Source organism: Mesorhizobium sp. Arg314 (assembly GCF_053714275.1).
Map to the genome: position 1 here is coordinate 1 of NZ_JBSKBP010000038.1, position 47,520 is coordinate 47,520.

At 62.6% G+C, this 47,520-nt stretch carries 61 protein-coding genes and 1 pseudogene; 31 read left to right on the plus strand and 31 right to left on the minus strand.

Annotated features, from left to right (window positions below):
* Positions 1-467: 467 nt before the first annotated feature.
* Both ACWGS9_RS27545 and ACWGS9_RS27550 read left to right on the plus strand, forming a co-directional pair.
* Positions 468-890 (plus strand): DoxX family protein, encoded by a 423-nt coding sequence (locus tag ACWGS9_RS27545; RefSeq protein ID WP_320217259.1) that lies wholly within the window; start codon positions 468-470, stop codon positions 888-890.
* Between the two features lie 189 nt (positions 891-1,079).
* A complete protein-coding gene (locus ACWGS9_RS27550) occupies positions 1,080-1,502 on the plus strand; it encodes a DoxX family protein (RefSeq protein ID WP_454508208.1) in 423 nt (140 codons plus the stop codon).
* A gap of 4 nt (positions 1,503-1,506) precedes the next feature.
* On the opposite strand, the gene ppx is transcribed toward ACWGS9_RS27550, so the two are convergent.
* Both ppx and ACWGS9_RS27560 read right to left on the minus strand, forming a co-directional pair.
* Positions 1,507-3,042 (minus strand): exopolyphosphatase, encoded by a 1,536-nt coding sequence (gene ppx / locus ACWGS9_RS27555; protein ID WP_454508209.1) that lies wholly within the window; start codon positions 3,040-3,042, stop codon positions 1,507-1,509.
* Entirely contained in the window at positions 3,039-5,234 is a 2,196-nt protein-coding gene (locus ACWGS9_RS27560; protein WP_454508210.1) for an RNA degradosome polyphosphate kinase, read from the minus strand. The genes ppx and ACWGS9_RS27560 overlap by 4 nt, the downstream gene beginning before the upstream one ends.
* Before the next feature lie 252 nt (positions 5,235-5,486).
* Here ACWGS9_RS27560 and ACWGS9_RS27565 point away from each other — a divergent pair, with 252 nt between their 5' ends.
* Positions 5,487-5,732: a zinc-finger domain-containing protein gene (locus ACWGS9_RS27565; protein WP_112097842.1), complete on the plus strand. Its 246-nt coding sequence runs from the start codon at positions 5,487-5,489 to the stop codon at positions 5,730-5,732.
* Between the two features lie 29 nt (positions 5,733-5,761).
* Complete coding sequence (locus tag ACWGS9_RS27570; protein WP_454508211.1) at positions 5,762-6,994, plus strand: FAD-dependent monooxygenase; 1,233 nt, start codon at positions 5,762-5,764, stop codon at positions 6,992-6,994.
* A 244-nt stretch (positions 6,995-7,238) separates the two neighbouring features.
* Here the strand turns inward: ACWGS9_RS27570 and ACWGS9_RS27575 are convergent, their stop codons facing one another.
* From ACWGS9_RS27575 to ACWGS9_RS27595, 5 genes are all read right to left on the minus strand, one after another.
* Entirely contained in the window at positions 7,239-7,904 is a 666-nt protein-coding gene (locus ACWGS9_RS27575) for a TIGR02117 family protein (protein ID WP_454508212.1), read from the minus strand.
* Positions 7,905-8,252: 348 nt separating this feature from the next.
* Positions 8,253-9,002, minus strand: coding sequence for an amino acid ABC transporter ATP-binding protein (locus tag ACWGS9_RS27580; RefSeq protein WP_371009974.1), 750 nt, complete (start codon positions 9,000-9,002; stop codon positions 8,253-8,255).
* Between the two features lie 129 nt (positions 9,003-9,131).
* Positions 9,132-10,289, minus strand: a complete 1,158-nt coding sequence (locus ACWGS9_RS27585; RefSeq protein ID WP_454508213.1) for an amino acid ABC transporter permease — start codon at positions 10,287-10,289, stop codon at positions 9,132-9,134.
* Between the two features lie 4 nt (positions 10,290-10,293).
* Entirely contained in the window at positions 10,294-11,481 is a 1,188-nt protein-coding gene (locus ACWGS9_RS27590) for an amino acid ABC transporter permease (protein ID WP_454508214.1), read from the minus strand.
* Positions 11,482-11,543: 62 nt separating this feature from the next.
* Entirely contained in the window at positions 11,544-12,572 is a 1,029-nt protein-coding gene (locus ACWGS9_RS27595) for an amino acid ABC transporter substrate-binding protein (RefSeq protein ID WP_454508215.1), read from the minus strand.
* Between the two features lie 481 nt (positions 12,573-13,053).
* Between ACWGS9_RS27595 and ACWGS9_RS27600 the strand changes: the two genes are divergently transcribed.
* Both ACWGS9_RS27600 and ACWGS9_RS27605 read left to right on the plus strand, forming a co-directional pair.
* Positions 13,054-14,226 carry a cystathionine beta-lyase gene (locus ACWGS9_RS27600; RefSeq protein ID WP_454508216.1) on the plus strand — a complete coding sequence of 391 codons (1,173 nt, stop codon included), beginning with the start codon at positions 13,054-13,056 and terminating at the stop codon, positions 14,224-14,226.
* A gap of 281 nt (positions 14,227-14,507) precedes the next feature.
* Positions 14,508-15,593 carry an HPP family protein gene (locus ACWGS9_RS27605; protein ID WP_454508217.1) on the plus strand — a complete coding sequence of 362 codons (1,086 nt, stop codon included), beginning with the start codon at positions 14,508-14,510 and terminating at the stop codon, positions 15,591-15,593.
* A gap of 71 nt (positions 15,594-15,664) precedes the next feature.
* On the opposite strand, the gene ACWGS9_RS27610 is transcribed toward ACWGS9_RS27605, so the two are convergent.
* Positions 15,665-16,516, minus strand: coding sequence for a crotonase/enoyl-CoA hydratase family protein (locus ACWGS9_RS27610; RefSeq protein ID WP_454508218.1), 852 nt, complete (start codon positions 16,514-16,516; stop codon positions 15,665-15,667).
* Positions 16,517-16,599: 83 nt separating this feature from the next.
* On the opposite strand from ACWGS9_RS27610, the gene ACWGS9_RS27615 reads away from it, so the two are divergent.
* A complete protein-coding gene (locus ACWGS9_RS27615) occupies positions 16,600-17,190 on the plus strand; it encodes a TetR/AcrR family transcriptional regulator (RefSeq protein ID WP_454508219.1) in 591 nt (196 codons plus the stop codon).
* A 45-nt stretch (positions 17,191-17,235) separates the two neighbouring features.
* Here ACWGS9_RS27615 and ACWGS9_RS27620 read toward each other — a convergent pair whose 3' ends face one another.
* The gene (locus tag ACWGS9_RS27620; protein WP_454508220.1) at positions 17,236-18,459 is read right to left on the minus strand and encodes an anion transporter; all 1,224 of its coding nucleotides are present in this window, start codon (positions 18,457-18,459) and stop codon (positions 17,236-17,238) included.
* Between the two features lie 636 nt (positions 18,460-19,095).
* On the opposite strand from ACWGS9_RS27620, the gene ACWGS9_RS27625 reads away from it, so the two are divergent.
* Positions 19,096-20,958, plus strand: coding sequence for a CHASE3 domain-containing protein (locus ACWGS9_RS27625; protein ID WP_454508221.1), 1,863 nt, complete (start codon positions 19,096-19,098; stop codon positions 20,956-20,958).
* A gap of 24 nt (positions 20,959-20,982) precedes the next feature.
* Here ACWGS9_RS27625 and ACWGS9_RS27630 read toward each other — a convergent pair whose 3' ends face one another.
* Positions 20,983-21,147, minus strand: coding sequence for a DUF3309 family protein (locus ACWGS9_RS27630; protein ID WP_112097828.1), 165 nt, complete (start codon positions 21,145-21,147; stop codon positions 20,983-20,985).
* Between the two features lie 376 nt (positions 21,148-21,523).
* On the opposite strand from ACWGS9_RS27630, the gene ACWGS9_RS27635 reads away from it, so the two are divergent.
* From ACWGS9_RS27635 to ACWGS9_RS27650, 4 genes are all read left to right on the plus strand, one after another.
* Positions 21,524-21,691, plus strand: coding sequence for a Thivi_2564 family membrane protein (locus ACWGS9_RS27635; RefSeq protein ID WP_095819989.1), 168 nt, complete (start codon positions 21,524-21,526; stop codon positions 21,689-21,691).
* 45 nt (positions 21,692-21,736) lie between these two features.
* Complete coding sequence (locus ACWGS9_RS27640) at positions 21,737-22,027, plus strand: hypothetical protein (RefSeq protein WP_454508222.1); 291 nt, start codon at positions 21,737-21,739, stop codon at positions 22,025-22,027.
* A gap of 165 nt (positions 22,028-22,192) precedes the next feature.
* Positions 22,193-22,636, plus strand: coding sequence for a GFA family protein (locus ACWGS9_RS27645; protein WP_454508223.1), 444 nt, complete (start codon positions 22,193-22,195; stop codon positions 22,634-22,636).
* A 537-nt stretch (positions 22,637-23,173) separates the two neighbouring features.
* Complete coding sequence (locus ACWGS9_RS27650; RefSeq protein WP_454508224.1) at positions 23,174-23,707, plus strand: hypothetical protein; 534 nt, start codon at positions 23,174-23,176, stop codon at positions 23,705-23,707.
* A 26-nt stretch (positions 23,708-23,733) separates the two neighbouring features.
* On the opposite strand, the gene ACWGS9_RS27655 is transcribed toward ACWGS9_RS27650, so the two are convergent.
* Positions 23,734-23,994 (minus strand): hypothetical protein, encoded by a 261-nt coding sequence (locus ACWGS9_RS27655; protein WP_454508225.1) that lies wholly within the window; start codon positions 23,992-23,994, stop codon positions 23,734-23,736.
* Positions 23,995-24,163: 169 nt separating this feature from the next.
* Here ACWGS9_RS27655 and ACWGS9_RS27660 point away from each other — a divergent pair, with 169 nt between their 5' ends.
* Positions 24,164-24,358 carry a hypothetical protein gene (locus ACWGS9_RS27660; RefSeq protein ID WP_320216188.1) on the plus strand — a complete coding sequence of 65 codons (195 nt, stop codon included), beginning with the start codon at positions 24,164-24,166 and terminating at the stop codon, positions 24,356-24,358.
* 314 nt (positions 24,359-24,672) lie between these two features.
* Here ACWGS9_RS27660 and msrA read toward each other — a convergent pair whose 3' ends face one another.
* Positions 24,673-25,194, minus strand: a complete 522-nt coding sequence (gene msrA / locus ACWGS9_RS27665; RefSeq protein WP_454508226.1) for a peptide-methionine (S)-S-oxide reductase MsrA — start codon at positions 25,192-25,194, stop codon at positions 24,673-24,675.
* Between the two features lie 123 nt (positions 25,195-25,317).
* Positions 25,318-25,482, minus strand: a complete 165-nt coding sequence (locus ACWGS9_RS27670; protein ID WP_454508227.1) for a hypothetical protein — start codon at positions 25,480-25,482, stop codon at positions 25,318-25,320.
* 361 nt (positions 25,483-25,843) lie between these two features.
* On the opposite strand from ACWGS9_RS27670, the gene ACWGS9_RS27675 reads away from it, so the two are divergent.
* From ACWGS9_RS27675 to ACWGS9_RS27690, 4 genes are all read left to right on the plus strand, one after another.
* A complete protein-coding gene (locus ACWGS9_RS27675) occupies positions 25,844-25,996 on the plus strand; it encodes a hypothetical protein (protein ID WP_454508228.1) in 153 nt (50 codons plus the stop codon).
* Positions 25,997-26,330: 334 nt separating this feature from the next.
* Positions 26,331-26,816, plus strand: coding sequence for a hypothetical protein (locus ACWGS9_RS27680; protein ID WP_454508229.1), 486 nt, complete (start codon positions 26,331-26,333; stop codon positions 26,814-26,816).
* 237 nt (positions 26,817-27,053) lie between these two features.
* Positions 27,054-27,323, plus strand: a complete 270-nt coding sequence (locus ACWGS9_RS27685) for a hypothetical protein (protein WP_454508230.1) — start codon at positions 27,054-27,056, stop codon at positions 27,321-27,323.
* A gap of 78 nt (positions 27,324-27,401) precedes the next feature.
* A complete protein-coding gene (locus ACWGS9_RS27690) occupies positions 27,402-27,707 on the plus strand; it encodes a hypothetical protein (RefSeq protein WP_320216197.1) in 306 nt (101 codons plus the stop codon).
* Positions 27,708-27,791: 84 nt separating this feature from the next.
* On the opposite strand, the gene ACWGS9_RS27695 is transcribed toward ACWGS9_RS27690, so the two are convergent.
* Positions 27,792-28,214 (minus strand): DoxX family protein, encoded by a 423-nt coding sequence (locus tag ACWGS9_RS27695; protein WP_454508256.1) that lies wholly within the window; start codon positions 28,212-28,214, stop codon positions 27,792-27,794.
* A 261-nt stretch (positions 28,215-28,475) separates the two neighbouring features.
* Positions 28,476-29,231 (minus strand): tryptophan 2,3-dioxygenase family protein, encoded by a 756-nt coding sequence (locus ACWGS9_RS27700; protein WP_454508231.1) that lies wholly within the window; start codon positions 29,229-29,231, stop codon positions 28,476-28,478.
* Between the two features lie 139 nt (positions 29,232-29,370).
* On the opposite strand from ACWGS9_RS27700, the gene ACWGS9_RS27705 reads away from it, so the two are divergent.
* Together ACWGS9_RS27705 and ACWGS9_RS27710 are read left to right on the plus strand one after the other, a co-directional pair.
* Entirely contained in the window at positions 29,371-29,841 is a 471-nt protein-coding gene (locus ACWGS9_RS27705; RefSeq protein ID WP_454508232.1) for an Lrp/AsnC family transcriptional regulator, read from the plus strand.
* A gap of 2 nt (positions 29,842-29,843) precedes the next feature.
* Positions 29,844-30,416 carry a BrnA antitoxin family protein gene (locus ACWGS9_RS27710; protein WP_454508233.1) on the plus strand — a complete coding sequence of 191 codons (573 nt, stop codon included), beginning with the start codon at positions 29,844-29,846 and terminating at the stop codon, positions 30,414-30,416.
* Positions 30,417-30,423: 7 nt separating this feature from the next.
* Here the strand turns inward: ACWGS9_RS27710 and ACWGS9_RS27715 are convergent, their stop codons facing one another.
* The 4 genes from ACWGS9_RS27715 to ACWGS9_RS27730 all read right to left on the minus strand — a co-directional run bounded on the left by ACWGS9_RS27715 (position 30,424) and on the right by ACWGS9_RS27730 (position 32,599).
* Positions 30,424-30,597, minus strand: coding sequence for a hypothetical protein (locus ACWGS9_RS27715; RefSeq protein ID WP_454508234.1), 174 nt, complete (start codon positions 30,595-30,597; stop codon positions 30,424-30,426).
* Between the two features lie 144 nt (positions 30,598-30,741).
* A complete protein-coding gene (locus ACWGS9_RS27720) occupies positions 30,742-31,101 on the minus strand; it encodes an SPW repeat protein (protein WP_320216205.1) in 360 nt (119 codons plus the stop codon).
* 124 nt (positions 31,102-31,225) lie between these two features.
* The gene (locus ACWGS9_RS27725; protein ID WP_454508235.1) at positions 31,226-32,299 is read right to left on the minus strand and encodes a sensor histidine kinase; all 1,074 of its coding nucleotides are present in this window, start codon (positions 32,297-32,299) and stop codon (positions 31,226-31,228) included.
* Positions 32,300-32,353: 54 nt separating this feature from the next.
* On the minus strand, positions 32,354-32,599 hold the full coding sequence (locus ACWGS9_RS27730; RefSeq protein WP_454508236.1) for a hypothetical protein: 246 nt from the start codon (positions 32,597-32,599) through the stop codon (positions 32,354-32,356).
* A gap of 271 nt (positions 32,600-32,870) precedes the next feature.
* On the opposite strand from ACWGS9_RS27730, the gene ACWGS9_RS27735 reads away from it, so the two are divergent.
* Positions 32,871-33,203, plus strand: a complete 333-nt coding sequence (locus ACWGS9_RS27735) for a hypothetical protein (protein ID WP_454508237.1) — start codon at positions 32,871-32,873, stop codon at positions 33,201-33,203.
* 54 nt (positions 33,204-33,257) lie between these two features.
* Here ACWGS9_RS27735 and ACWGS9_RS27740 read toward each other — a convergent pair whose 3' ends face one another.
* Positions 33,258-33,671: an HD domain-containing protein gene (locus ACWGS9_RS27740; protein WP_454508238.1), complete on the minus strand. Its 414-nt coding sequence runs from the start codon at positions 33,669-33,671 to the stop codon at positions 33,258-33,260.
* A 445-nt stretch (positions 33,672-34,116) separates the two neighbouring features.
* On the opposite strand from ACWGS9_RS27740, the gene ACWGS9_RS27745 reads away from it, so the two are divergent.
* The gene (locus ACWGS9_RS27745) at positions 34,117-34,320 is read left to right on the plus strand and encodes a CsbD family protein (protein ID WP_112097790.1); all 204 of its coding nucleotides are present in this window, start codon (positions 34,117-34,119) and stop codon (positions 34,318-34,320) included.
* Positions 34,321-34,378: 58 nt separating this feature from the next.
* Here the strand turns inward: ACWGS9_RS27745 and ACWGS9_RS27750 are convergent, their stop codons facing one another.
* Together ACWGS9_RS27750 and ACWGS9_RS27755 are read right to left on the minus strand one after the other, a co-directional pair.
* Positions 34,379-35,629 carry a trimethylamine methyltransferase family protein gene (locus ACWGS9_RS27750; protein WP_454508239.1) on the minus strand — a complete coding sequence of 417 codons (1,251 nt, stop codon included), beginning with the start codon at positions 35,627-35,629 and terminating at the stop codon, positions 34,379-34,381.
* Positions 35,630-35,813: 184 nt separating this feature from the next.
* On the minus strand, positions 35,814-36,029 hold the full coding sequence (locus ACWGS9_RS27755; protein ID WP_454508240.1) for a hypothetical protein: 216 nt from the start codon (positions 36,027-36,029) through the stop codon (positions 35,814-35,816).
* A gap of 709 nt (positions 36,030-36,738) precedes the next feature.
* On the opposite strand from ACWGS9_RS27755, the gene ACWGS9_RS27760 reads away from it, so the two are divergent.
* Positions 36,739-36,942, plus strand: coding sequence for a hypothetical protein (locus ACWGS9_RS27760; protein WP_454508241.1), 204 nt, complete (start codon positions 36,739-36,741; stop codon positions 36,940-36,942).
* 4 nt (positions 36,943-36,946) lie between these two features.
* On the opposite strand, the gene ACWGS9_RS27765 is transcribed toward ACWGS9_RS27760, so the two are convergent.
* On the minus strand, positions 36,947-37,141 hold the full coding sequence (locus ACWGS9_RS27765; protein WP_454508242.1) for a hypothetical protein: 195 nt from the start codon (positions 37,139-37,141) through the stop codon (positions 36,947-36,949).
* A 107-nt stretch (positions 37,142-37,248) separates the two neighbouring features.
* Positions 37,249-37,458, minus strand: coding sequence for a cold-shock protein (locus ACWGS9_RS27770; RefSeq protein WP_320216213.1), 210 nt, complete (start codon positions 37,456-37,458; stop codon positions 37,249-37,251).
* A 544-nt stretch (positions 37,459-38,002) separates the two neighbouring features.
* Here ACWGS9_RS27770 and ACWGS9_RS27775 point away from each other — a divergent pair.
* On the plus strand, positions 38,003-39,313 hold the full coding sequence (locus tag ACWGS9_RS27775) for an Nramp family divalent metal transporter (RefSeq protein ID WP_454508243.1): 1,311 nt from the start codon (positions 38,003-38,005) through the stop codon (positions 39,311-39,313).
* 204 nt (positions 39,314-39,517) lie between these two features.
* On the opposite strand, the gene ACWGS9_RS27780 is transcribed toward ACWGS9_RS27775, so the two are convergent.
* Positions 39,518-39,811: a hypothetical protein gene (locus ACWGS9_RS27780; protein ID WP_454508244.1), complete on the minus strand. Its 294-nt coding sequence runs from the start codon at positions 39,809-39,811 to the stop codon at positions 39,518-39,520.
* A gap of 194 nt (positions 39,812-40,005) precedes the next feature.
* Here ACWGS9_RS27780 and ACWGS9_RS27785 point away from each other — a divergent pair, with 194 nt between their 5' ends.
* The 5 genes from ACWGS9_RS27785 to ACWGS9_RS27805 all read left to right on the plus strand — a co-directional run bounded on the left by ACWGS9_RS27785 (position 40,006) and on the right by ACWGS9_RS27805 (position 42,390).
* Complete coding sequence (locus ACWGS9_RS27785; protein WP_454508245.1) at positions 40,006-40,545, plus strand: inorganic diphosphatase; 540 nt, start codon at positions 40,006-40,008, stop codon at positions 40,543-40,545.
* Positions 40,546-40,598: 53 nt separating this feature from the next.
* Positions 40,599-40,874: an isochorismatase family protein gene (locus tag ACWGS9_RS27790; RefSeq protein WP_454508246.1), complete on the plus strand. Its 276-nt coding sequence runs from the start codon at positions 40,599-40,601 to the stop codon at positions 40,872-40,874.
* Between the two features lie 241 nt (positions 40,875-41,115).
* Positions 41,116-41,628: a YciE/YciF ferroxidase family protein gene (locus ACWGS9_RS27795; RefSeq protein WP_320216217.1), complete on the plus strand. Its 513-nt coding sequence runs from the start codon at positions 41,116-41,118 to the stop codon at positions 41,626-41,628.
* Between the two features lie 99 nt (positions 41,629-41,727).
* Positions 41,728-42,093 (plus strand): low affinity iron permease family protein, encoded by a 366-nt coding sequence (locus tag ACWGS9_RS27800; protein ID WP_454508247.1) that lies wholly within the window; start codon positions 41,728-41,730, stop codon positions 42,091-42,093.
* Between the two features lie 87 nt (positions 42,094-42,180).
* Positions 42,181-42,390, plus strand: a complete 210-nt coding sequence (locus tag ACWGS9_RS27805) for a hypothetical protein (RefSeq protein WP_454508248.1) — start codon at positions 42,181-42,183, stop codon at positions 42,388-42,390.
* Positions 42,391-42,601: 211 nt separating this feature from the next.
* On the opposite strand, the gene ACWGS9_RS27810 is transcribed toward ACWGS9_RS27805, so the two are convergent.
* Positions 42,602-42,811: a hypothetical protein gene (locus ACWGS9_RS27810; RefSeq protein ID WP_454508249.1), complete on the minus strand. Its 210-nt coding sequence runs from the start codon at positions 42,809-42,811 to the stop codon at positions 42,602-42,604.
* A 175-nt stretch (positions 42,812-42,986) separates the two neighbouring features.
* Between ACWGS9_RS27810 and ACWGS9_RS27815 the strand changes: the two genes are divergently transcribed.
* On the plus strand, positions 42,987-43,163 hold the full coding sequence (locus tag ACWGS9_RS27815) for a hypothetical protein (RefSeq protein ID WP_454508250.1): 177 nt from the start codon (positions 42,987-42,989) through the stop codon (positions 43,161-43,163).
* Positions 43,164-43,278: 115 nt separating this feature from the next.
* On the opposite strand, the gene ACWGS9_RS27820 is transcribed toward ACWGS9_RS27815, so the two are convergent.
* The 5 genes and pseudogenes from ACWGS9_RS27820 to ACWGS9_RS27840 form a co-directional block, all read right to left on the minus strand.
* On the minus strand, positions 43,279-44,190 hold the full coding sequence (locus tag ACWGS9_RS27820) for a hypothetical protein (protein ID WP_454508251.1): 912 nt from the start codon (positions 44,188-44,190) through the stop codon (positions 43,279-43,281).
* 229 nt (positions 44,191-44,419) lie between these two features.
* On the minus strand, positions 44,420-45,481 hold the full coding sequence (locus ACWGS9_RS27825; protein WP_454508252.1) for a YihY/virulence factor BrkB family protein: 1,062 nt from the start codon (positions 45,479-45,481) through the stop codon (positions 44,420-44,422).
* A gap of 11 nt (positions 45,482-45,492) precedes the next feature.
* Positions 45,493-45,723 (minus strand): hypothetical protein, encoded by a 231-nt coding sequence (locus tag ACWGS9_RS27830; RefSeq protein ID WP_454508253.1) that lies wholly within the window; start codon positions 45,721-45,723, stop codon positions 45,493-45,495.
* Positions 45,724-46,046: 323 nt separating this feature from the next.
* Positions 46,047-46,352 carry a hypothetical protein gene (locus ACWGS9_RS27835; RefSeq protein WP_454508254.1) on the minus strand — a complete coding sequence of 102 codons (306 nt, stop codon included), beginning with the start codon at positions 46,350-46,352 and terminating at the stop codon, positions 46,047-46,049.
* Positions 46,353-46,369: 17 nt separating this feature from the next.
* Positions 46,370-46,532, minus strand: a pseudogene (locus ACWGS9_RS27840) (SDR family oxidoreductase); the annotation flags it as partial.
* Positions 46,533-46,703: 171 nt separating this feature from the next.
* Between ACWGS9_RS27840 and ACWGS9_RS27845 the strand changes: the two are divergent.
* Both ACWGS9_RS27845 and ACWGS9_RS27850 read left to right on the plus strand, forming a co-directional pair.
* Complete coding sequence (locus ACWGS9_RS27845) at positions 46,704-46,880, plus strand: hypothetical protein (protein ID WP_320216225.1); 177 nt, start codon at positions 46,704-46,706, stop codon at positions 46,878-46,880.
* Between the two features lie 205 nt (positions 46,881-47,085).
* The gene (locus ACWGS9_RS27850; RefSeq protein ID WP_454508255.1) at positions 47,086-47,385 is read left to right on the plus strand and encodes a DUF982 domain-containing protein; all 300 of its coding nucleotides are present in this window, start codon (positions 47,086-47,088) and stop codon (positions 47,383-47,385) included.
* Positions 47,386-47,520 lie beyond the last annotated feature (135 nt).

Consider the following 47,520-nt stretch of genomic DNA (forward strand, 5'->3'; position numbering starts at 1 on the left):
GGGACTGCCGGCTGTGATGGGCCGCAGTCCCGGCCGCCAAACTACCCGATCCTTCTCAAACAATCCCAGGGCGAAGCGGCGTCGCGAAGACCCTGGGATCCATGCCGCGGTCTCGGGCGTGAAGCGCAGGGGAGCAGAACCTGCACCGCGGCGGCTGTTTTGAAGTCACGCAATGGATCCTCGGGTCTGCGCCGCGTCGCTTCGCTCCTTGCTTCGCCCGTGGATGACGAAGTCGCGGGCGTTTCGGCCAATCTCCAAGTCCCAGTCGTTCTGCGTTTCGGAACCAGCGCATTTATCTGGGGGCGAATTTGCTCCCGCGGCCGGATCTGGCGATACGAATTTCGCGCCGATCTCGCCTTCACTGAAACATATAATCTGTGAACAATGTGTCGCCACATAGGTGGCTTTTGGTGAACAGTCTCCATCGTCTATCTGACAGATCATTCAACCCCGTTCGGAGAACCGCCATGTCCATCAACTCTTCCGTCGCCGGCAACGGCACCCAGTCCAACAGCTCCACCACGATCCTGCTCGGCCGCATCCTGCTTGCCGTCATCTTCCTGCTTTCCGGCTTCGGCAAGCTCACCGCCATTTCCGGCACCGCTGCATATTTCGGCGGCCTCGGCCTGCCGCTGCCCACGGTCACCGCCGTTGTCGTCGGCCTGATCGAACTGCTCGGCGGCGTTGCCATCCTCGTCGGCTTCCAGACGCGGATCGCGGCCTGGGTGCTCGCCATCTTCACGATCGCCACCGGGCTGGTCGCCCACACCGGCTGGGCCGACCAGATGCAGATGATCCAGTTCCTCAAGAACCTCGCCATCACCGGCGGCTTCATCCTGCTCGCTTCTTCCGGCGCCGGCGCCTACTCGATCGACGCCAAGCGCGGCTGAAGTTTTTGTCGACGCAATTCCGGACGAAAGGTTACGGCGGAGTCGCCGAACCTAACGCCTCACACTTTTCCTGGAATTGCCTGTTCCTCCCAGACTGCCAACGGAAGCGGCGCGGAATTTTCCGCGCCGCTTTTTCGTTTTTCCATTTGCAGGCGTAGACTGCATCGGCAGACGGCAAGGGAGGTGGCCATGGCCCGCAACGCACTGCTTCTTGTCTCGCGGCTCCTGCTAGCCGCGCTGTTCGTGCCCTCGGGTTTTCAGGCACTCACCAACATCGCCGGCACGACCAGCTATTTCGCTGGCCTCGGCCTGCCGCTGCCGACCTTGGCTGCCTGGGGCACCGGCCTGTTCGAGCTGATTGCCGGATTGCTGATCCTGATCGGCTTGCAGACACGGATCGTGGCGTTGCTGCTTGCCGCCTTCGCGATCGCCGCCGGTTTCATCGGCCATTACGGCCAGGGCGCGGACGATGCCACGCTTGCCTTCCTGCACCAGCAGATGCTGATGAAGGACATCGCTATTGCCGGTGGGTTCCTGGCGCTCGCCATGGCCGGTGCCGGCGCGTGGTCGGCCGATGGGCACGGTTTCGGCATCGGCGCCGAGATTACCTGATCCGTTACTTCACCGACACGCTCGGCCCGCCTTCGACCGCCAGCACAAGGCGGCGGCTGGTGATCCTTGCCAATTGCGCCAGCCGGCCGGCCGGGCGCTCGCCATAGAGGTCGGAAAGCGACGCCGGCAGCACCAGCGCCAGTGCGCCGTTGCCACGGCTTTCCCATTTCAGGCGTGGCATCACGCCCGGCATTGCCGCAGTGAGCAGATAGACGACGCGCATCATGGCCGCGAGCGTGCGGGCGCGTTCCAGAAGGCGCGGCGGCGCCAGCGCCTTGATCTCGGGCGCGATGCCATCGTTGAAGATGCCGTCATGGCGGTAGGCGCTGGCCAGGGCCAGGTAGGTGCGGCCCGGATGGTCGACCCCGATGAAGGAGGCATGAGCGATGATGTTGAGCGACTGCCTGCCGCGATATTCCGGATGCGCGCGCCAGCCGATATCGGCAAGCAGACAGGCGGCATGGCGGTAGCGCGCCTCGTCTTCCGTCTCGTCGATGCCGAAGGCCTTGAAGGCCTTGCCGGTCCATTCGACCAGGTCGTGCGCATGGTGCACCGAGCGCGAGCGCAGCAGCGCCAATTCCTCGGCCGCAGAGATCAGCGGGTCGGCCTTCTGCTCCTCCGCGTCGAGCAGCGAATAGAGAAAGCCTTCGCGCACGCCCTGTGCCGAGACGACGATCTTCGACGGCTGCATCGCCGACATGATCTCCTGCAGCACGACGGCGCCGTAGGGCAGCAGCGAGCGGCGGTTCTTGGAGACGCCCTCGATGCCCCTCACCTTCTCGACCTCGCCCCTGGCCACCTGCTTCAGGAATACCTGCGCGCTGTCGGCCGATATCTCGTAGTGATGCATGACGCCGAGCGGGTAGTTGGTCATCTCCATATGCAGCCTGGCGAGGTTTCGCCAGGTGCCGCCGACAGCGTAGAAGACCCGGCCCTGCCCGCCCTTGAGCAGCTTTGCCCGCGCCAGTTCCTGGCGCGCGATCTTCTGCGCCTGGACAAGCGAGTTCTTGGCCATGTCCTGCAGGCGCAGGCCGCCGAGCGGCAGCGTGATGCCTTCGCCGATCGACTCGCGGTTGATGTCGACCAGCTCAAGGCTGCCGCCGCCAAGGTCGCCGGCGATGCCGTTGGCCGGATGGAAGCCGGAAATGACGCCGAGCGCCGAATAATAAGCCTCCTGGCGACCGGTGAGCACGCGGATCTCGGTTTTCAGCACGTCCTCGGCGCGGTGGATGAAATCGGGGCCGTTGCCCGCCTCCCGCGCGGCGGCGGTGGCCAGCACATACATGTGCTCGGCGCCCGCCTGGTCCGACAGCGCGCGGAACCGCCGGAATTCCTCCATCGAGCGCGTCACCGCCTCTGGGTCGAGCTTGCCCGTCGAAACGATGCCGCGGCCGAGGCCGGCCAGCATCTTTTCATTGAACAGAAGCGTGGGCGAGCGCGCCAGGCCCTCATAGACGACAAGGCGGATCGAGTTCGATCCGATGTCGATGATCGACAGCGGCCGCCGGTCCTGAAGCCGGCCCTGGGAGACTGAAATCACGCGGCGCCGTTCTTCTTGCGGCGTTTGAACTGGGCGATGCGCCTGGGCGCATGCGATTTCAGCGCGTCGCCCCGTCCCGACAGGCTCGGATTGGTCATGAAATATTCCTGCGCGTTGAACGGTTCCTCGCCCTCTTCCAGCACAACGCGCCGGGAGGTGCCGTCAGCCAATACGTCGAAACTTTGCTGATTGTCCATGATGTTGCCCAGCATGATCTGGCCAAGCACCTGTTCATGCACAGTTGGATTGGTGATCGGCACCAGGGTCTCGACGCGGCGGTCGAGATTGCGCGGCATCATGTCGGCGGACGAGATATAGATGATCGCCTCGTCCGACGGCAGGCCGTGGCCGTTGCCGAAGCAGAAGATGCGGCTGTGCTCGAGGAATCGGCCGACGATCGATTTCACCCGAATGTTTTCCGACAGGCCGGGCACCTGTGGCCGCAGGCAGCAGATGCCGCGCACGACGAGGTCGATCTCGACGCCGGCTCGGCTGGCGTCATACAGCGCGTCGATTATGATCGGATCGACCAGCGCGTTCATCTTCATCCAGATACGGGCCGGCCGGCCCTCGCGGGCATGGACGATCTCCTCGGCGATGTGCTTCAGGATGCGCTTGCGTAGCGTGAACGGCGATACGGCAAGGCGCATCTCCTCGGCCGGCTCGGCATAGCCGGTAATGAAGTTGAAAAGCTGCGCGACATCGCGCGCGATCGTCGGATCAGTGGTGAAGAAGGACAGGTCGGTGTAGATGCGTGCGGTGACCGGATGATAGTTGCCGGTGCCGAGATGCACGTAGTTGCGCAGCTTGCCGTCCTCGCGGCGCACCACCAGCGACATCTTGGCGTGGGTCTTCAGCTCGAGAAAGCCGAACACCACCTGCACGCCGGCGCGTTCGAGATCGCGCGCCCAGCGGATGTTGGCTTCCTCGTCGAAGCGCGCCTTGAGCTCGACCAGCGCGGTCACCGACTTGCCGGCCTCGGCCGCGTCGATCAGCGCGCGCACGATCGGGCTGTCGTTCGAGGTGCGGTAGAGTGTCTGCTTGATCGCCACCACTTCGGAATCGGCCGCCGCCTGGCGCAGGAACTGCACCACCACGTCGAAGGATTCGTAAGGGTGATGGACGACGATGTCCTTCTCGCGAATGGCGGCCAGGCAATCGCCGCCGTGCTCGCGGATGCGCTCGGGGAAGCGCGGATTGTAAGGCGTGAACTTCAGGTCGTCGCGCGGAATGGCGACGATCTCGGAGATCTGGTTGAGCGCCAGCGGGCCGGTGAGCACGCTGATGCGGCTCGACGAGACGCCGAGCTCGCCGGCAACGAAGTCGCGCAGTTGGGCCGGCATCAGCGTGTCGAATTCGATGCGGATCACCGAGCCGCGGCGGCGCCGCTTCAGCGCCGTCTCGAACAGGCGCACCAGGTCTTCCGACTCTTCCTCCACCTCGATATCGCTGTCGCGGATGATGCGGAACGTGCCGGAGCCTTTGACCTCGTAGCCCGGGAAAAGCTTGCCGATATACATGCCAACCACTTCCTCCAGCGGGATGAAGCGGACATGGTTCTTGCGGTCGGGCAGACGGATGAAGCGGCGCAGCGCCACCGGCAGGCGCAGCAGCGCGCTCATTTCCTCGCCATTCTTGCGGTGGCGCAGTTGCAGCGCGATCGAAAAGCCGAGATTGGGGATGAACGGGAACGGATGCGCCGGGTCGATCGACAGCGGCGTCAGCACCGGGAAAACCTGTTCCTGGAAATGCTCTTCCAGCCAGGTCTTCTCGTCCTTGGTGAGCGCGTCGCGGGTGATGCTTTCGATGCCTTCCCTGTTGAGCAACGCCATCAGCGCCGACAGGCTCTTCTGCTGGTCTTCCTGCAGGCGCTCGACCTCGCGCAGCAATTGCTCGAGCTGCTGTTCGGGGGTGCGGCCGTCCGGGCTTTTCAGCGCGATGCCTTCGCGCACCTGGCCGGCAAGACCGGCGACGCGGACCATGAAGAACTCGTCGAGATTGGCGGCCGAGATCGACAGGAAGCGGACGCGCTCGAGCAGCGGGTGATGCTCGTTCAGCGATTCTTCCAGCACACGGCGGTTGAATTGCAGCCAGGAGAATTCACGGTTGACGAAACGGTCGGGATTGCCGCTGTCCGGTCTCGCCGCCTCGACGGTGATGAACTCGCTCTGCACAGGTTTCAGTTCGTTCATGGTTTCCCGCTCTTGCCCGCAACCGTCCCCAAGGGGCGCCGCATATTGCCGCTCAACGACGCTCTAACATTTCTTTATGACGCATGATCGTCACGGAATCGCTCCGATGCCGGCCTTGTGCGCTTAACCGGCTCAACTTATCCTCTGCCAGCCTTTTGCGACAGTTTGATTTCATCGATCTTGCAAACTGGCCTGTTATGCTCCAGATGCAGACTGGTCACACCCACTGGCCGAACCCAATTGGAGACGACGATGGCAGGCGGTAGCATTCCCCATTTCCAGAACGATGCCGGCCATCCGGTCATCGAGATCGGCGTCAGGGAATTCATGTGCACCGGCGCCAACCCGCCCTTCGACCATCCGCACGTGTTCCTCGACATGGGCGATGACAATGAAAAGGTCTGCCCCTACTGCTCGACGCTCTACCGTTATTCGCCGTCGCTGAAGGCGACGGAAACGCAGCCGGCCGGCTGCCTCTATGTCGACCAGGCCGCCTGACCCCGCAGATCATGAATGACTGCTAGATCATGACTGAAACACGGTCCCGGCAAATCGTCATCGCCGGGGCTGGTGTCGCCGGGCTGACTGCAGCGCTTGCCTTTTCGGCGCGAGGCTACCCGGTAAAACTGTTCGAGCAGGCAAAACAGCTCGAAGCGGCCGGCGCCGGCCTCCAGCTTTCCCCCAACGCGACCCGCATCCTGCGCCGGCTCGGCGCGCTGGACCACCTGCTGCCCAGTGCGATCCGGCCGGAAGCGGTGGTGCTGAAGGACGCAGGAAGCCTGCGCGAGCTGGCGCGCGTGCCGCTTGGGGAGGCTGGTGAAAGTCGCTGGGGGGCACCCTATCTGGTCGCGCATCGCGCCGACCTGCAGGCGGCACTGATGGCCGCGGCGGCGCAACGCCCCAATATCGAACTTGTCACCGGCGCGCGGCTCACCGGCATTGCCGTCGACCCGCAAAGCGTAACCGTGACCGTCGAGACCGACGGCAAAACCGCGGAGGTCGCATGCGGCCTGCTGGCCGGAGCGGACGGCGTGTGGTCCTCGGTTCGCGCCGAGCTTGCCCGGACGGCCGGCTTTGCGACAAGCCGCTTTTCGGGCGAGCTCGCCTGGCGCGCGACGATCCCGGCGGAAAGCGCCGCCGGGCAGGCCTTTGCACAAATCGCCGCCGCCGACCGCGTCACCACCTTCCTGCATGCCGGCTTCCACATGGTCACCTATCCGGTGAGCAAGGGCACCGCCTTCAACCTGGCAGCCTTCACCAAGGGCGAGCGCATCGCCGAAGGCTGGTCCGGCCATGCCGACCCCGCCATCCTCTCAGGCGCCATGCGAGGCACGGCGGCAACGCTGTCGAGGTTGGTGGCGCTCGCCGGCCCATGGACGGCTTTTCCCATCCACACGGTCGAGCAGCGCCGCTGGACGATGCCGGAGGGCATCGCGCTGATCGGTGACGCCGCGCATGCCATGACGCCGTTCGCGGCGCAGGGCGCGGCCATGGGGATTGAGGACGCCTCGATGCTTGCCGATCTGATCGCCGACTTCCCCGGCGATCCGGCCCAGGGCCTTGCCGTCTGGGAAAATCTTCGGCGACCGCGCGTCGAAAGGGTGCTGAAACGCGGCGCGCTCAATCGGCTGGCCTGGCACGCCTGGGGCCCGGTCGCGATCGCCCGCAACCTGGTGCTGGCGGCTCGACCGGCGGAGAAGCTCGCGGCGGACCTGGACTGGCTGTACGGGTGGGAAGAGCCGAAGGTGGTGCGGCGGTAGGTGCACTCTGAAGTCCGGCTAGCAAATCAGCAAAGCCGGCGGGACAGCACCCCCCTCTGTCCTGCCGGACATCTCCCCCGCAAGGGGGGAGATCAGATGTCGCGACCGCTTTCGCCAACCTTCAACGTCGCAGATCCGGCGAGGCCCAGGGACTGCCAATCTCCCCCCTTGCGGGGGAGATGTCCGGCAGGACAGAGGGGGGTGTGAAGGAATGAGGCGCTCGTAAATTCCTAGAAACGCTCCCTCAATTGTACAGCCTCAACGACCACCCCAGCGATACCGGCAACGGGTTCCACCACCCCGTGCGCAGGCCGGCAACGCGCAAACCTGCCGCCGTCCAGGTGTTGCAGCCAACCAGCGCGTTGAAGTGGCCGTTGGCCTCGTAGAAGCGGTCATAGGTCGAATAGCCGGCGTTCTCGATCACAACCGGGCCGTTCTGCCCCTGCTTGAAACTCGCGGCGATGTAATCGAGGAGCGCGGAAAAATGCGCTTCGTCGATGTCAAAACCGGCGACATCGGGATGTGGCTCCCTGATTGTTCCCCCGACATCGACATGCATTACCGAGGCGTCGATGGTCAGCGCCTTCGCTACCGGCACGGCCTTCAATTGCGACCAGGTCGGCGTCTCCAGATAGAAGGCGCGGCCGCCCCAGCCGAAGACGACGTAGCGCGCCTCCGGCGCATCGATGGGCAGCGCGGCATCGGCCAGGAAGGCGAAGCGGCGGCGCACGCCGTCATCGAGGGGAACCGCGATGTCGGTGTGGATAGGGTTCTTGAGCACCAGGATATGCCGCATCCCCTCGCCTCTCGCGGCGGCAGGCCAGAGCGGACGCGGCACCAGCGTGCCGAGCACGGCGGCCAACGCCACTGCGACAACAAGCGCGGCCAGATATCGTAGCGTTCTTCTCATCGGTCGCGCCGGTTCCGGGGCATTGCAGCCGAGCTGATGGTTTGTTTGGGACTTCAGCCAAAGTTTCCGCCTGAGGCGTCGGGGATAAAGATGAAATCCGGCGCTCATCGCTGCTTCGAGATTGGCGGAAGCCGCTCGTGACTCGTCATCCTCGGGCTTGACCCGAGGATCCATGCCGTGACCTTCGACGTCGAATGCCGCGGCGCAGAATTCTATAACCGTTGCAACGCGTTAACGTCACGGCATGGATCCTAGGGTCTGCGCGCGTCGCTTCGCTCCTTGCTTCGCCCTAGGATGACGAGCACGTGAGCGCTCTCAAGCAGCCTGCGAGTAAACCGTTTCCCCGGCTCAGTGCAGGATCTGCGACAGGAACAGCTTGGTGCGCTCATGGCGAGGATGGTCGAAGAACTCGGCCGGCGTGTTCTGCTCGACGATCTGGCCCTGATCCATGAAGATCACGCGATTGGCGACCTTGCGGGCAAACCCCATCTCGTGGGTGACGCACAGCATGGTCATGCCCTCTTCCGCCAGCCCCACCATCGTCTCCAGCACCTCCTTGATCATTTCCGGATCGAGCGCCGAGGTCGGCTCGTCGAACAGCATGATGCGCGGGTTCATGCACAGCGAGCGCGCGATCGCCACGCGCTGCTGCTGACCGCCGGAGAGCTGGCCAGGGTACTTGTTGGCCTGCTCCGGGATCTTGACGCGCTTGAGGAAATGCATGGCGACTTCCTCGGCCTGCTTCTTCGGCATCTTGCGCACCCAGATCGGCGCCAGCGTGCAGTTCTCCAGGATGGTCAGGTGCGGGAACAGGTTGAAGTGCTGGAACACCATGCCGACCTCGCGGCGCACCTCGTCGATCTTCTTCAGATCGTTGGTGAGCTCCTTGCCGTCGACGATGATCTTGCCCTTCTGGTGCTCCTCAAGCCGGTTGATGCAGCGGATCATCGTCGACTTGCCGGAGCCGGACGGACCGCAGATGACGATGCGCTCGCCGCGCATCACCTTGAGGTTGATGTCCTTCAATACGTGGAACTCGCCATACCATTTGTGCATGCCGACGATGTCGATGGCGACATCGGTGGTGGAGATGTGCATCTTGGCGGCGTTGACCTTGATCTCTTCCGCGCTGACGGCGTTTTCGGTGGCCATGGCAGGTTCCCCTTATCGTTGGATTTGATGCATGTCGTTATCCCAAAACCGCTACACACTTTTGGGCGACATGCATCAGCGTTTGTAGCCGGTGTCGAGCCGGCGTTCGGTGTACATTGAATAGCGCGACATGCCGAAGCAGAACAGCCAGAATACGAAGGCGGCGAAGATCAGCCCGGATTTCGGGGTCTGCGGCGTCGCCCAGTTGGGATCGGCGAAGTTCTGCTTCACCACGCCCAGCAGGTCGAACATCGAGATGATGAGCACCAGGCTGGTATCCTTGAACATGCCGATGAAGGTGTTGACGATGCCCGGGATGACCAGCTTCAGCGCCTGCGGCAGCACGATCAGGCCCATCTTCTGCCAATAGCCGAGGCCGAGCGAGTCGGCGCCCTCATACTGGCCCTTCGGGATGGCCTGCAGGCCGCCGCGGATCACCTCCGCCATATAGGCGGCGGCAAACAGCGAGACACCGATCAGAGCGCGCAGGTATTTGTCGAAACTGACACCCTCGGGGAGGAACAGCGGCAGCATGACGCTGGCGAAAAACAGCACGACGATCAATGGAATGCCGCGCACCGTCTCGATGAAGACGATGCTTAGCATTTTGATAATCGGCATCTTCGAACGCCGACCGAGCGCCAGGACCACGCCGAGCGGCAATGATACGGCGATGCCAACGAAGGAGAGGCTGAGCGTGACGAGGAGCCCACCCCAGCGCGGCGTCTCGACATGCGGCAGGCCGAGCACCCCGCCGACCAACAGGAAGAAGGCGACGATGGGCAGCGCCGCAAAGAGCAGGATGGCGTTCAGCCCCTTGCGCGGCACACGCGGGATGAGCATCGGCACCAGCAGCACCACGAACAGGATGGCGACCACGATCGGCCGCCAACGTTCTTCGACCGGATAGGTGCCGAACATGAACTGGCCGAACTTGGCGTTGACGAAGGCCCAGCAGGCGCCGGTCCAGCCGTCGGGCTGGATGCCGCCTTGCGCGGCGGTGGTGCAGACCGTGCGGTCCGGCCCGGTCCATTGAGCGTTGATGAAAGCCCAGTTGATGACCTGCGGCACGATCCAGAGCACGATGGCGATGCCGAGGATGGTGAGGATAGTGTCGCCGACCGAACCGATCAGGTTCTTGCGCACCCAGGCATAGGCGCCGCGTTCTGCGGCCGGAGCCGGCTGTGCCAGCGCCATCTCGGTGCGCACCCAGGACATGTCGTGTTCCTGCATGGCCCTACCTTTCCACCAGCGCCATTCGGGCGTTGACGACGTTCATGACGGCGGACGTCACGAGGCTCAGCACCAGATAGGCAATCATCATGATGAACACGCCCTCGACCGCCTGTCCCGTCTGGTTGAGAACCGTGCCGGCGGTTGCGGTGAGATCGGGATAGCCGATGGCGATGGCGAGCGAGGAGTTCTTTGTCAGATTGAGATATTGGCTGGTGAGCGGCGGGATGACGATGCGCATCGCCTGAGGCACCACGACCAGTCGCAGGATCGGGCCGGAGCGAAGGCCAAGTGCGGCCGCGGCCTCGGTCTGGCCCTTGCTGACGCCCCTGATGCCGGCGCGCACGATCTCGGCGATGAAGGCGGCCGTGTAGAAAGAGAGCGCCAGAAGGAGCGACAGGAATTCCGGCTTGACCCAGAAGCCGCCGGTCAGGTTGAAGGTCGACTGCTTCGGGAAATCGAAGGTCAGCGGCATGCCGCTGAGCAGGAAGGCGAGCACCGGCAGGCCGACGATGAGAGCGACCGACGTCCAGAAAACCGGGAATTGCTGGCCGGTCGCCCTCTGCCGCTGTCGCGCCCTGTGGGCGACGAACCAGGCCATTGCAATGGCAAGCAGCAATGCGACGCCGATCAACCAGGAGCCGTCACTCCAAACAGCGCGCGGCAAATAGAAACCGCGCTGGTTGAGAAAGGAGCCGAAGGGCAGATGGATGCTCTCGCGCGGCGGCGGCAGCACGGCGAGCACGCCCGAATACCAGAAGAAGATGACCAGCAGCGGCGGGATGTTGCGGAAGATCTCGACATAGACCGTGCAGATCTTGCGGATCAGCCAGTTCTGCGACAGGCGGCCGATGCCGATTGTGAAGCCCACGATCGTGGCAAGCACGATGCCGGCGACGGCAACGATGATCGTGTTGAGCAGACCGACGACCAGTGCGCGCAAATAGGTCGAGTCGGACGTGTAGGCGATCGGCGTGTCGGAGATGTCGAAGCCGGCCCTGCTCTTGAGGAAACCGAAGCCTGAAGCGATGTGCAGGCGCTGGAGGTTCTCGATGACGTTGTGGACGATCCACCAGATCGAGCTGAACAGGAGGATCACGACCAGCGTTTGAAAGAACAGGCCGCGTATTCTCGGGTCGTTGATGAAGGAGCCTCGGGTCGGCTCCTCGCGAATGATTTCCTGCGAAGCCATGGACCGTCCCCTGGAAAGAGAAACCGGGAGGCAGACGACCTGCCTCCCGGATCACGTTTCAATCAGCGGATCGGCGGACCGTATTGCAGGCCGCCCTTGGTCCACAGCGCGTTGATGCCGCGCGCGATCTTGAGCGGGCTGCCCGAGCCGACATTGCGCTCGAACATTTCACCGTAGTTGCCGACCGCCTTGACGATGTTGACAACAAAATCGTTGGAGAGGCCTAGATCGGCGCCGTACTTGCCATCGGGTTCGGTGCCGAGGATGCGCTGGATGTTCGGGTCGGCGGACGTCTTCATCTCATCGACATTCGCCTGCGTGATGCCGGCTTCCTCGGCGTTGAGCAGCGCGAAATACGTCCAGCGCGCGATATGCGCCCACTGGTCGTCGCCCTGGCGCACGGCCGGGCCGAGCGGCTCCTTGGAAATGATCTCGGGCAGCACGACATGGTCGGCCGGCGCGGAGAGCGTCAAGCGGATGCCATAGAGGCCGGACTGGTCGGTGGTGTAAGCGTCGCAGCGGCCCGCGTCATAGGCGGCGTTGACCTCTTCCAGCTTCTCGAACACGACGGGGTTGTATTCCATCTTGTTCTTCTTGAAGTAGTCGGCGAGGTTGAGCTCGGTCGTGGTGCCGCTCTGCACGCAGACGGCGGCGCCCGAAAGCTGCAGCGCGGAGTTCACGCCCGGCAGCTTCTTGGCGTTGATCATGAAGCCCTGGCCGTCATAGTAGGTGACGCCGACAAAATCGAGGCCGAGCGCGCTGTCGCGGTTGCTCGTCCAGGTGGTGTTGCGCGACAGGATGTCGATTTCGCCCGACTGCAGGGCGGTGAAACGCTCCTTGGCGCTGAGCGGCGTGAACTTGACCTTGGAGCCATCACCGAAGACGGCGGCCGCAACGGCGCGGCAGAAATCCGCGTCGATGCCCTTCCAGTCACCCTTGTCGTCCGGCGCCGAGAAGCCGGCGAGGCCGGTGGAGACGCCGCACTGGATAAAGCCCTTCTGCTTCACGGTATCGAGCGTGCCGGCCGAAGCGGCGGACGCCATGAACCCGAGCGCGGCGGCGCCAAGGATGCCGATTGCAATGTGTTTCATGACCCACAGACCCTTTTCTGTTACTATAGGCGCCCCTTCTGCCAGGCGACGCTTGATCTTTTTTCGTTTGTGAATCCCACTCTAAGGCCCACTCCCGGACTCGCATCGGTTGCCGATGCGCTGCCTCCCATTCACGAAGCGCATCGAAGGCGATTATTCCCGTGAGGTCAAGGGAAATGACCGAATTGCGACAGGTTTGAAAAGCAATTGCCGCAAATGCCTGAATTGCGGACAAGAGCACCATGAAACCGGCAGGCCGTGCGAACAAATCAGTCAAGTTGCGTCGTCGCGAAGCCATGGCTGGGCGGCGCAATCCGCTTCGGCAATAGCGGTGCTTTGTTGGGCGCGTACGCCGTTGGATTGGCCCAGCGGAAGACCCGCTTTTGGCGGACCTGGCGCGGTTGCGCCGGCTTTGCCGCCGCTTTATGGCTGGTCTTCTGACATCATTCGACCCCTTACTTGAATTGGCTGGCGACGAACCATGGCTAAAGACGGCATCGAAATGGGCATCAACACGCGGCTTGCCCATTCCGGCAACAATCCCCGCGACTATTTCGGCTTCGTCAATCCGCCGGTCGTGCATGCCTCGACCGTGCTCTATCCCGACGCCGCGTCGATGGCCGCGCGCACGCAGAAATACACCTATGGCACACGCGGCACGCCGACGATGGATGCGCTGACGCTCGCCGTCGATTCGCTGGAAGGTTCGGCCGGCACCATCGCGGTGCCTTCGGGGCTGGCGGCGGTGACGGTGCCGCTCCTGACCTTCCTTGGCGCGGGCGATCACCTGTTGATCGTCGACAGCGTCTACCACCCGACGCGCCACTTCGCCGATACGATGCTGAAGCGGCTCGGCGTCGAGGTCGAATATTACGAGCCGCGCATCGGCGCCGGCATCCAATCGCTGATCAAGCCCAACACCAAGGTGGTGTTCACCGAATCACCGGGATCGAACACCTATGAGGTGCAGGACATCCCGGCGATCGCCAAGGCCGCGCGTGCCGCAGGCGCCATCGTGATGATGGACAACACCTGGGCGACGCCGCTCTATTTCAAGCCCCTCGACCATGGTGTCGACATCTCGATCCATGCGGCGACGAAATATCCGGCCGGCCATTCGGACGTGCTGCTCGGCATGGTGTCGGCCAACGAGATCTATTGGAAGCAGCTCTACGAGGGCTTCTGCACGCTCGGCTGCTGTTCGGGACCCGACGATATCTACCAAGTGCTGCGCGGCCTGCGCACGATGGGGGTGCGGCTCGAGCACCACCGCAAGAGCGCGCTCGATATCGCGCGCTGGCTGGAGGCGCAGCCGGGCGTCGCACAGGTGCTGCATCCGGCGCTGGAAAGCCATCCCGACCATGCGCTCTGGAAGCGCGATTTCTGCGGCTCCAGCGGCATCTTCTCGATCGTGCTCAACGGCGGCGGGCAGAAAGCGCAGCATGCCTTCCTCGACGCGCTCAAGATCTTCGGCCTCGGCTATTCCTGGGGCGGCTATGAGAGCCTCGCCGTTCCGGTCTCTCTCGGCGACCGCACCATAGCCAAAGGCGCCTATGCCGGCTCGCTGATCCGCCTGCAGATCGGGCTGGAGGATGTCGAGGATCTCAGGGCCGACATCCTTTGCGGGCTCGCCGCGGCCGCGACCGCCGGATGACAGGCCGGATCGGCAGGCGCCGGCGGCCGCAGACAAGCCTCCGCTTAAGGAATAGCATAGCCACGCAACCAGCTCGGGACCCTTTTGTCGGCAGGCACATCCAATCGCGGATGTAACAGCTGCCGGGAGATCGGCAGGCCGCCGGCGGCACGTGCTGCGCGGCTCGCCGCGCAATAATATTCTCTCTGGCTGCGAATATACGGATTGGTTTGGCTTCCAAATCCGGGGCCTCAGCGGCATTGCGAGCAGCGCAATTCCACCTATTCGATCCAGGGCCTTCCATGGCGTTTCGCCTTTTCGTTCCGATCCTAGCCGGCGCGACGCTTCGCGAACGGCTGCTTGCCTGCATCGGCGCGACCATCGGTATCGCGCTCACCGGCATGATCAGCGGGCTCGCCACGGGCAGTGGCCCGCTTGTGGCGATGCTGGTTGCGCCCATGGGCGCTTCCGCCGTGCTGCTCTTTGCCGTTCCGTCAAGCCCGCTGGCGCAGCCCTGGTCGATCATCGGCGGCAACACGATTTCGGCGCTGGTCGGCGTAACGGTGGCGCTTTTTGTGCACGACACGGTGATTGCCTCCGGCCTTGCGGTGGCGCTGGCGATCGCAGCCATGTCGTTCACGCGCTCATTGCATCCGCCGGGCGGCGCCGCGGCGCTTACCGGCGTTCTCGGCGGGCCAGCCGTTGCCGCCGCCGGCTTCCTGTTTCCCTTCGTGCCGGTGGCGCTGAACTCGATCATCCTGGTTACGCTCGGCTTCCTGTTTCACAAGCTGTCGCGGCGCAGCTATCCCCATGTGCACGTGCCTGCCACCAATGGCCACGGCACAGCCGACCGGCTGCCGGCCGAGCGTGTCGGCTTCAGGCCCGAGGATGTCGATGCGGCGCTCTCCGCGCTCGACGAGACCTTCGACATCGACCGTGACGACCTGGAGCGCCTGCTGCGCCACGTCGAGCTGCAGGCGATGGTGCGCTCGCAGCGTACGCTGCTGTGCCAGGACATCATGTCCCGCGACGTGATCTCGGTGACCGAAACGGCCTCCGCCGACGAGGCGCGCAAACAGCTGATCGACCACAACATCCGCACCTTGCCGGTGGTCGACGCGGACGGCCAACTGACCGGCGCGGTCGGTCTGCGCGAACTGACAAGAGCGACCGACACGGTGAAAGGGGTGATGTCAAAGGCCGGCATCGCCTCCCCCGACACGCCGGCGATGAGCCTGCTGCCGGTGCTGACCGACGGGCGCAGCCATGCCGTGGTGATCGTCGATGGCGACCGGCATATCCTCGGGCTGATCACCCAGACCGATCTGCTGGCGGCCGCCGCGCGCGTGCGGCCAACAGACGGGACGAACCTGAAATCGGCGGCATAAAAGGCTGCAGCCGGGAGGCGTGAGCGATCGGGCTTCCGCCTCCGATCTCCATCAGCTTTACAGCCGCGTCGTCACGGGTTGATCCTGACCTGCCGCCGAGCATGACGCCTCTCGTCCCGCCGGCGGTGCGCCCATGAGCCGTTATAGGCCGGCCGGCGCCGCTCGATCCAGGCATCGAGCCCTTCGCGCAGATCAGCCGTGGGGGCTATGTGCGCGAACTGCTCGGCCTCGACCAGCAGGCCCTCGGCAATGCTCTGATTGATGCCGCGGGTGACGGCGGTGAGGATGCTCGACACTGCCACTCGCGAATGGATGGTGATACGCCGAGCAAGATCGAAAGCCGCCGGCATCAGCTCTTCATGCGGCACGACCCTGTTGACGAGGCCAAGCTCGACGGCGCGGTGCGGCGAAAACGACTCGCCCGTCAGAAGCACTTCAAGCGCGCGCTTGCGGCCGGCCAGCCTCGGCAGGCGCTGCGTGCCGCCGAAGGTCGGCGGCATGGCCAGTTTTATCTCGGGCTTTGCAAACAAGGCGCGATCGCTGGCGATGGCCAGCGGCACAGCCTCAGTGATTTCACAGCCGCCGCCGAAAGCCAGGCCGTTGACGGCAGCGATGACCGGCTTGCGAAATGCTTCCAGCCGCGCCGTCAGGCGCTGGCCGCGCATGACGAAATCGCGCAGCGCGACATCGGCGCCTTCGGCCACGCTCGACGAGAATTCGTGGATATCGGCGCCCGCGGAGAAGGCGCGCTCGCCTGCGCCTGTGAGGATGACGGCGCGCACGCCATCGTCCGTCTCGATCGGGCCGAGGAGCGACAACAGTCGGTCGATCAGGGCGTAGTTCAGTGCATTCAGCTTATCGGGGCGGTTGAGGGTAAGGATCGCGACGCGGTCGCGCGTCTCGCTCAGCACAAGGTCGGTCATGACTTTTTCCTTTCCGGCGGTTCGGCGGGATAAGGAGCAGGCTTTCGATTGCTTGTATATTCACTAGTCGGTATACTTGGCCAATGAGCGAGAAGCCCAATCCCACGCGAAAACGTCTCGTCGAGGCAGCGACCAAGCTCTTCTATGCCGAAGGCATCGGTCGCGTCAGCGTGGACGCCGTAGCGGAGAAAGCCGGGCTCACCAAGCGCACGCTCTACTACCATTTCAAGAGCAAGGACGACCTGATCGCGGCCTATCTCGAGGGCCGCGACCAGCCTAACCTCGAGCAGATGGCCGGCTGGTTCGACGCGGCGGGAGGCGGCGCGGACAAAAAGGTCGAAGCGATCTTCACCAACCTGGCGCGGGTGGCGCGCCATCCCAAATGGAAGGGCTGCGGTTTCCTGCGCACGGCGGCAGAGCTCGCCGCGATGCCCGGACATCCGGCGGTGAAGGCTGGAGCGCGCCACAAGACCAATTTCGAAAAATGGCTGGCAGGCGCGCTCTCAGACCACGATGTCGGCGAGGCGAAGATGCTGGCACGCGAGATCGTGCTTTTGATGGATGGCGCCTTTTCCAGCATGCTGATCCATCACAATCCAGATTACGTCAATGCCGCCGGCCATGCCGCCGCGACGCTTATACGGGCGAGGATGGCAGGCAGAGACGACGCCTGACCCCTGGACTGCCCCGATTGACGCCATCCCACGGTGATAGCGTCTTCAGGACCATGCCAGCCAGGCCGTGCCGGCGAGAAGCGTCACCAGGGTCAGCGGCAGGCCGACCTTGAAGAAGGAGGAAAAGGAAAGCTCCTTGCCGGCCGCTTTCGCCTGCTCGGCGACGATCAGGTTGGCGACCGAGCCGAGCAGCGTGAAATTCCCGGCAAGCGTGGAGCTCATCGCCACGACCAGCCAGGCGCGCTCCGGGTTTTCCAGCCCGGGGATGAACGGGCGGAGCGCCAGCACCGCCGGCACATTGCTCATGATGTTGGAAAGCACGGCGGTGAAGCCGGAGAGCCGCCAGACGTCGTCGAGGCCGATGTTCTTCGCCCAGGCGATCATGTCGGGCGTGAGCAGCGTGCGCTCGGCGCCCGCCACCACCACGAACAGACCGGCGAACATGAAGAGCAGCGGGCCGTCGATCTCGCGGTAGATGCGCCGCGGCTTGATTGCCCGGGTGACCAGCAGGAAGGCGCCGGCAATCAGCGCCGCCTTGGCGACGGGAACGCCGGCGAAGAAGGCGAACGCCAGCAGCACGCAGACGATGGTGGCCTTCAGCACCTGTCCGGGCAGCATGCGGCCGCGATAGACCTCGGGGCTGAGTTCGGCAGGGCGGGAGAATTCGGCGCTGTAGACGATGCGCACGATGACGATGACGCAAAACAGGCTGAACAGCGCCACCGGCGCGAGCGCCAGCGTGAAAGCCGGATAGGAAATGCCGGACAGCGCGCCGATCACCATGTTCTGCGGATTGCCGGTGATGGTGGCGACGCTGCCGCAATTCGAGGCCGTGCAGGTGGCGATGAGGTAAGGCACCGGGTTGCGGTTGATGACGCGGGTGACGTGGACGACCATCGGCGCCATCACGAGGCAGATCGCGTCATTGACCAGGAAGGCCGAGAGCACGCCGGTCAGCAGCGTCACCATCACCAAAAGCATGAAGGGTGCATGGGCGTGCTCGATGGCAAAGCCGCCGAGCGCGCGAAACGCGCCCGACACCTTGAGATGCGCGACCACGATCATCATGCCGAGCAGCAGCGTGATGGTGTCGAAATTGATGGCTTTGTAGGCATCCTCGATGCCGATCGCGCCGATGGCGATCATGGCGGCCCCGCCCAGCAGCGCGATGCCGGCGCGGTCGAGGCGCAGGCCCGGAATGCGACCGACGGCGACGCCGGCATAGGTGAGCACGAGGATGAAAAGCGCGCCCGCGCCGGTCCATGTCATTGCAAGAAGGTTCCCGTTGCGTGCCCTGGCCGCCAGAATTTGCCGACGCATGGAGCGGCATCACATTTAGCAAGGGCAGCGCAAAGGGGAAGCGCCCGAGCACACGAAAGCGCTGTGACGCTTTCATCACTTTCACATTCATAAACCCTAATGTAAAGAATAGTGAAGTAACATAGCTGACCGATAATCCAGGCGTTGGGGACGAAACGGATGAACACGGTTGAAGCGGAACATCGCATCCCATCACGGGAGGAATTGATGCGTCCGCAGGAATGCTCCCGCTGTCACGGGGCCAAGAAGGTTTTCGTTTGCGCGCGCTGGCTGAGCTCGAACGGCCATTGCTGCCCAGGAGGCACGCACCGGCTGAATTGTCCGGGACACAGCATCGTCTGCCTCGAATGCAGCGGACGCGAGAGCTAGCGAGATTCGAACAGCCGCATCCGGTCGACCGCAAACGCCGCCGCGGCGAGTTCGCCTGTTCTGGCATCGGCCGGGGCCGCTGTCATTAAAGTTTGACATAGCCAGGCATGCCGGGCTTGCTGCTATCATTGCCCTTATGGATCCGACTATTGCCTTGCGCTTTGCCGCCGCCTACCACTTGGCGAATTTCACGATTTCCTCAGGCTTGGCGAAGCAATGATCGTCCGACTGCGACGCGCCCTGCGATGGCAAGCGCTTCCGCTCCTTGCCGGCTTTGCCATTGTCGCGCTGATCATCGCTGCGCGCGCCATCCTCGCCGAAACACAGATTGCGGACCGCGACGCCAGCCGCGAAGCGATCGAGGCCCAGCAACTGCTCTCGAGCCTGCTCTCGCTCGTCCAGGACGCCGAGACGGGCCAGCGCGGCTATCTGCTGACCGGCGAGAAGAACTATCTCCTGCCATACCAGCATGCGGTCGATGCGCTGCCGGCAATGCTTAAGCGCGTCGGTGAGATGTTTCCCGACGGCAGCGACAGGGCGCAAGAGGTGGTCGGCATCAAGGACGCGCTTGCCCGCGAGCAGGCCGAGCTCGCAGAGACGATCCGGCTCTACGACACGGGCAACACCGCAAAAGCGCTGGACATCGTGCGCGGCGGCAGGGGCAAGCTGGACATGGATCAGATCCGCGCCAACATCGACGCGATCCGGCGCATCGACGGCGCGAGCCTCGCTGCCCGCGCCGAGCGCATGGAACAGATCGAAGGCTGGCTGCGCGCCGGCTCGTTCGCGGCGCTGCTGGGCATCTTCCTGCTCGGCATCTACACGATCCGCCAATCCAGCCGCCGTTTCCAGGACGTGGCCGCCGCGCAGGACGCGTTGAGCGCCAAGAACGCGGCGCTGCTCGCCGAGATCGAGACGCGTGAAAAGGCGGAGTCGCAACTTCGCCAGGTGCAGAAGATGGAGGCGGTAGGCCAGCTCACTGGCGGCATCGCGCATGATTTCAACAATATGCTGGCCGTCATCACCAGCGCCATGAACCTCGCGCAGCGCAAGCTCGCTCGCGGAGAGCATGACGTGCAGAGCTTCGTCGAGGCGGCCACCGATGCCGCGGCGCGCGCCGCCAACCTCACGGCCAGGCTGCTTGCCTTTTCCAGGCAGCAAACGCTGGCGCCGCAGATCGTCGACGCGAACCGCCTTGTCACCGGCATGTCGGATCTTCTGCGCCGCACGCTCGGCCATGCGATCGAGATCGAAACGGTGCTGGCGGGCGGACTTTGGAAAACGCATGCCGACCCGAGCCAGGTCGAGAATGCCATCATCAACCTGGCGGTCAACGCGCGCGACGCCATGGACGAAAAGGGCAAGCTCACCATCGAGACCGCCAATTGCCATCTCGACGAGGCCTATACGGCGGCGCATCCCGAAGTGAAGGCAGGCCAGTATGTCATGATCGCGGTGACCGATACCGGCGCGGGCATGCCGGCGGACGTCATGGCCAAGGCTTTCGAGCCGTTCTTCACCACCAAGCCAGCGGCCAAAGGGACTGGGCTCGGGCTCAGCCAGGTGTTCGGCTTCGTCAAGCAATCCGGCGGACACGTCAAAATCTATTCGGAGCCCGGCGAAGGCACGACAATCAAGATCTATCTTGCCCGCTTCACCGGCTCGGAAGATGCGGCGACGCCGACAAGGGCAAGCGGCAGGAGCGATGTCCCGGCAACCGAAACCGTCCTGCTCGTCGAGGACGACGCCCGTGTGCGTGCTTCGACGGCCGCCGCGCTGCTGGAGCTCGGCTACACCGTCATCGAGGCGGCCGGCGGCGAAGAGGCGCTACAAAAACTCGGCGAGAACGCCTCCATCGGGCTGATGCTGACGGATATCGTCATGCCGGGCATGAATGGCCGGCAGCTCGCCGAACAGGCACGCAAGCATTCCCACTCGCTGAAAGTGGTGTTCATGACCGGCTTCACCCGCAACGCGGTCGTGCATAACGGCGTGCTCGACCACGATGTGCACTTCGTCGCCAAGCCGTTCACGCTGGAACAGCTGGCTGCGAAGCTCAGGGACGCGCTGGCTGATTGAACTGGTTTGACAGCCGGCCGGCTATCAGATCCGTCCGAGCACAACCAGAATGATGATAATAACAAGAACCAGCCCTAGGCCGCCGCCGCCATAATAACCCGTGCCGTAAAAAGGCCCACCGCCCAGGCCGCTGAAGCCGCCAAGCAAGGCAAGAATAAGAATGATGATAAGAATTGTGCCGAGACCCATGACCTTTTCCTCTTTCTGAAGCGCGATCCAGCGCTTGTTATGACGAAAATCAACTCGCAAGCGGCACGCATGTTCCTCTCACCTCCGGGCCGATGTTACCCAACGTTGGTCGGGTGAGACGACAGGATTGGCGGTCCCGGGTTGAGTTCAAGCTTGATGGGAACCAAAACATGAGCGCGATGGCCATTGCGATCGGCGCGATGATGGTAGCGGTGCCGAATACGTCCTTCATGTTCCATCCTGAATATTCAAAGTGCTGAACAACGCCGCGCGGCATGTCCCGTTCCACTGCGCCTTCTTGGAACCATTTTCACACCCGCGACGTTGGAGGCAGCCAGGCTGAGGCGATCCTGGGGGACAAAATGGAGGCAGGCAAATGGGCGCATCCGTTCTTATCGGCATTCTGATCACCTTCCTGGTGGTGATCCTGGTGCTCTACCTCGTGCAGCGCCTGCCACTCGATGCCCGCGCGCGACAGATCGCGCAGATCATCGTCATCATCATCGGGATCATCTCGTTGCTGAAATATCTTGCGGTGTTTTAGCCGCGCTCCATATTCGACACCGGAAGCTCCGAAGCCTGGTGTCTCATGAGAACCCTGTCGATCACGCTCATTGCCGGCATGATTGCTTGCGCTGCGGGCACTGCCCACGCCCGGCAGGATACGCGCGTCATGACCTGCGCGCAGGCCCAGACGCTCATCCAAAGCCAACACGCCGCGGTGCTGACCACCGGACCCGACACCTATGACCGCTTCGTGCGCCAGTTTGGCAATGAATGCGACTGGCCCGAAGTGCCGATATCGATCCCGGTTCCTACCCGCGATGGCGAATGCCGCCTCTATCGATGCGAGGAGCCGCCCTTCAATTTCCTCGATTGAACAACGCCACGCAAGCCTGTCTTGATTTTGATGCATGTCGTTCTCCCAAACCGCCAAGCACTTTTGGGCGACATGCATTCGGGCGCGGAACCGTTCCGACCCCCGGCGAATTGTAAACGGACAGCGGCCTGGCCGCGCCGGATCGGGCTGCAGGAGGAAACGGCCATGTCCAACGAAATCAAGCGCAGCGGCAGTTGCCTGTGCGGCGGCGTACGGTTCCAGGTGGCGGGCGAGCCGCTGCGGATCGGCCTTTGCCACTGCAAGGACTGCCGCAAGACAAGCGGATCGGCTTTCCATGCCTATGCGGTGTGGCCGCTTCGCGCATTCGAAGCCACCGGCATAACTAGCACCTACGGCGCTCGCAGTTTTTGTCCCACCTGTGGAAGCCGTGTTCCGTTCATCGGCGAGGATGAGGCCGAGGTCACGATCGGTAGCCTGGACATTGCGCCAACAGAAGGGCTGATGCCGAGTTACGAGTTGTGGATCGGACGTCGCGAGTCCTGGTTGCAGGCCGTGCCCGAAGCACGCCAGTTCGAGCACGATCGGATCGCCGATGATTCGGCAGCGGGCGGGGAAGTCGGCCAGGAGCCACAGCAAAGGTCGGCCTAGGTCGAGTTCTTGCCGGACTTAAGTCGGAACGACAATGACCTTCAGTCGAAGGGCGCCCTCCGGCATGTCCGGAAATAGCTGGCTGTCGATCGATCCGCGCGGACTTTTCTCGAAGTTTCGTCTCTTTCAACCACCGGTAGGTTTGCCGGCCAATCGGCTGCCGATAGCATTTGCAACGAGTCGTGATCTCCGCGTTTTCAGTTACCTGTGCCCGTTGAGTTTTATCCGCTTTGCAAAATATAAGAATTTTTAGCCACGTCTCTTGCGGCAATACAACTTTTGGGATTGTTTTTCCTCCTTCCCGCAGTGTTTATCACGCCAAAGACCAAGCTGCAGTTGCAATACCAAAGTGAAAATTTTTTCGGCTCAAGAATTTTTTTAGACCATCACCTTTCTGCTTATGTCAAATATGACGCCCGAACTTGCCACAAGCAGCAAGCCTTTTGATTTCGGACTTTGTACAAAAGGCCACCTTTGTTTCTTTCAATTTTTGCTACATAGTGTTGGCGAATCTTGAAACCGGACGAGGCGGTTTTCATGACGTCGGCGCCTGAGCACGGCCGAAACATGCATATGCGGTATCCACCGATTGACGGGTTCTGGACCTGGGACGTCAAGCGTGACCGTGCCAATCTTTCGGATTATTTCGGGCTGACACTCGACGAATTCTCGCACGGCGCATCACTGGAACGGTGCATGCAAAGCATCGACCGTGAGGATCGTCCAAGGGTTCGATTGGCCATCCGCAAGGCAATAGAGCGCAGGTCTGGCTTCAGGGAAGTCTACAAGGTCCGCTCGGAAAAGATGGGGCTGCGCAAGATCCTTGCCGTCGGTCAATGTTACGTTGACGGCGTGGGCGAAGCAGCACTCTATCCTGGCTGGTTCGTCGATCTGACGAAGGATGCCGCGAGCGAGGAACAGTCGCTGCGCGAGATCCACAATCACGTCCGCCAGGCCAAGGACATCGCGCGATCGATCGGACACGACATGTTGTCGTATCTTCTGGACAATATCGAGGAAGAGATTGAGCAGCGGCTTGACGGAAGGCTGGGGAGGCGAAGATCGTCTTGAAGCAGCTTTCGCCGATTGTTTGCGGGCTAGCCTCGCTTGCCGCGTCTGCCGACCTCGGCCGTGACCATGCGCGCGAAATGCGATTGGGGCGATCGGTGCTCGATAAGCTTGGCGCGCTCGAGGGCCGCATCGCCGTAAAATTCGATCAACACGCCGGCGGCCTGCGCAGCATCGGCCCTCAATCGGCCGAAATTGGCTTCCCCGCTCTCGAGCGAAGGATCGCTCCTGGCAATCACGTCAAGCATAGCTTGCACCTTGTCGGGAGTGCTGCCCTCGTCTTCGTGCATGGTCGCTATCCGATTGGGCGCGCAAAATATCGACATTTCCGCGCCATGTCCAACAGCTTCGTTGATCGGGCGTCTGTACAACCGAGTACAGCTTCACCGCGCGCAGGGTCACAACCTTCATACAAGCATAGTGAGCCAAACTTACCGCGCAGTTTTTTGGGGGGCACCCATGGACCAGCCTAGCAAAATGGAAAACCTGCAGTTCGCGCAGGGGATCTTGCGAGAGCTTCGCCAGAAGGCGGAAGCCGATGGCGAAAAGCTCCTGACGTATCTTATCGACATGGCCTATCTCGAGGCCAGCGACCGTATCCGCGCCCACTGGATCGGCAGCCACGAACCCGAAGCCCGCCGCGCCAAGGGCTGAGCCGCCTAATGCATGTCGCCCAGAAGTGTACGCGGTTCTGGGACTTCGACATGCATAAAAGCAAGGGCTTAAAGCGCGTCGCCTGAATCCGCTTCAGCGCGACGCGCTTTAAGCAATTCCGGGAAGAGCGCGTGACAGGTTTCCGTGCGGAATTGTGTCAAAACAAATAGATAGAGTGGCTCGTCGTTTCCGTGGAACGATGAACCGATCCAGCCATCGGACAGTCGCCGGAACGCAAAAAGCCCGCCATGCCTTTCGGCATGGCGGGCTTATTTCAAGTAACGGGGACCATGTCCAACGGCCCCGCCGCAGGTCTATGACGCGGCAGCTTTTTGGCGGACCGGAAGCTTCCACCCCGGCCGCGCGAAATGGCAGGTGTAGCCGTTGGGATAGCGCTCGAGATAGTCCTGGTGCTCGGGCTCGGCTTCCCAGAAGGGGCGGGCCGGAGCGAGCTCGGTGACGACCTTGCCGGGCCACAGGCCGGACGCGTCGACGTCGGCGATCGTGTCCTCGGCGATCCGCTTCTGCTCATCGCTGGTGTAGAAAATAGCCGAGCGATAGCTCGCGCCGACATCGTTGCCCTGGCGGTTCCTCGTCGTCGGATCGTGGATCTGGAAGAAGAATTCGAGCAGCGTGCGGAAACTGGTCCTGGCCGGGTCGAAGACGATCTCGATCGCTTCGGCGTGGGTGCCGTGGTTACGGTAGGTGGCGTTGGGAACGTCGCCGCCGCTGTAGCCGACTCGCGTCGAAACAACGCCGGGCAAGCGTCGGACCAGATCCTGCATGCCCCAGAAGCAGCCGCCGGCAAGGACCGCGCGCTCGGTGGAAGAAGCCATGTCACACCTCCTTTGGATTGCTCCATAGATAGGAGCTCTGGCTGGATTCTTCCAGCGGCTCGGGCACTGCTGACGGGGCACGGGGGATAGCCCTTGGCGATGACATCGATGTTTGGGAAACGATCAGGAATCCGGCGTCTGTTTGAACCGCCGCACCACCACCTCAAACACGATGTCCGAGACCTGCTCGACATTATGGCGCGGCAGGTTCGCGCCCTCGAACTCGCCGATGGCGCTGACGATCTCGGCGCCGTCATCGGCGATGATGATGGTGGCGTAGCGTGGCATGCAAACTTCCGCAATTCGATTGAAAGGTTGAGTTCCCGCTGTCCCGCCAGCCTTTCAGGAACCGTGTGCGCCGGCGACTAAAAAAACCCGCCGGGCGGCGGGTCGTTGGCGCAAATCAGCACCATGAACAAAATAGTAGCATGGCTGCCCTCACCGGGCAATAGATATTAGGTAAATTTTCCTATCTCTCTGACCGCGACCTCGGCGAGACGCCACGCACGCCACAGCCATAGATTGAACCGGAAACCCCCGGCCGGGCTAAATTTTGTCGGAACCAACCGTGGCGGGGCGGGTTCCACGCTTAGTCGCAACGCGACAGGCCCTGCAAGAGACGAACCGTCTCGCAACAGAGGAGAAGATCATGCTTACGAGGATTCTTGCAGCTTCGGCCCTGACGATCGGCCTCGCCACGGCGGCGATGGCCCAGACCGCGAACTCGACCGACGGCGCGGGCGGCAGCGGCCAGACCATCACCGCGGATCCGAGGACGCCGGCCACCCCACCGCCTGACTAGGCAGCGCCCGATACCGGGACGACCGGCAGCATCACCGGCGGCGATATGAACTCCAACGCCGACAAGAACTGCTCGAACAGCCCGCAGGGCGCGCAGGGCGACGCCAATAATACCGCGGCCAGCACGGTGCAGCCGAACGTCAACGACAACAATTGCGGCAAGTAAGGTTGTAACTCGTCAAATCGTTTCGTCGCGCAACGGCCGCGGGTTTCCCCGCGGCCGTTGTTTTGTGAACACGCCCGTCACTCGGCCTCAAACCTGCTCAGCCGCTTAAGCATTTCGCGCGGGAACCATGCAGCTTCCCGGCCGTTGCAAGGGGCAAAAGGAGAAACCCATGGCAGACAACGAAAGCACCACCAGCAACGCGGCCAATGGAACCGGCAAGCCGGCAACCAGCGCGGCTCGCACCCGTAGCGCTGCGTCGCGCAGCAGCGCACGCACTTCCAAGGCATCGGACGGCGCCATGAAGAAGCAGATAGCGGAACTGAAGCGCGAGGTGAACCGGCTCAATCGGGCATTGTCCGACCAAGCCGAGGAGGCGAATGGCTGGTACCAGAGCGCGGCCGACCGCGCCTCGAACCTCTACTCCGGCGCCTCCGATCGCGCTTCCAACCTTTATAGCGGCGCGTCGGACCGTGCCTCCCGCGCGGCCAGGCAGTTGCGCAGCCAGGCGCAGAGCGTGTCGGAAACCGTGCAGCAGAACCCCGGCACCTTCTCCACGGCCATGCTGATCGGCGGCCTGGTCGGCGTGCTGGCCGGCATGGCGATCGCCAGAAGCTCCGACCCCGATCCGGACTGGCTTCGCCGCTGGCACCGGTAGGATTTCCGTCCCCGGCCGCACCGGCCGGGGTAGTTCACAGTGGTAAGCGGAGGCTGCCTTGCGGCGGCCGAGCGGAAGGAAGGCCGGGCCGTTTGCGCCGGCCTTTCCCTTTTGCAAGGCCGGGCCCTTTTTCTTTCAAGGTTGTGCCGTCCCTGCCCTGTTGGTGGCCGGTTGTCCCGGGCTGGTCATTAGCCGGGGCTTATGGGATCATTCCGCAAGGGAATCGCGGAGAGCGGCATGGACAGACCTGCCATGGCATCCGTTTTTCGGATGCGGCATGTGCCTGCAAGCATTTCGGGCGTTCGCAGCCTTGGCCGAGGCCAGGCCGATCCGATCTTCCATTCGAGACCGCTCGGCGAGGCGATCCGCTTCATTGCCCGGGCCGAGGGCCAGTACGACCTCAGCGCCGCCGCCATCTCCTATGGCGACCGCCAGACGCCGCCGCTCGGCAACCGCGAGATCAGGCGGCTCTGGAGCGAATATGGCGAGCGGTGGATGGAGGCGTAGTCCGCCCAGGCTTTGCCTCCACCCGGATCGGAAACGGCCCTCATGCGTTCTTGAGACGAGGTCAATGGGAGGAACGCCATGAACGTCGCCAATCTTCAACTCGAAGGCCTGCTGATGGCCGTCGCCGCAATCAATCATGTGCTCGTCAAGAAAGGCGTGTTGAGCGTCGAGGAGATCGACATCGCACTGCGCAAGGCCGAGGCCAGCGAAACCAACGAGGAGCGCTCGGGCGGCATGTCGGCGTCGAGCCGCGACGCCGTCAATTTTCCGATCCGGCTCCTGGAACTCGCCAACCAGTGCCAGCCCGAGGCGGACATCCCGTCCTTCTCGAAACTGGCGCGCATGGTCGGGCAGATGAAGGAGCCGTATAACGACCAGATGTGAGGGGTCGGTGTGGGCGCCGAACGGCGCCGCCCCTCATCCGCCCTCCGGGCACCTTCTCCCCGTAAACGGGGAGAAGGAAAAGGGTCAGGCCCTGCCCGGCCAGCCTTGCTTTAAGGCAAGCACGCTGCCCGGGCCGTGCACCGCGGCGAAGAGCAGGCCGGCGGCGAACGGGAAATGCGACATGAAGGCGCCGAACTCGGCCTGCTCCGCGGCCCAGTGCGACGGGCCGTGGAAGGCGAAGCCGAGAAAGACGACATAGACCGCGCCGATCAGCGCCGCCGGGGTCAGGAAAGCGCCGGTGAGGAAGGCGATCACCAACAGCGTTTCGAGGATCGCCGCGCACCAGGCCAGAAACAGCGGAAACGGGAAGCCGGCGGCGGCGATGTAGCCGGCGGTGGCGCCCATATCCATGACCTTGAAAGCCACCCCCATCGCGAACATGGCGGCGAAGATCAGCCGGGCGATGAGAATGGCAACGGTCTGCCAGGTCGATTGCGCTTCCACGATGATCCCTCCGGATTGTTTCTGTTGATGCTCCAAGGACGGGCGGAGGGATGCGGTTCCGACAAGGGGTCGGAAAAATTGTTTGGCCGGAGGTGCGACGCCCTTTCCTTCTCCCCTTGTGGGAGAAGGTGGATCGGCGCGTAGCGCCGAGACGGATGAGGGGTGTTCCAGCGGAGTGAGACGCTGGTTTTCCCTGGAACACCCCTCATCCGTCGCCTCCGGCGACACCTTCTCCCACAAGGGGAGAAGGGGAAGCTCGGCCCCTCACCCCGCCTTGGCTTGCGGCGGATGGCTGATCGAATCCCGCACGGTGCCGTACTCGGCGCCCCAGCGGTCGGTCATGTCGCAGCGAATGTCCCAGAGATCGGGGAAGAAGCGGTGGCGGGCGCCGCCTTCGAGGATCTCCACCGGCCTGCCTTTCAGCGACTTCGCGCCCAGGCCGATCGAGCGGTGGATGAGATAAAGGTGGTTGGCGCGGAATTTCTGGAACAGCTCGTCGAACTCGATCAGCGCCTCGGCCACGACATAGGAATCGCCGTGGTCGTAGTGTTCGTCATAGATATCCGCCACGGTCAGCCCGCGGCCGTCGAGATAGGCATGCTTGAAGGCCCGCCAAAGATCCGGCGGCAGGCGCAGCAACAGCTTGAAGCCCGGCGATTCCTGGCCGCTGCCATTGCCGAGCTGCAGGCGGATCTGCTGGTATTCCTTCGGCGACATGGTTTCCAGGAGATCGAGCTGCGCTGTCATCATGCGCATCAGCCGGTGCACGCGGCCCATCAGCGTGACGATGCGGTGCGTGTCTTGCATTTCCAGGTAATCGAGCACGTCGACCAGCGTATAGGCGATGAGCTTCATCCAGAGCTCCTCGACCTGATGCACGATCTGGAACTGCAACTCGTCGGCATTGACCATCTCGGAGAGCGGCTTCTGGCAGGCGAGCAGCCGATCGCATTTCAGATAGACGCCGTAGTCGCGCATTTCGGGCGCCTCGATACGGGCGTGATAGTCGGTCTTGTCCATGGCTCATCTCCTCGCGGGCAGGTTCCCGATCTCGCGACAAGGATAGCGCTTTTGGCTTGAACATTGTTTCTTTCTGTTATCCAAATGACATAAAATGAAGGACGATCATCGATCTTTTTGCCGATATGGAGAACGGAACATGCTGGATGCTCTCGACCGCAGAATAGTTGCCGCGCTCGAGCGCGATGCGCGGGTCTCCTTCGCCGAGCTGGCCGCGGAAGTCGGCTTGAGCAAGACGCCGTGCTGGAAGCGGGTGAAGGCGCTGGAGGACGCCGGAATCATCCGTGGATATTCGACCCGCATCGACCCGGCCAGGATCGGTTTCGGCATCGAGGCCTTTATCCAGGTGTCGATCGACTTCGAGGTGTCGGACGCCTTCGAGGCGGCGGTGAAGAAGCATCCGCTGATCCGCCGCTGCTATGCCACCACCGGCGAAGCCGATTATCTCCTGCAGATCGTCACCGTCGACATGATGGCGCTTGACCGCATGCTGCGCGAGGAGCTCAGCCGCTTGCCCGGCGTGCGCCGCACTGTGACGTCGATGGCCATGCGCGAGATCAAGGGCGACATTTCCTTTGCCGAGGCGGCGGGGCGTGCGCTGCGTGGGTAGGTGTGCACGCCAAGGCCAAGCACGGTGTCGATTTCGCGCTCGCAGCTGAATTTGATTTCGCGAACGCTGTCATATTCATCCACGACAGCAAAATCTATGGCGAGGAACGTCTGCTCGCCACCGGCATTATCGCCCTGTCCGTCTGTGTGATGGTTTATGTCGAGCGCGACGAAAATATCCGGTCATCTCGCTGCGCAAGGCCACGAGGAAGGAGATCGCGAACTATGTCGAAAGCCTCTAGCCGCGCTACGATTGTACGCCGCGAGGCAACTCCGCCGACGCGCACCCGCGAAGAGGCGCGCGCCATGGCCCGGGCCGCGCTTGCGCGTATGTCCGACGACGAGGATGTGGCGATCGCGGCTGCGGCGCTTGCCGACCCGGACGCCCAGCCGCTCGCACTTCTGAAACTACGCCGCAAACCCGGCCGGCCGCGCGCCGAAGTCAAGAAAATAGCCGTCTCACTGAAGCTCGATCCCGACGTGGTCAGTGCTTACCGTGCAAAAGGGCCGGGCTGGCAGACGCGAATGAATGACGACCTGCGCAAGGCGGCGAAGCTGAAGCGCTCCCTTCGCTGAACTGCGATCAAGTCCGGTCGGACTGACGGGCCTGTTGAGCCGGGTCCGCATCAGCGGGCTCGGCCACCCGCGCCGCCTCTTCCTTCTCCGCATCGGCCTTGCGCTTGGGGCACTCCTCGAAATCGTGGTCGCGGCCGCCGCAATAGGAGCAGCATTTGGCGGGAGCGTCGGGGCGGAGCATCGAGGCCATTCCCAAGAATGCACGAAAACGTTTCCGGTTGCAGCAATTGCGTGAAGACACCGCAATCGCCGTTCAGCCCCATGCCCCGATATCAAAGTCAAAGGAGCTCGCCGCTTGCACGGCGGGCTCCCGGTCTTTCACCGCTTACGCATGCGCGTGCGGGTGGCGAACGTCCCAGACGGCCCAGGCCGACGCCGCGATCACGAGCACGCCGAGGATGACGTGCGTGAGCATTACGTTCCTGTCAGCCGCGAAGTGCAGCAGCCAGGGCGAGACGATCAGCCAAAGCCCGAGGACGAGATTTACCCATTCCTCCCATTCGGCGAACATCGAAAGCGTCGCCAAGGCCAGAGCGCCGAGCAGAACGCCGACAATCCAGGCGTTCCACGCGGGCACCATTGCCGCGGTGAATCCGATGACCCAGGGAGAGATGAACAGGCATATCGCGAGAACCAGGGTGACCCAGTCCTTGCTCTTCCGTTCTTCCATCAGTTTGCTTGCCATGACAACCTCCATCGATGAAGCTTGACCAAAGCAACTGCATTTGGCGTGCAATCAGGCACGCTCTGTTACTTGATGTAATACATTTTTACGGGCCTGCAAGGGAGGAGCCGGCCGCGCGGGCGCCTTACCCATTGAAATCGCTTCCGTCCTCGGCGCCGAGCTGCGGCACGACGATTGCCTCGAGCGGCGCGTCGAGCGCCCATTTCACGCTGCCGGGCGAGCGTTCAAGGCTGGACGAACCGCTCAGCGACTGCGGCGCCACCCGCTGCAGCACCACTGTGCCAAAACCCTTGCGCTCGCCAAAACCCTTGCCCTCGCTCTGTTGAGCTCCGACGGCCGGCGCACTGGATGTCTCGTGCCAGAGAAGACGAAAGCGCCGCTGCGCGTCCGGGCCGGCCTCGACCTTCCAGGTGATTTCGACACGGCCACCCTCGGCCCCCAGCGCGCCATACTTGGAGGAGTTGGTGCCGAGCTCATGGAATGCCATGCCGAGATTCTGCACGGCATTCGACTGCAGCGTCAGCAGCGGCCCGGAAAGCGAGATGCGCTCCTCATGGCCGAAGGGCTTCAAATGCTCCTGGACGAGATCGAACAGGCTGGCGCCGGCCCATTCCGAGGTGACCAGAAGGTCGTGCGAGCGTGACAGCGCCATGATACGGGCGCGGATCAGTTCCTCGAACTCGCCGGGGTCGGTCGAGCGCTTGCTGGTTTCCCTGACCATCGACAGGATCACCGCGAACTGGTTCTTCACGCGGTGGTTGACCTCGCGCATCAAGAGCCGGATGCGGCGCTCGCTTTCCTTGGCGGCGCTGATGTCGCGGGCGATCTTGGAGGCGCCGACGATCTCGCCGGCGCTGTTCTTGATCGGCGATATGGTCAGCGAAACGGCGATCAGCGATCCGTCCTTGCGCCTTCGGGCGGTCTCGAAGCTGGGGATTCGCTCCCCCGCGCGGATCTTGGCGATGATCTCAACTTCCTCGTTCTGCATATGCTCGGGGATCAGCATCAGGATCGGCTGGCCGATGGCCTCCTCGGCGCTGTAGCCAAACATGCGCTCGGCCGCGCGGTTCCAATCGGTGATGATGCTGTTCAGATCCTTGCCGATGATGGCGTCATAGGAAGAATCGACGATTGCCGCGAGGCGCGCGTCGGCATTCGCGTTCTGTCGAAAGGTCCCCCCGGAACTGGCCATGGACATTAGTTAGGGCCGGCGCAAATCAGGGCAACATGTCGAGGGTCGTATCGCATCTGCTTACGGCTTCGAATTGCTGGAGCCATCGCCGGCCTTCTTGTCCGGCGATATGATGCCGAAATCCTGTGACTTAACGCCAGCGCCGGCGGTTAGAAAGCCATCCGACGCAAGCCCGCGGCGCAACAGTTCGCGCACCGCGGCCGAGCGGCTCGGCATTCGCCTCTCGAAACGCCAGTTTTCCAATGCCCCCAACTCCTCGTCGGTAAGCATGATCTGCAGCCTTTGCGGCCTTTCCAGCTCAGCCACGCCCCGCCTCCCTCAGACAACCAGCGCCACGAATGAGTAAGTGTCTCAATATGAGTAAAAGTAGGGTTTACCTCATAGGGCGTCAAGAATGCTTAACCTCTGAAAGGTGGCTCAAGCTAACGATACCAAGGATATCTCGAAACTACATATGTCGTGCTATGCTAACTCATTGATTTATTTAAGTCTTTTAACATTTGTGTGTTGTCATTCGCAAATCCTGGGCGCATGGTGGCTGGCAGAGGGACAACCTCCAAGAAAGGAGGCATTTCCAATGTTACGAGGATTTTCCAATCGGCTGCGCGATGATGCCCACTGCAAGGTCCAGGAGGCACTGCGGATCAACGGCATCATCAACATCATTAGACTGTCGGAAGAGATCAGGCTCAAGAACCTTGCCGAGAATATCGCCCGCGAGGACATTGAAAACCTGGTGATGGAGGTTTCGCAGCTCTACGGGGCTCCCATCGAGTTCGACGATCATGCCCTGACGGCGCTCGACCTGCCCGAGGTCCTGGGCCCCGACAACCGCAACGATCTCGAAAAGGCGCTGCGGCAACGCTCGACGCCCGACGCGCCGGTCGATCTGCTGCAACTCGAAAAATAGCCGGCGCCGCCGACGGTTTTGCCTCAAAGCGGATGTGGGTCTCGAAAAGACCGGTCAGCCCCTGGCGGCCAGTTCGCCCAGAATGCCGAGCCCGGTCTCATACCGGTTCGGATCGACACCAGCCTGGTGCGCCTGCCAGAGATTGTCGCGCAGATCGGCTATCTTCACCGGCAATGCAACCTCGTTCGATGCGGCGCGGCAGAGGAAGCCCTCCTCACTCTCGTCCATCCGCCTCGTCAGCGCGTCGACCGCCGCCACCACCACCACGCCGAAGCCGGCGCCATGCAGGCGGTCGAGGCTCCAGCCCTCGCCTTTCTCGACAACATCATGCAGGTAGGCGACGGTCTTTTCGTCCAGCGTTTCGACCGAATCGGCGACACGTCTCAGATGCTCGATGTAGGGCCGCCCCGTCTTGTCCTTCTGGCCGCGATGGGCATCAGCTGCAATCTGTGCTGCTTTGTGAAGCATGATCCCTTCCGATCTCGTCACAATAGAGCCCGCCCCGGCGAGGGACGGCCGAGGCGGGCTTGCTCGGGGTTGAACCCGGTCTGACGGCGCGCCCTTCGCGGGGGAGCGGGGCTGCGCGCCATTCCTGCTTTCAAGAACACCGGCACTAGGAGAATGTTCCCGTCGCTCCGGGATTATTGAGGACGCAGCGCTGACAGGTGCAGCTAAAAAGAAGCCCGGCCGCATGAAGCCTCGCCAGGCCGTCGGGCCTAGGGCAATTCCAGGAAGAGTGTGAGCGGTTTTCCGTCGGGAATTGCGCCAAAACAAGGAGGTAGGGCGGTTCGCCGTTTCCGTGAAACGGTGAAACGCATTAGCGACCGACATCGCCCGCCGGAGAAAAGCTTTTGGCAGGAACCTCGCGACCGCGTTGCCGTTAGCCCTGCGTATCCAAACAGGAGGTCCGGCAATGGATTGGAACCGCGTCGAAGGCAATTGGAAGCAGATGAAGGGCAAGGTCAAGGAACAGTGGGGCAAGCTTACCGACGACGACCTTGACCGCATCGCGGGCAAACGCGACCAGCTCGAAGGCAAGATCCAGGAACGCTACGGGTTAGAGAAGGATCGGGTGCGCCGCGACATCGACGACTGGTACAGCATGCAAGGCTGGTAGCGATCGCTCCCGAAACGAAGGGCGTTGCCGCGCGGCAGCGCCCGTTTTCGTGAGCCGGTCAAGCCCGCTCAAGGTGGCCGCGTATCTCCCTCTCGATCCGCCGATCGAGCGGCGTGGGCGGCTCGGCCGGCATGCCATGGCCGAGCTCCGCCAGCGCCTCGGCGTCGCGGCGGAATTTTGCGAGCGACACCGTGCGGCCCTGCTCCAGCCAGCCGGCGGCATGGAGGATGAAATGCGCGCCCGAGGCCAGCGCCGCCGAAACCACCCTGCCCCCTTCGGCGCCGGATTGCGCATCGTCGATCTTGGCTGAGGTGATGGCGCCGTCGCCCCGCACCGGCACACCGAGCCGCCTGCCGAGCCCGGCGGCGTAGAACTGGACGAGCTGCGAGGCCGGATCGCCGAAGTTCGGAAGCATCCGGCGCATGTCGAACGGATAACCAAGGATACCCATCACTACCGGCGCGCCCGGACGCCAGAGCTGCGCCAGCGCAAGGCCGGCCAGCACCTCGGCATAACCCTGGATAAGCGCGCCGGCCACGGTGACGGGCGCCGTCGCGCCCATCATCATGTAGGACGAGACCATGCTCGCCTCGCCCTTCAGCGCGATCGCCCGCAGGCACTTCAACGGGTTCGGCCAATAGGTGAGCGGCGGCGTGGCGTTGATCAGGTGGACGAGATTGCATTCGCCGGCAAGAGCCGGCCTGCCGACCGCGGCGGCGGTCAGGTCGATCACCGCCCCGGCGGCGGCCGGCGAAGCGATGCTGCCCATGAACGGTTTGTCGGAATGGATGAGATGCGCAAGCAGCATCTCGAGCGGTCGCCCGTCGTCGGCGACGTCCTCCATGACGCAGATCATCTGCCCTGTGTTGGACAAGCCAGGGGCGGCATGCGCGGCGGCGACGAGCTCGGCATAAATCTGCCGGCTGCCGGCCACTCTCGTTGCGTCGTCGAGCACGACATTGGGCGCGCCGTAGATCGGCGCGAAGACCGGCGCCGCGCCCGCGCCGACCGTCGTGTCCCGCGCCGGGTTCCTGCCGCGCAGCAGGAATTTCGCCGGCGCATGCCGGCGCACGATGCGGCGCAATTCAGCCCCGTCCAGCCGCACGATATCGCCGGCTGCCAAGCCACCCGCCTGCTTCAGCATGTCGAGGGTTTCCGGATCGTCCAGGAAGCGGATGCCGGTTTCTTCGAGCACCCTGTCGGCCGCCTTCTCGATCGCCTCCAGCCCGGCCTCGTCGCGCTCGGGGCTATAGCCCGAGGCGATGAAGTCCGCCACCTCGCGATGTTCAGGAGCTGATGAAGCCGACATGCAATCCCTCGGCCGGCGCAACAGGTTCGATGGCGCCGGCATGTCGGATTATCCGGATTTGGCTTGCCGTCGCGACGCTCCTGGCGCGCCACCTTACGTCGCTTCCAGAAAGGAACGGCATGGCTCCTGTCTATGGAGATCTTCCGACGGCCGTCGCCATGACGGACCTCTAGGATGGCGCACCTCAATTGCGGGTTGATTTTGCTTTTTCGGTCAGGCGCTCCTCACTATCGGCCTTGAAGTGAAAAGCCTGGCAGTAGTCGTCGATGGCCGGAGTGAGAAGGGTCAGGTCCTCGGGGTCGAGAATAGGGAAAAGCCATCGCTCTCCTCCCTCTGAAATGGGCGAAAGCGTGCCCTTCTCTTCCAAGCGCCCACTTGCCTTGTCTGCTGCAGACGACATCGAGAGGCCAGCTCCGGTAACAAATCACGATTGCGCGCCGGAACAAGTCCAAGCGCATCCTGTTTCGCAGTGGTCAGGATGTGCGTGAAAAAATGGCCCAGGATCGACGTCGTAAGGAAGTGCTTGCCGGTTTGCTGAGACGGCATTTTTCCAATGAGACGATGAGGCGGCATTTACGCACGTGGCCGCTTTTCCGGATAGACGGTCAACTTTCCGAGCGCCTTCGAAGCCTACTCGACAAGCTGGCGCGAAAGAACGGCCGAGGCGGTCCTCCCAACGATCGCAAAAATCATTGACAGCCTGGCTCAAGCCGATCGCCAAGAGAGGGTGGGAAGTTCCGTTAAGACTTCGGTCCGGGGCACGCGAGACGGTGGGCCTATGCCCGGAACGTAAGTCATTCGCTCCCGTTGGTCGAAGGCGAGAGGCGCAACAAGCAGCGCATCGTCGTCAACAGATAACTTCGAAATGGACTCCGCCGAAGACGGCGCGAGCGTGCTCCGATATTGAGAGAGAAGACACGAACAACATCATCCGGCTCGTGGGAGCAATCGTCATTGTCCTTGCCATACTCAGCTTCCTCGGCTTCCGGTGACGCCCGAAACATCCAGCTGGACGGCCGCCGCTCTTGCGGCCTGCCAGAAGTAGCGGGCGGCGCTGGCTCTTCGCCCCGGCGCCCGGCGTTCTGTCACACCATGCGTTGAGAACCGAGATGGCGAAGGGATCGAAGCGCGACCGGCTCGCCCGATGGGCATTGGCCATCCCCAGGCATGAGCTCGAATTCATCATGAAGATCGGCAAGATCAGCCGGCCGGCAGCAATTGCCTTGATCGACAGATATGACGGCGACCGCTCAGAGGTCTACGCGGATCTGGCCCGACAGAGGGCGGCAAAATTGAAAGGTTGGGCGGACTAGCCGCTCACTTGCCAGCCGCCTTCCTCTTGGCTTTCTTCGGCACTTCCTCCACCGGCTCGCGCGCCAGCCTCGCGGCTCGAAGCCGGGCGGTCTTCGCGATCCTGGCCGCCGCGTCGCTGTCGATAATCGCGCGCGCGGTTTTCGTGGTGGCCTCGTTCTTGGCGTCGCCTTTCGGCTTGAACACATTCGTATCAGCCATCTGCTACCTCGCTATGCAAAATGAAAAAGGCCGGGCGAGCCCGACCTTCCCTCAAAACCTCGGCACCAATGCCGGTACATCCGTGGTCAAAGGCGCCGACGCATGGTTTAGGCGGCCTGGAGGTTCTCCGCGGCGCTCTTGCCGCTGCGGGCATCCTTGACGACGTCAAAGCTGACCTTCTGGCCTTCCACGAGAGAACGCAACCCTGCGCGCTCCACAGCGGAAATGTGAACGAACACGTCCGGCTGGCCATTACCTTGCTCGATGAAGCCAAAACCCTTGGTGGCGTTGAAAAACTTCACTGTTCCAGTAATCATAACGATTTCCTTTCAAATCGACACAAGTCACCGCCGCTTGGCGGAACGCCAAACGTCACGGTTTTCGAAATTGAGAGGGAAGATCGTCAGGGCGCAAAGCGCTGAAACAACGTTCGTTCAACAAGATCGACGTTCGTAGATATAGCGTCAAATTTGGTTCACGACAAGACGGCCTGGATATATTTGCGAAACAGGCCTTTCCCGGCAATCGAGAAAATCGCGTTGTCGCACGGCCGAGGGTGCCGATGCGCTGTTCCCGGCATCTTCTAACCCAGAAGGTTGTGGGCCGCGGAAGCTGGATGACCCAGTCGCCGAAAACGCTGCCCGGCTAAACAAATGTTGATGAGGGTCGGTGCCCGCGATGCCAAGGTGACGGTCACCGTGGAACCGATGTCACATCCGCCGGTTACCTCATGTCTTTATTAGCCATTGCTTATTTCATGCAGAACAGCCGCCCCTGGCCTATCGCGCCAACTATACCGATCGTCGCTGGCGCCTCGATGGCCGCTCCCTTCCCGCTCGGGCAGACCTGGAAAGGCCGGCCATGACCGAAGTCGGTTCGCAAATCGAGAAAGAACAAAGCAACACGCTGGCGAAGGGCCCGTTCCAACGGTTCCTGCGCATGATCGGGCCGGGCTTCATCACCGGCGCGTCTGATGACGATCCGTCCGGCATCGGAACTTACAGTCAGGCCGGCGCCCAACTCGGTTTCAACATCGGCTGGGTCATGCTGTTCACCTTCCCGCTGATGGCGGCGATCCAGGAGATCTCCGCCCGCATCGGCCGCACCACGGGCAAGGGTATTTCCGGCAACCTCAGCCGGCACTATCCGGCGTCGCTGCTTTACCTTGTGGTGATGTTCCTGTTTGTCGCCAACGTCATCAACATCGGCGCCGATCTCAGCGCCATGGCGGACGCGGTGAAACTGCTCATCGGCGGGCCGAGCCCGCTCTATGTGATCGCTTTCGCGATCATCTGTATCTGCGCGATCGTCTTCCTCGACTACACAAGCTACGTGAAAGTCCTCAAATGGACCACGCTGAGCCTGTTCGCCTACGTCGTTGCGATGTTCGCCGCGAATGTGCCCTGGGCCGATGCGGCCAAAGGGCTGTTCATTCCGCATATTGAATGGAGCGGCACTTTCTTCATCACGCTGCTCGCGATCCTCGGCACGACGATCTCGCCCTATCTGTTCTTCTGGCAAGCCTCGCAGGAAGTCGAAGAGGAAGAACTCAAGCCAGCCGCCAAGCCGCTGCGGTGGGCTCCATGGCAAGCCTCCAGGGCATTCCGGCGGATACGCGCCGACACGCTGGTTGGAATGGCCTTTTCGAATTTGATCGCCATCGCGATCGTCTTCACCACGGCCGCCACACTCCACAAAGCAGGGGTGACGGACATTGCTTCGGCCACCGACGCGGCAAAGGCGCTGGAACCGGCGGCTGGAAAATTCGCCTTCATCATCTTCTCGGCGGGAATCATCGGCACCGGACTTCTGGCGGTTCCGGTGCTGGCGGGCTCAGCGGCTTTCGCCGTCGGCGAGGCGATGCGCTGGCCGGTCGGCCTTCAGCGCAAGCCGAAGGAAGCGGTGGCGTTTTACGCAACGCTTGCCGCCGCGACCGCCCTTGGGACTGGGATCATGTTCACCCCGATCGACCCGATCAAGGCGCTTTACTGGAGCGCCGTGATCAACGGCGTTTGCGCTGTCCCGGTCATGGTCATCATGATGCTGATGGCCGGTCGCAAGGACATTATGGGGGAATTCCCAGTCAAAGGCTGGCTGCGCGCCCTCGGCTGGCTGTCGACATCGACGATGGCGGTTTCGTCGATCGCCCTCATCGCGCAGTGGTTTGTGTAGGCGGCGTCAAATCGAGCGGCCTTTGAAGTATATCCGCCGGCGCCTTGACGATATCCCACGGAGTCATCCCGTCGCCCGGCGACAACCCTCGCTCAAAACCCGGCTTCATGCGACGCAATGCTTGAAGCATGTATTTCGGCCCGGCGCGTTGACAATAAAAAACGGCGGCCGAAACAGCCGCCGTTCCTTGTCGATCGACCGGCGTCAGTTTGCGCCGCCGAGTTCCTTCGTCATCTTGCAGAAATTGTCGTGCTTCTTGGCGATGGCATTGTCGCCGCAGTCCTTCTTGATCGACGTACGGTCTGTTTCGGACATGGCCATCCATGCCTTCTTGAAAGCGTCGCCGGATCTCATCGTCTTCATCCCGGCGTCGGTGAAGAAGGGCGCCATCTTTTGCGGATCGTCCAATGCCGAGGTGCCTGTGGTGCCGCCGGCCATGGCTGCGCCGGTGGCCAGTGAAAACGCGATCGCGCTCATGCAAAGCATTTTGGTATTCATTTGCCTGCTCCCTGCCGAGGTTGGAAATAACTGCTTGTGAGAAGCGCGCGTCTTGGCAAAAAGTTCCAAGCGAAAGGAAATATGACGCCCGACGTTGCCGCTTGGCGACGGCCATCGGTCGGCAAGGGACGGTCGGGAACATTCGCGCCACTGCGAGGTTCTCTTGCCAAACCTTACTGCGATCGAGCTTGGCCATGGCGGACTATCTGAGACTCCCGGCAACCTGCCGCAATCTGTTTCGTGTGATCGTTGAAACGCCGCGCGGGTCCGCGGCAAAGCTGGCCTATGAGCCGAAGACCGGCGTGTTTGAATATTCTCGGCCTCTTCCTGTCGGGAACACCTATCCCTACGATTGGGGTTTCGTACCTTCGACGTTGGGCGATGACGGCGATCCGCTGGACGGCCTGGTCATTCACCAGGCGGCTGCGGCGCCGGGCGTCGTCATCAAGTGCGACCTACTGGGCGCACTGAGGGTTAAGCAGCATGATCCCGACGGCACGAAGGTTCGCAACGACAGGTATATCTTTTGCCCTCACAAAGAAGACGCGCCGGATGAGCCCGTGGCTGCCGCCGATGTCCCACAGGACCTTCGCCGGGAAATAGAACAATTCTTCCTTTCGTCGGTGCTGGGTACCGGCAAGAAAATCAAGCTGAAGGGCTGGCAGAACGCTGCCGAGGCCAAGCTTTCGCTGACGAAGGGGATGAAATCCTTCAAGCGAAAATTCGCCGGCTAGTGAATGGCGGATGCCTGTCTCCAGCCTCATTCCTCCAAACGCCGTGCATATCTGTGTCGACATGCAGCGCATGTTCATGCCTCCCGGGCCGTGGGCGGTCGGGTGAGGATGTCGACCCCATTGCCGTCAGCGGAGGCGAGGCCGACATGTGCGTTCTGGCGACGCTCCTTGGAGCTATCGATTTCGGCTTTCGGACGGTCTCCGCCGAGGATGCGATTTGCGGCACCTCCGACGAAGCCTATGACAGTATCGTGAGGCTGTTCACCAAAAGATATTCGCACCATGTCGAGGTCGCTCCAGTGGACGAAATTCTGGAGTTCTGGGCCTAAAGCGCGTCGCGCAGAACCGGATTCAGGCGACGCGCTTTAACTCTTTGTTTTGATGCATGTCGTTGTCCCAGAACCGCTGCACACTTCTGGGCGACATGCATTAGTCGAAGCGCCGGAAGATCAGCGCGGACCTCGTCAATAACAAATGATCTTTCTGGGCCCTAACCGGCAAAAAATCTGTTCGGAACAACTTGCGGGCGGCCGTGTTGACAACGATCCAACCCCACCAGGAGATGCGAACATGGCGACGACGAAGGCGGCCTCGAAGAAAGGCCTCAACGAACTTTTCCACGACACGCTGAAAGACATCTATTTCGCTGAGAAGAAGATCCTCGCCACGCTGCCCAAGATGGCAAAGGCCGCGCAGAGCGGTGACCTGAAAACGGCCTTCGAGAAGCATCGCGTCCAGACCGAGGAGCATGTCGCGCGGCTCGAAGAAGTGTTCGAGGTGATCGACAAGAAGCCCGTCGGCAAGACCTGCGCCGCCATCATGGGCATCACCGAGGAAGGCGCCGAGATCATGGAGGAGTACAAGGGCTCGCCCTCGCTCGACGCCGGCCTGCTGGCCGCGGCCCAGGCGGTCGAGCATTATGAAATCTCACGCTACGGCACGCTTCGGACATGGGCTTCCGAACTCGGCTTGACCGAGGCGGTCAACCTGCTCGACAAGACATTGGGCGAGGAAAAGGAAACGGACGCGGCGCTCACCGAGCTTGCCGAATCCGCCGTCAATGTAGCGGCCGAGGCCGCATAGCGGCGATCAGCGGACGGCTGGATCTTCCCTCGATCCGGCATCCGCCGAGCCTTGGCAGTTTGCCGGGCTCGTTGCTGCCATCCCCCCGAGTCCCATCCCATGGAAAAGGCGTTCAATCGCATGGCGGCGGCCGTCGCTCATGCCACCGGCAGGCCGTGGGCTTTCGCCCTTTGCCTGGGCTCGGTTCTGCTCTGGGGAGCAACCGGCCCGATCTTCGATTATTCGGAGACCTGGCAGCTCGTCATCAACACCGGCACCACGATCGTCACCTTCCTGATGGTGTTTCTGATCCAGAACACGCAGAACCGCGACGGCGCGGCGATCCAGGCCAAGCTCGACGAACTGATCCGCTCGGGCCATGCCAAGAACGATTTCATCGGCATCGAGCATCTCACCGAGGCCGAGGTCGAGGCGTTCCGCGCCCGCTGCGCGGCAGCCAAGACGAGAAACGCGGCCAACGCCTGAGCCGCGGTTCACCAGCCATCCGGAGGGACACCGCGCGAATGGAACCTCGGTCAGGATTGATTGTTCAAATCTCGAAGGCGGACCAGCATGACCAGATCGTCGCTTCATCTGCTCAAGGGCACAGGCTATCTGATCTCCACGGTGAGCGTGACCCTGCTGGCGATCGTCAGCTGGGACAGCGCATCGAAAAGTCCTTTGCTGACGGCCTGTCTGCTCGGCGGAGCCGCCACCTCGATCATCGGCATGTTCTGCCGCTGGCTCTCCTACGAAATCGAGAAACGGCGGGAAGAGCGGTAGGGCGCCAAGCTCGGCGAAGCCGTCGCACGGCGCTTGCTGACGGAAGCGGGGGCGTGCCCCGGTCAGCGGGTAGTGTGTCAGTTTGAAATTTTGCCGCTAGGCCAAGCTGGCATGTCTCAGACGCTCTTCCGGTCGATAGAAGACCTTTTGCGAGAAGATGGACGCCGTTGCACCGAAGCCGGGCAAGCGCGGCCCCTTACAAGAGGGCAGACTAGATCGCGGCTTGGCTAGAATCCAAGCGGCGCCGTATATCCTCCGGTGCCGTTACGCCTTCGTTGAACAGGCCCATGATGCGCGCTGCCAGAAGTTTGCGCGCTTCGTCGTCTCCAGAGATGCCCATCTCTTTCGCGTATTGTTCCAAGAGCTTTCCGAGCGCGGCCAGTTGTTCGGGGTCGGCAACGCCCCATAGAGTCCTCAACATATCGCAGTGCCTCTCATAGAGTGGGCGAAAGCTTGATGAACTCTTCCAAGCGTCCGTAGCCGTTGCAGATCGGACGACCCCGCAACGATACGCCTGAATTGTGTCACCTACGAGTCAATTCGCCGATAGGAACAGAAGTCGGATAGGCCCGTTTGGCTTGAAAGGGGCAGCTCCAATGGCCAACAAAGAGCATGGCCCACCCAGCGGGACTGACGAGGAGTATTTCGTTCGACGCCTGCTGGACGAGACAGGCATAACCGAAGCGCAGGCTCGCGAGCTCATCGCCTTGCTCGGCTACGAGTGGACCTCTCTTCTGAGAGAGGCTCACATCCTCGTCGCCAAAAAAAACTAAGCTCAAATTCCAAACTGAGACACAACCGGTCGGCGTTATCCATTGACAATAAACGCCCGCCGGCGAAGCCAGCGGGCGCGTTTGACGATGCATGCCGAAGGCAGCCGAGGTTTCGTCAGCCGCGAACGAAAAGCGCCTCGTCTTCGTCGCGCTGTCTGCCGCCTAGCGCTCCGGCAACGCTGGCAATGAAAGCCCCCACGATCATCGACAGGGCGCCGACGAGCGCGAAGGTGGCACTTGCCTTCCTGGCCGTGTCGGCGGCCGCCTTGGCCTTGTTCTTGGCGTCTTCGATGCCGGCAAGAACGGTATCGACGCGCTTGGCGGCGTCGGCCTGTGAAAGCCCGGTGCGGGAGGCTACCAGCTTCGCAAGATAGGCTTTGTCGTCGGCCGACACTTCGCCCTTGGCGGCGCTCGCCACCAGGATGCGCGTTGCCTGCGTCGTCGTGCCGGCATCATTCTGGCCAGCCGGGGCGACGGCGCCGCTGTCGGCGGGGCGGAAGAGTTGATCGACGAAATAGCCCAGGCCGTTGCTGTCGGTTGCGCCGCCGGCGCCATTCGCGGCCGCCGACGAAGCACCCGCGGCCGCGCCGGCAGCGACGTTGGACGCCGCTTGCACGCCCGCGCCGATGGTTGCGGACAAGGCGGAACCGAACACGCCGGCAACCAGCAGCGTTGCCAGCGCCCAGGCCAAGAAGCCGTGCGCGGTATCGCGGAAGTAGACTTCGTTGTCATGAATACCAACCCATTTCGTCCGCAGCCGGCCGGTCAAATAGCCGCCCAGCCCGGCCGAAAGCCATTGCACGACGATCAGCCAGACGGCGGCCGAAACCGCGAAAGTGGTGGCCGAAGCGCTGGCGCCGGTCCAGGGCGAAACCATGGTTAGCCCCAGCCCGGAGCCGATCAGCATCAGGACCACCGTCAGCGTCGCCGCGGCGAAGGCGCCGGCGATGATCGGCCCCCAGCTCACGGCGGAAGACGAAGATTCAGCAGCGCCGGAAAGTTCGACGTCAGTTACTGCGGGATTCATCACACATCTCCTACCGCGCGAACAGCATAAGCAGGATGATGATCGGGATTGGAACTCCGAGCAGCCAAAGCAATATACCGCGTCCCATAGTAACCTCCTGTTGTTTTCGAGACGAAATACCAATTCGCAGAACTGGCTTTCGTTCCAGAGGTTTAGTGATGAAGATCGAGGGCTGCCTGCGGCTTTGGAGCCTGCTGATTTCTTGCGGGAATCTACCTCGATGGATGCTTCAGCCTCTTGGGCGCAAGACCCGCGTGACCAGCAGCGTGATCAGGCTGGAGATGACAATCCATATGCCGATCTCGCCGGCGAATGCCGGTGGCCGAGGCGCCGCCGTGCCAGCACCGCCAGCGTTAGCCGGCATTGTCGCCTCGGGTTTGGCTGCCTGCCTGGCGTGGGGCGACGCAGCCCGCTCGTTAGCGTCCGCCACGACCGCCGCGAGGTCGCGCCGGCTGCCTCGCCGCACCGAATAGGCGCGCGTGATCTCGGCGCCGAAGAGAAAAATCTGTGCCGAATAATAGACCCAGACCAGCACCACCATCAGCGCGCCGGCCGCGCCATAGGAGGTGGCGATGGCGCTGGTGCCGATGTACCAACCGATCAGCGACTTGCCGATGGTGAACAGCAGCGCCGTGACCACCGCTCCGATCCCGACATCGCGCCATTTGAGCCTGCGGTCCGGCAGGACTTTGTAGATCGCGGCGAAGAGCAACGCGATCAGCACGAAGGAGACGACCGTGTTGACAGAGCTGACGATGAATTCTCCAAACGGCAGGCTGCGGTTGATCAACTCGCCGAGCGCGGCGATCGCCGTGCTCGCCGCGAGCGACACCAGGAGCAGGAAGCCGAGCGCGGCCACGAGACCGAGGCTCGCCGCCCTCGCCCGCACCAGCCGCGACAGCGACACGCCGTCGGGTTTCACCTTCCAGATCTTATTGAGCGACTGCTGCATCTCGCCGAAGACGCCGGACGCGGTGACGAAGAGCGTCACCAGCCCGATGAGGGTTGCCAAAGTGCCCGACCAGCGGTGCGAAGCGGTTTCGATCGTGGCCTTCAGCAGATCGGCGCTCTGCGAACCCATGACGCCGGATATCTCGGCCGACAGCGCCAGCTGGGCGGCATCGTTGCCGATGACGATGCCGGCGATCGCGACAACGATCAGCAGGATCGGCGCCAGCGAAGTGGTGGCGTAAAAGGCCATCGCTGCGCCGTGGCTCAGCGCATTGTCGTTGATATAGCCGGTGACGCTCTCCTTCAGCAGTATCCAGCCTTCGTCGACCCAGCCGGGCATCTTCGCTTCACCTATTTTGGACGCGGATCCTCGAGCCCGGCGCCGATGGCGGGGAACCCCCCTGCCCGCCGTTTCTCGACCGCTTCGGCCAGGGCAAGTGCTGCATTCGTCACTTCGGCCTGGATGTCCTTGTCGGCGTCGAGCTCGTAGCGCTGCTTGAATTCGCTCTCGCCGAGACGCGGGCTCGGCATGCCCTTACGCGGTTCGGTGTTGGCCTCGGTGGATTGCGTCTGCTTTGCCATTTGCTGTCCCGCGCCGGATGCGCAGCGGGTCGGGTGGGACAAGAGCTCGACTGCCTTTTCGTTGGCCAGGGCGTGAAGCCGAAGAAACCAGCCCTGTTCTCTTTGCCACCAGGTCCGGCTGACGCGGCCCGCAAATGACAATTCGGCGCAGGACGGTTGGTTCCGGTTGAGAAAAGGGCCCGCCCGGTGCGTAGAGACAGCGCGGGCAACCGTCGGGCCGTGGAGCCCGAAGGCGGCGGGTCAGAAGGTGTGGTGACCCGCCACTCAAAACCCCAACCGGCCAGGACGGGGTGAGTTCCGGCCGGAGCTTGCCAGCCGACCGCTTACTGCGGCGTCTGCGGCGGCACCTCGCCCGGCTTGATCACAGGCATCTCGCTGCCTGTCGGCGGCGGCGCCATCGCGTTCTGGTCACCGGTCGGTGGTGGCTTCAGCACGCCGCCGCAATTGGTGAGCTGCTTCGACAGTTCATCTGTCTCGGCCTCTTGCTTTTGTTTTTGCTGCTGGTCATTGGCGTTGGGCTTGGCCTGGCAGTTCTGCGCCTGCAGGTCTTTCGGCTGGGCGGCCGTCTGAGCCGCCGCCGGCAGGGCCGGGATCAGCGCGAGGGCTGCGATGAGAAGAGCTTTCTTCATGGGATCCTCCTGATGGCTCAGTAACCCCCGATGATCGGCAGGATCTCGCCGGTGATGTAGCTGGAGCATTTGCGGCGAGGCAAGGAACACATAGGCCGGCGCGATCTCCTCCGGCTGTGCCGGCCGCTTCATCGGCGTCTTGGCGCCGAATTGCGAAACGTCTTGCGCCTGCGTTCGGCTGCTGGTCGGCATGGTGGTCTCCTTTCAGGGGACAACGCATGCCAACGAAAAAGGTTGGCCCCGGTTCGTTGCACCTCGCAGAGACGCTTGGGTGTACATCAAAGTTAAATGCGGCCGCCGCCCGGCGGTGCTAACGCTTCCGTATTGGGGGGACTCTCGAGGAGGAGTCCCATGGACATTCGAATTTTTGTCGGCGGCCTTTCGGCCGCATTGCTGCGCCGGCGCGCCGCCATGCCACCGATCCCTGTCAGGGTGGTCCGCGCCTCGCTGGCCGACGTGCCGCTCAGGCCGCGCCCGCGCCCGCCGCATCGGCCGGCGCCGCCTGTCCGGCCCGCGAGCAATATGTAGCCTCGGAATTTAACCTTCGACGGGCGCCCGGATGCAACCGTCCGGCGCAGTCATCGTTTACGGCCATCCTCAATTTTACGGTGAAACATGAAATCCTTGCCTATGAACAACCCGGTCCTTGTCCTCGCCGCCGCCATGCTCACGGCCGCGCCCTTTGTCGGCCTTGCCTGGCGCACGCGCGAATGGTTCGGATGGTGAAAGTCCGATGAGCCGTTTCCTGCCGCTCACCATCCGCTTCGTCAACGGCGGCACGATGGTGGTCACCACGGTCGCCGAAGCCAAGACGGCGCTGGCCGGAACCTGGAAGAACAAGGAGGCGCCGGATTACCTCGAAGCGGTCCGACTGGTGGACGACGCGATCGCGGGCATCTGCCGGCCGGCGATTGCCTTTGCCGCCTTCAAGAAGGCCGCCGCGCAGCAAGGCCTGCTGAAGCCAGCCCGGCCAAGTGCCGCGCTCACCATGCTGGACGAACTGTGGTCGCGCTTCAAGGCGCCGCCCGGCTGATGCATGCCGCGCAAAAGTGACCTCGGCTTTGCGAAAACGACATGCGTCAAGCAACGACCTCTAACAGGCTGCTGAAAAACGTTTTTGGTCCGGCCGACTCGTGGCTTTGATTCTGTTTTGTTCGCTTTTCGATTC

What these genes read in the sequence shown, in the direction of transcription:
- ACWGS9_RS27670 (WP_454508227.1), bottom strand. Translation starts at nt 25,482, where the DNA reads ATGCCACGCTACGCCACCATCATCATCGCCGATGACGGCGCCGAGATC.
- ACWGS9_RS27605 (WP_454508217.1), top strand. Translation starts at nt 14,508, where the DNA reads ATGGCGTTTCGCCTTTTCGTTCCGATCCTAGCCGGCGCGACGCTTCGC.
- ACWGS9_RS27565 (WP_112097842.1), top strand. Translation starts at nt 5,487, where the DNA reads ATGGCAGGCGGTAGCATTCCCCATTTCCAGAACGATGCCGGCCATCCG.
- ACWGS9_RS27720 (WP_320216205.1), bottom strand. Translation starts at nt 31,101, where the DNA reads ATGGCAAGCAAACTGATGGAAGAACGGAAGAGCAAGGACTGGGTCACC.
- ACWGS9_RS27655 (WP_454508225.1), bottom strand. Translation starts at nt 23,994, where the DNA reads ATGCACGAAGACGAGGGCAGCACTCCCGACAAGGTGCAAGCTATGCTT.
- ACWGS9_RS27560 (WP_454508210.1), bottom strand. Translation starts at nt 5,234, where the DNA reads ATGAACGAACTGAAACCTGTGCAGAGCGAGTTCATCACCGTCGAGGCG.
- ACWGS9_RS27750 (WP_454508239.1), bottom strand. Translation starts at nt 35,629, where the DNA reads ATGTCGGCTTCATCAGCTCCTGAACATCGCGAGGTGGCGGACTTCATC.
- ACWGS9_RS27660 (WP_320216188.1), top strand. Translation starts at nt 24,164, where the DNA reads ATGGACCAGCCTAGCAAAATGGAAAACCTGCAGTTCGCGCAGGGGATC.
- ACWGS9_RS27600 (WP_454508216.1), top strand. Translation starts at nt 13,054, where the DNA reads ATGGCTAAAGACGGCATCGAAATGGGCATCAACACGCGGCTTGCCCAT.
- ACWGS9_RS27590 (WP_454508214.1), bottom strand. Translation starts at nt 11,481, where the DNA reads ATGGCTTCGCAGGAAATCATTCGCGAGGAGCCGACCCGAGGCTCCTTC.
- ACWGS9_RS27690 (WP_320216197.1), top strand. Translation starts at nt 27,402, where the DNA reads ATGAACGTCGCCAATCTTCAACTCGAAGGCCTGCTGATGGCCGTCGCC.
- ACWGS9_RS27635 (WP_095819989.1), top strand. Translation starts at nt 21,524, where the DNA reads ATGGGCGCATCCGTTCTTATCGGCATTCTGATCACCTTCCTGGTGGTG.
- ACWGS9_RS27760 (WP_454508241.1), top strand. Translation starts at nt 36,739, where the DNA reads ATGGCGAAGGGATCGAAGCGCGACCGGCTCGCCCGATGGGCATTGGCC.
- ACWGS9_RS27545 (WP_320217259.1), top strand. Translation starts at nt 468, where the DNA reads ATGTCCATCAACTCTTCCGTCGCCGGCAACGGCACCCAGTCCAACAGC.
- ACWGS9_RS27715 (WP_454508234.1), bottom strand. Translation starts at nt 30,597, where the DNA reads ATGCTCCGCCCCGACGCTCCCGCCAAATGCTGCTCCTATTGCGGCGGC.
- ACWGS9_RS27615 (WP_454508219.1), top strand. Translation starts at nt 16,600, where the DNA reads ATGAGCGAGAAGCCCAATCCCACGCGAAAACGTCTCGTCGAGGCAGCG.
- ACWGS9_RS27650 (WP_454508224.1), top strand. Translation starts at nt 23,174, where the DNA reads ATGACGTCGGCGCCTGAGCACGGCCGAAACATGCATATGCGGTATCCA.
- ACWGS9_RS27795 (WP_320216217.1), top strand. Translation starts at nt 41,116, where the DNA reads ATGGCGACGACGAAGGCGGCCTCGAAGAAAGGCCTCAACGAACTTTTC.
- ACWGS9_RS27735 (WP_454508237.1), top strand. Translation starts at nt 32,871, where the DNA reads ATGTTACGAGGATTTTCCAATCGGCTGCGCGATGATGCCCACTGCAAG.
- ACWGS9_RS27610 (WP_454508218.1), bottom strand. Translation starts at nt 16,516, where the DNA reads ATGACCGACCTTGTGCTGAGCGAGACGCGCGACCGCGTCGCGATCCTT.
- ACWGS9_RS27705 (WP_454508232.1), top strand. Translation starts at nt 29,371, where the DNA reads ATGCTGGATGCTCTCGACCGCAGAATAGTTGCCGCGCTCGAGCGCGAT.
- ACWGS9_RS27585 (WP_454508213.1), bottom strand. Translation starts at nt 10,289, where the DNA reads ATGCAGGAACACGACATGTCCTGGGTGCGCACCGAGATGGCGCTGGCA.
- ACWGS9_RS27820 (WP_454508251.1), bottom strand. Translation starts at nt 44,190, where the DNA reads ATGAATCCCGCAGTAACTGACGTCGAACTTTCCGGCGCTGCTGAATCT.
- ACWGS9_RS27680 (WP_454508229.1), top strand. Translation starts at nt 26,331, where the DNA reads ATGGCAGACAACGAAAGCACCACCAGCAACGCGGCCAATGGAACCGGC.
- ACWGS9_RS27580 (WP_371009974.1), bottom strand. Translation starts at nt 9,002, where the DNA reads ATGCACATCTCCACCACCGATGTCGCCATCGACATCGTCGGCATGCAC.
- msrA (WP_454508226.1), bottom strand. Translation starts at nt 25,194, where the DNA reads ATGGCTTCTTCCACCGAGCGCGCGGTCCTTGCCGGCGGCTGCTTCTGG.
- ACWGS9_RS27850 (WP_454508255.1), top strand. Translation starts at nt 47,086, where the DNA reads ATGAGCCGTTTCCTGCCGCTCACCATCCGCTTCGTCAACGGCGGCACG.
- ACWGS9_RS27640 (WP_454508222.1), top strand. Translation starts at nt 21,737, where the DNA reads ATGAGAACCCTGTCGATCACGCTCATTGCCGGCATGATTGCTTGCGCT.
- ACWGS9_RS27765 (WP_454508242.1), bottom strand. Translation starts at nt 37,141, where the DNA reads ATGGCTGATACGAATGTGTTCAAGCCGAAAGGCGACGCCAAGAACGAG.
- ACWGS9_RS27785 (WP_454508245.1), top strand. Translation starts at nt 40,006, where the DNA reads ATGGCGGACTATCTGAGACTCCCGGCAACCTGCCGCAATCTGTTTCGT.
- ACWGS9_RS27775 (WP_454508243.1), top strand. Translation starts at nt 38,003, where the DNA reads ATGACCGAAGTCGGTTCGCAAATCGAGAAAGAACAAAGCAACACGCTG.
- ACWGS9_RS27800 (WP_454508247.1), top strand. Translation starts at nt 41,728, where the DNA reads ATGGAAAAGGCGTTCAATCGCATGGCGGCGGCCGTCGCTCATGCCACC.
- ACWGS9_RS27625 (WP_454508221.1), top strand. Translation starts at nt 19,096, where the DNA reads ATGATCGTCCGACTGCGACGCGCCCTGCGATGGCAAGCGCTTCCGCTC.
- ACWGS9_RS27630 (WP_112097828.1), bottom strand. Translation starts at nt 21,147, where the DNA reads ATGGGTCTCGGCACAATTCTTATCATCATTCTTATTCTTGCCTTGCTT.
- ACWGS9_RS27595 (WP_454508215.1), bottom strand. Translation starts at nt 12,572, where the DNA reads ATGAAACACATTGCAATCGGCATCCTTGGCGCCGCCGCGCTCGGGTTC.
- ACWGS9_RS27825 (WP_454508252.1), bottom strand. Translation starts at nt 45,481, where the DNA reads ATGCCCGGCTGGGTCGACGAAGGCTGGATACTGCTGAAGGAGAGCGTC.
- ACWGS9_RS27780 (WP_454508244.1), bottom strand. Translation starts at nt 39,811, where the DNA reads ATGAATACCAAAATGCTTTGCATGAGCGCGATCGCGTTTTCACTGGCC.
- ACWGS9_RS27740 (WP_454508238.1), bottom strand. Translation starts at nt 33,671, where the DNA reads ATGCTTCACAAAGCAGCACAGATTGCAGCTGATGCCCATCGCGGCCAG.
- ACWGS9_RS27810 (WP_454508249.1), bottom strand. Translation starts at nt 42,811, where the DNA reads ATGTTGAGGACTCTATGGGGCGTTGCCGACCCCGAACAACTGGCCGCG.
- ACWGS9_RS27575 (WP_454508212.1), bottom strand. Translation starts at nt 7,904, where the DNA reads ATGAGAAGAACGCTACGATATCTGGCCGCGCTTGTTGTCGCAGTGGCG.
- ACWGS9_RS27770 (WP_320216213.1), bottom strand. Translation starts at nt 37,458, where the DNA reads ATGATTACTGGAACAGTGAAGTTTTTCAACGCCACCAAGGGTTTTGGC.
- ACWGS9_RS27805 (WP_454508248.1), top strand. Translation starts at nt 42,181, where the DNA reads ATGACCAGATCGTCGCTTCATCTGCTCAAGGGCACAGGCTATCTGATC.
- ACWGS9_RS27570 (WP_454508211.1), top strand. Translation starts at nt 5,762, where the DNA reads ATGACTGAAACACGGTCCCGGCAAATCGTCATCGCCGGGGCTGGTGTC.
- ACWGS9_RS27685 (WP_454508230.1), top strand. Translation starts at nt 27,054, where the DNA reads ATGGACAGACCTGCCATGGCATCCGTTTTTCGGATGCGGCATGTGCCT.
- ACWGS9_RS27835 (WP_454508254.1), bottom strand. Translation starts at nt 46,352, where the DNA reads ATGAAGAAAGCTCTTCTCATCGCAGCCCTCGCGCTGATCCCGGCCCTG.
- ACWGS9_RS27815 (WP_454508250.1), top strand. Translation starts at nt 42,987, where the DNA reads ATGGCCAACAAAGAGCATGGCCCACCCAGCGGGACTGACGAGGAGTAT.
- ACWGS9_RS27675 (WP_454508228.1), top strand. Translation starts at nt 25,844, where the DNA reads ATGCTTACGAGGATTCTTGCAGCTTCGGCCCTGACGATCGGCCTCGCC.
- ACWGS9_RS27550 (WP_454508208.1), top strand. Translation starts at nt 1,080, where the DNA reads ATGGCCCGCAACGCACTGCTTCTTGTCTCGCGGCTCCTGCTAGCCGCG.
- ACWGS9_RS27755 (WP_454508240.1), bottom strand. Translation starts at nt 36,029, where the DNA reads ATGTCGTCTGCAGCAGACAAGGCAAGTGGGCGCTTGGAAGAGAAGGGC.
- ACWGS9_RS27645 (WP_454508223.1), top strand. Translation starts at nt 22,193, where the DNA reads ATGTCCAACGAAATCAAGCGCAGCGGCAGTTGCCTGTGCGGCGGCGTA.
- ACWGS9_RS27725 (WP_454508235.1), bottom strand. Translation starts at nt 32,299, where the DNA reads ATGTCCATGGCCAGTTCCGGGGGGACCTTTCGACAGAACGCGAATGCC.
- ACWGS9_RS27745 (WP_112097790.1), top strand. Translation starts at nt 34,117, where the DNA reads ATGGATTGGAACCGCGTCGAAGGCAATTGGAAGCAGATGAAGGGCAAG.
- ACWGS9_RS27830 (WP_454508253.1), bottom strand. Translation starts at nt 45,723, where the DNA reads ATGGCAAAGCAGACGCAATCCACCGAGGCCAACACCGAACCGCGTAAG.
- ACWGS9_RS27620 (WP_454508220.1), bottom strand. Translation starts at nt 18,459, where the DNA reads ATGACATGGACCGGCGCGGGCGCGCTTTTCATCCTCGTGCTCACCTAT.
- ACWGS9_RS27700 (WP_454508231.1), bottom strand. Translation starts at nt 29,231, where the DNA reads ATGGACAAGACCGACTATCACGCCCGTATCGAGGCGCCCGAAATGCGC.
- ACWGS9_RS27845 (WP_320216225.1), top strand. Translation starts at nt 46,704, where the DNA reads ATGGACATTCGAATTTTTGTCGGCGGCCTTTCGGCCGCATTGCTGCGC.